The organism is Curvibacter microcysteis (genome assembly GCF_028649455.1).
GTDB lineage: Bacteria > Pseudomonadota > Gammaproteobacteria > Burkholderiales > Burkholderiaceae_C > Curvibacter > Curvibacter microcysteis.
Genome location: NZ_JAQSIO010000007.1, coordinates 168,598 through 210,694, shown reverse-complemented (window position 1 = coordinate 210,694; position 42,097 = coordinate 168,598). Strand labels below are relative to the sequence as shown.

Sequence of the window (42,097 nt, the reverse complement as noted above, 5' to 3'; positions counted from 1 at the left end):
CAGAAGCCGTCATTTGATGAGTTTCCGCTGGTGACTGCTTCAGACAATGAAGCCGTCAGTCGGCACTCGAAGACTTCATCGAGACACGCGCGCTGGGTCGGATGCCTATCTGCCTCCATTCACCAGTACCAGCAACACCCCAAACAGACATCTAAATCACTAACGCTCTGAGTTCAGCCGCAGCAGCAGGGTCGGCTGCGACAAAATTTTAGAAATTTACGCCTTATGAGATTGTGCAAGAGTGATGGCAGCCTGAATGGCTGCATAAACCTGTTGACCATTTTCCCAACGCGTTGATTCACCAATAAAGGATGCTTTTGAAAAATATCAAGAGCGCTTGCTTTGCTCAAATTTGCAAAGGACTCACACCCCATTTTTCAAGGTGATCCGCAACTGTGAGGCCAATGTCTTTGACAGCAAGGAGAACATTTCTTTCAGATAGTAAGAATGACATCGAAAAATCCAAAATATCCAAACTACCCTTCGGGATCGCGCTTTGAGCGCCCAATTTAGAGCCGCCAAAACAGCCCTTGATACGTCGCTGTTTCGCCTTGGCGTGCTTATGTACTGATTTCGGCTTCACACCTCGTCTCAACCGCAAACCTTCGGTTTTTGGGCAGTATTAGCGGATCCAAGCGCGACCACACGTCTTGAGAAGGGACGTTGCAGAAAGGCTGATTAGGACTTTTGGTTTAGATTTCAAATCAGTCCTTGAACTCATTGGGTTGCCTCGAATGATCTTGAGTAGTCATTTTATTTAAAAGACTTTTGCAATGAAAATCCAACAATATCTCATCGCCGAGTAAACATTGATGCAAAAGGCATGAAAGGAACTAGTTTTGAAATATTTCAAGCCCGCTTGCATTAGCCCACTTTTGTATATTGACGAATAACGTTGATTTTTTAAAGTATCTCAGTTCATAGGATAGCGCCAGGGCACTTTCCACCACATCCTGCCCCCTTGCCAGGTTGCTTTCACTCTTCAATCCTTTAACTAAAATCAAAGAAAGAATCTCAGAAAGGTCATGCCCGTTAACCAAATCAGAAAGTGGTATTTTTAAATCCGAGACCTCAACCAATTTACGAATTATTTCCTCACAAGAGCTAACTTGTTGGCCACGATTTTTTGAATAGTCACAAACAGCGCGAACCATTTGCTCATGACCGAGATAAATCAAATTCTTTTCACAAATAAATTTCTTAAATTTTATCTTATTACCCTCCGGGTACTCCGGCTTAAATGAAAGACCAAGTTTAAATTTTTTATTAGCATATCTCAAATAGCCCATTGGTTCCGCAAGCTTAAAAATATACGTTCGTATGTCAGAGCCAATTTTCTTTTCGAAATTTTCAATTTTTTCCTCGGAGGAAACGGCTAGCAAATATTTGCTTAGTGCGTCACTATTTAAAATCATAACTTCAGAGTCATGACCATCTGTTATAAAAATATCATCCGAATAATTGAGATCAAACTTTGCATTACCTCTGACCTTTAGAAAGTCCGAGTCACGAACACCAAGCTTAGACGCAAAATTTCTCTCTGTGAGAATTCTATAAACTTCTCGCTGTTTATATTTTCCGTATGTCTGCCTAATTCTAGTTGATTTCTCATCAAAGAACCGGCTGTAAAGCCTAACATCTTTAATGCCCTCCAATAAAATATATACTCCCCCCTCAAAATTACCCTCCTGCATGATAGCATTCGCAATTCGAGAGGCAGTGATATCTCGCTCCATTACTCAACCCCCATCAACTCAACCTTTATATCCCAATTCTCGGAAATGATATCAGGAGAGTGCGTGGCTATAACTGCAGAGAAGGAGTTAAGAAGAGCGACATCTTTAAGATCTGCGATAAATTTATTTTGCCAGGAAATATGGAGAGATAATTCTGGTTCATCAATCAGAATCAGATCGTCTTTGTTTGATTTAAATATCAACTTGTAAAATAAAACTAACTCATGCTGTTCGCCAGAAGAGAGCTTGGATGGTGAAATCTTGACAAACTCGTCTTTTTCCTTAATAACTGTTGAACGAAACACAAAACCTTCAGTCTTATTTATTTCTAATTTTTTATGTTTGAACCGCTTATTAATGATGGCTCGAAGAAGGGTTATTTTCTGCAACAAATCATCATATGGCTTTAGTTTATCATAACTATCATCAATGTATAATTTTAGCAAGGTTATTAAATTATCTCTATTTTCTTCAATTTTGGGAAGAACTGTGGCCTGAGAATCCAATACCAGTCCAGCCGAGGACAAATTTTTCCGTTTTTCATCTAGGGCTGCCAGTTCGGAATTTAACTCATCATAACTATAGCCAAGTCTTCCTTCACCAAGTTTATCCATCAATCTACTGGGATAGGTACTATCAAGCCCTGCTGAAATATCAGAAGAGTCCTTTATAGCCTTTAAAATAAACTCCTTTAGCTCGCCAGAACAGTACTTAACTGTACTTACATAAGCTTCTCCACCAATCTCTTTTGGAGAAATGATTCGTTGAGTCTCAATTAAACTAACCTTGATTTTTTTAATGCCTTCAGTAAGCCATTTTGGCGGCTTCACATTATCACGCTCATACTCATGCTCATGGAGCATACGATCCATATATTCTCGTTCGATCATATATCTACGAATATCACCAGAAGCCGTCATACCTTCCATTAGCATCTGTCTATGCAATAGATCATACCTTCTAGCGTTATCTCGAACTAAGAGGCGTGCGTCTCGACTATCTGATGCTTGACGAAAAATCTTTTCTTTTTTGGGTTTCTGAGGAGATTTGTCAGAGAATTCTCTAGCAATAAACAGCTCTTCTTGGCCACCTGATCTATTTTTCGTTAAATGCCAGCATTCATTTGTTTCAAAATAAAACGAAAATTTATTAAAAACTAATGTTGCAAAGAAATTAAAATTCCCACCAAAAAATGCATTTATCGATTCAAGTACCACCGTTTTACCAAGGCCATTCTCGCCAATGACTATTGTAATACCACCAGCAATATTTAATGGTATGTCATGATCAAAGACACCAAATAGGCCCTCAACTTTTACTCGAGTTATTTTCATGTTTTCCTGCATTAGTGTTAAATAAGTCTTGCGCACAACAGAGCAAACAATATAATGATCAGCAAGATAAAAGCTAGATCTTTGTTTTAATACTGATGGTAACAGCAATTCAGGCTTCTCCGCTGTCACTATCGCCGCAGCAGGCCAATTGCTCGCTACGGCGATTTGTTGTCCTTTTTCAATTTTGAGCCATCAACACAATCCTTGATACGTCGTTGTTTCGCCTTGTAGTACTTCTGTAATGCGTTTGGCTTTACGACTTGGCAGTACGCACACCACGCGGTGCCATACAGATGGTTGCATCCGCAACATGTATCGCGTGTCGATGTCGGTACGTCAACCGGCACGCTAGGTACCGCACTGCCGCCGTGCGATTCCCCCAACTGGTCAATAGCAGTGGGGCGATCGCAGGCCCGCTCCAACGACCTCTAACCGGCATGCAAACTTGCGCCCAAACTTCGTCCTGCTCCAGTTTAAGACTCTCGCCTGGCCCTACCGTCAAACTCCCCCCAAGACATCCACCCTTAGGATAGCCCCCTTAAACACACCTCCTTAGGTCACAGTACATGAGCCGCAAAGTTGTGGGCCCGCCATCTTCAACCCCTGGCGGGCAAGAGCGAATCAAGCTCGTCGAGCAAATACTGATCCGCAAGTTTCCCCTGATGAAGATCCACCAGGCGCTCAGCAGTGTTCTTAAGCCCCAAGCCGACACCCCTGCCACAGCACAAGAGCAGACCTGGGAAGCAGAACGCCAGAGACTTCTGACCCTGCCAGAACAAGAATGGCAAGCCGCCTGCGCCGATCACAAGAAGCAAGTCCAGCTCGCGCAGATCAGTCAAGAGCAGCAAAGAAAAGCCCAAGCCGCCGCCAAAGCGGCGAAGCAAGAGGCCAGTCGGTTTTACAACCGCCCCTCAGCCACGCCTGATTACGACTTCTGGTCGATGATGGAGTATTGGACCTTTGACGAAGCCATTGCGCTGCTGCTGAGCAAGAGCCCCAAGGTCTTAACCCCTGCTGCTGTGAAGAAGGACCGTGCGGCAGAAACAGCCCAGCTCCTACTCCCGGCCCTGCTCCCTCGCTCCGCGTTTCTGGATCGTTACGAAGAGGTCTACGAGCTGGCCCGCCGCGCCGCGGCCATGAGTCAGCCACGCCTCAGACCGATTGCGGTCATTCAATGGGCCGAAGAGTCAGGCGTCATTCAACCGCCCTCTGAATTGGAACTGCGGGTCCGGATTCGCAACCACAAAGCCCAACACGCCCCGGCATCGACACAAAGCCCATCGGCACAGGCACCCACGCCAACGATCAGCACCGGAGAGAAAACGCCCAAGGGCCAAACCAAGTTCTGGACTGCTGAAAAGCTGGCTGAGTTGGCTGCGTACCACGCCCGGCAGGGCACCAAAAAAGCAGCGGAACACTTCGGTATTTCTGACGGCCTGGTGAGAAGCAAGCTGCGCGAATTAAAGAGCAGCGCAGCGGGCACCAAGCACAAGGCCGGGCAAGCCAAAGCCCCCTCCAGCGTCTTTGACCTGGCGAAGCGATAGGCGGCACCCCTTTTCGATCACCCGAAAGGGGTTCCGCCCCTTCAAAAAAAGTCCTTTATTGACAGGGTGTTAGAAGCGGAAGGGGTTCCGCTTTTGACCGGTACCCGGGTACCGCCCTAACAGTTCGTAGCCATATTGAACACACCCCAGCGGTGACAAATGGCTAACAACACGACTCACATCACCCCACTCCAGCAAGAGACCCGCGCCCACCTGCCCACCCCAGAAGCGGCCGTCCACCTCAACCGCGCCCAGCAAACCCTGCGCATCTGGGCCATGCGCCAAAACGGCCCGCTGCTGCCCATCCGGGTCAATGGGCGACTGGCTTGGCCGGTGCGTGAGCTACGCCGCGTGCTGCAACTGGACGCGGTGGCTTGATGCTGGGGGCGTACCTCACATCATCGACTGAAGGTCTGATCCCTCAGACCCCGCCCCTCTTCGCGGCCAACCTCACGCGCTGACCATGCTCCAGCGCATGCCCTCAGATGCTGAGTGGACGCAAAGCCGGGTGAACTCGCTGCCCAAAAGCTGGGCCGATGACTTGATAGCCCGCTGGCAGTACCACCAGGCCACCGACTACCGCGCAGCCAATGTGGAGCTGCGCACCACCACAGAATCTCTGCTGCTAGTCCGCATCCCCCTGGACGCCAGCGACTCCACCCTTTGCGAAGCCGCTGCAATATTGGCAAAGCGATGCTTCTCCCGAGCCGAGCTGTATCTCAACGCTGCCGACCTGCGCGCCGCCATGGCGCGCATCTGCCTGGGGCATCACATCACACCCCCAGGGGATCACCACAAAGACGGGCCCGCCATTGCCCGCATGGGTTGTGCCCAGTGGTGGCGCCGCAAGCTGCGCAAGCAACACGCGCAAATCGTTGAGGCATCAGCCATCCGCATTGGGCGGGTCAACCGAAGTGCAGACCTCTATGTCAGTGAAGAGCGCTTCTGCGCACGACAGCAACAAAACGCCCGCAACGCCGAGACCCTGGAGAGCACCCTAGCCCGCAACGAGCTGGGACAGGAATACACCCTGGCCGAGCTGGCAGCGACCAGCACCGTCAACAAAAGCAACCGCCGCGCCGAGCTGATGACGCGCATCAGTGGCTTTGAACGCATTGCCCGACACCTTGACCATGCAGGCGAGTTCATCACCCTCACCTGCCCCAGCCGCTTTCATCGCTGGCGCACTGTGAACCATGGGCAGAAGGTCATTGAGAACCCCCTCTATGACCCACTAGAAACGCCTGCAACGGCTCAACGCCACTTGGCCCAGGTGTGGGCCTGCATTAGGGCCTCACTGAAGCGCCAAGACATAGCGGTCTATGGCTTCCGGATCGCGGAGCCACAACACGATGGCACCCCTCATTGGCATTTGCTCTTGTTCTGCGAGGCAGACCATGTACAGGCCTTGCGCGACACCATCCGCCGCCACGCGCTCAAAGACAGTCCCGATGAACGAGGTGCGGCCCAACATCGCTGCGACTTCAAGTCGATTGATTGGGCCAAGGGCTCTGCCGCTGGGTACATCGCCAAGTACGTTGCCAAGAACATCGACGGCCACCAAGTCGGCAATGACTTCAATGGCAAGCCCGCCACTGAAACCGCCCAGCGTGTCGAGGCCTGGGCCAGCACTTGGGGCATTCGGCAGTTTCAACAAATCGGCGGGGCGCCCGTGGGCGTGTGGCGCGAACTGCGCCGCATTCCCGCCCTGCCTGGGGGCGTCCCTGCACACCTGAAGCAAGCCCATGAGGCCGTCAACAAGATGGCCCAGATCGACGGTCACGAATCCGCCTGCGTGGCCTGGGACCGGTACTGCATGGCCCAGGGTGGCCCCACCTGCGGCAGAGCTGCCGCCATCACCCTCGCCATGGTGCAGCCCGAGAAGCTGGGCCGCTATGGCGATGAGGCCACGCCCCGCCCGATTGGGGTCGAAACCCACTCACTGGAAACCACCCCATTGGAAACCTATCCATGGGTAGGTGCGCAGCGCACCGTGCATTGGCTGGTCGAATCCACCCGCCACACCTGGGAGATCGTGCGGTCCCCATGGAAAGGTGCCCATGGGGACGTTTCCATTGCAGAGCAGGCAACGCCTGCGGCGCCTTGGACTTGTGTCAATAACTGTACGGGGAGCACCAAACCGAATCCCCAAATCACGGCAATCGCTTCTCTTGCTGCTCTTGCTGAGAAGCTCCATGCAAAGCAGAAAGCGATGCTAGAATTAAGGCTGGTGCCCACCATACTTGCACGCGAGTAAAAAAAGGCCTCTCGATATTGACCGTCATTTCCAGACAGACCTACTCTTCAAAGCCTTGTCTTTCGGGGTCTTAAACGCGTGCGCTTCCCCGGACTGATGAGGCATTGGGAGAAGTCCACCATGACGATCAAACAGCTCGCATTCGCCGCACGGCAAGCCCTTCAGAGCCAATCAGGCCTCGCCCTCAAACTCAGTCATGTCTACGAGTTGATGGCATCTGCGTATGAGTTCAAAACCTACGCATCCTTTTGTGCCAATCATGTGTTTGCCCGAGTTGGCCGAGACCAAACACCATCCACTGAAGCCATCGGGGCTCGTAGCCTAGATCTAGGCTACGCACCTGAAAACGCGCTTTCAATCGCCGCACTCCTCCCCCAATATCTGCGGGACCAAAACATCAGTGTGGTCAGGATCTCGGAGCTTGTTGCAGCGATCTACGAAGACTCGCCAGAAACAGACGATGACGAAGAGGAAGACACCTACTCAGCTCACTCCACTTACGACGGGCCAGAGCTCTGGCGGGAGGACGCGTTACTCATGTCAGGACTCAAAGCTGCCGCCGAAAGAGGAAGCGCGGAGGCCCATTTTGGATTGGCACTCCTATTGAACCCCGAGTCATTTGACGATGAAGAAAGCGACCAAAGCGGCTGGTATTGGGCTCAACAAGAATCGGAGGGCAGAACCCTCAGCGCAGTAGAGAAGGAGTGGGCGCAGAGCTACCGGATCACACGCGATAGGAGAACGGCCTTCGAACATCACTTGCGCTCAGCGGGCGCATTGGGACACAGCAGGGCCTTGCTTCTCATGGCCGAGCATTTTGAGGACACTACTTTTTACGAGACCTCACAAGATCTATCGCGGGTCAGCCATTCTCTCCATGCTGCCCGCGTAGCCGAGAACTTGGATCGCCATGACGATGCAAAGGCATGGTGGACCAGAGCTGCCGAGCATGGAAACACTGAAGCCATGCGACACCTGATCGAGTGCTACGACACCAGGGACCTCACACGATGCTGGACATGGCTATACCTTGCTCAACTGTTGGGCACAGATTTGACCAAGGATCATCACGAGGCCATTGATGAATCGGGCAACCCTTACGACGACGATGTGGGAGGGGCAGCCTATGTCGGTGGCTTTGAGGGTGTGCAGCTTGGAGAAATCCCAGCCGCCCAGCACACCAAAGCGCATGAGCATGCCAATGCACTTTACGCAGCCATCCAAGCCCATCGCAACGAACGATTGACGGCCAAGGACTGAGCACTTCCGATACCAGGCGGGGACTGTCCGCCTGGTACCTTGCGCCTTCAGGGTCTTGGGGTTGAGCAGCGCTTTGGCTACACCACCCCAGAACCCTAATTTTTTGGCTACACAGTGGCTACATGACCCCAAAAAACAAAAATCCTGCTACCGTTTAAATAGCAGGATTTCCTTATGCAGCTTGGTAGGGCGTGAGGGACTTGAACCCGCGACCAAAGGATTATGAGCATGGTTACGGCTATTGTTGTTTTTCGCCACTCGTCGCCCTCTGTAGACAACGGACGTTAACAACCTCAACAGCCCTGCGGGTTCAAACGGCAAGACTCGGTAAACCGTGACTGGCCTCAATGAATGCTCACGGTAGCAAACGTGCGATCTATTGCTACAAAAGGCGCGGGTTCCGTAGCCACTACGTAGCAAGATTTCCCGCATGCACAAAGACCAATCAACCCCCAGCAACCGTCTGAACTTTACCAAGCGAGCCCTCGACCGGCTGACGCTGCCGTCCGATGGCGTGGCCTACTTCTACGACACAGACACCAAAGGACTCGCGATCAGTGTCGGCAAGACCGGCCGGAAGAGTTTTCTGCTGTACCGCAAGATCCAAGGCCGACCGGAGCGCGTCAAGATCGGCCGCTACCCAGATGTGACCATCGAGCAGGCCCGCAAGACCGTCGCGGCGCTGAATGCAGACATCGCGCAGGACCTCAATCCAGCCGAGTCAATGCGAGCCCGACGCAGCGAGATAACGCTGGCCGACTTCTTCAAGGAGTACTACAAGCGCCACTCATCCGTCCGCAAGGTGTCCCACAAGGAAGACATCGAGAAGTTCGAGCGCCACATTGACACGGATAGGTACGGCGTCAACCTTGCGAGGCTGCGGCTGTCGGAGATCACGCGTGCTCAGCTGATCTCCCATCACGCAAAGATGGGCCACATCCCGACCACGGCCAACCGCGTGATCGCGCTCATCAGCTCGATGTACAGCCGCGCCATCCAGTGGGGGGACTTCGACGGTCCCCATCCCTGTCGGGGAATGGACAAGTACAGGGAGAAGTCCCGCTCAAGATTCGTACTCCCCGACGAGATGCCCCGCCTCATGCTGGCCATGGAGCACGAATCAAACGAGCTGGTGCGTGACTTCGTCAAGCTCGCCCTGTACACGGGTGCACGCCGCAGCAATGTGCTGGCGATGCAGTGGCCGGATGTGCACCTTGAACGCAAGGAATGGCAAATCGCCATGACCAAGAACGGCGAGCCTCAGACCGTGTTGCTGACCCCTGAGGCCATCGAGGTTCTGGAACGAAGAAAGAAGGCTACCCAAGGCAGCAATTCTCTTTTCGTGTTCCCTGGTTCCGGCGAGAGCGGCCATTTGGTGGAGCCACGAGGAGCTTGGGAGCGCATGCTGGCCCGCGGCACTGCGTTGGGTTTGGTGGAGGCGTTGGCGGAGAAGGCAACGGCCAAGACCTTCGATTACCAACTGGCCCTCGAAGAAGCCATCGACTTCCCAGTTCAGACCATTGAACGCTACACGCCGTTGGCGGAGAAGCACGGACTGCACTTGCAGCACTACGAGATGCGTGACCTGCACATCCATGACCTGCGCCGCACGCTGGGCTCTTGGCTGGCCAGCAGCGGCACCAGCCTGCCCATCATTGGCAGGGTTCTGAACCACAAGACCCCGGAAGCCACCAAGGTCTACGCTCGATTGATCGTCGCCCCGGTTCGCAACGCCATGGAAGAAGCCACGGCGGCCATGCGCAAGATCGGCGAGCAGTGAAACCACGGCACGAAACTGATTGAATTTCGCATCACTTGAACAAAAGTAATGCGGATATTAAACTCACCACTCATGAACCAGTCTAACCACATCCTAGAACTGGCCCGGCACCAGCGCGTGCTGCGGGCGGCGGATGTGCGCGAGCACGGCTGGTCACCGCAGCTGCTGATCCGGCTGCATCAGGCTGGCAAGCTGCAACGGTTCGCCCGTGGCCTATACGGACTACCCGATGCCGAAGTCACCGAGCATCAGACGCTGATCGAGGTCTGCCAACGTGTGCCCAAGGCCGTGCTGTGCCTTCTGAGTGCGCTGCAATTCCATGAGATCGGCACGCAGCTGCCGCACGAAGTGTGGATTGCGCTGCCTGAAGGCACCCAGACCCCGGTGCTGAGCTACCCCACGCTGCGCATCACGCGCCTGCGCGGCACCGCCTACAGCGACGGCATCGAGACCGTGACCGACCACGGCGCCCCTATCCGCGTGTACAGCGCCGCCAAGACGGTGACCGACTGCTTCAAGTTCCGCAACAAGATCGGTCTGGACGTGGCACTGGAGGCGCTGAAAGACGCTTGGCGCAGCCGCAAAGTCACCATGGCCGAGCTGAGCCACTTCGCCAAAATCAACCGGGTTGAACGTGTCATGCAGCCCTACCTAGAGGCGGTGACGCAATGACCGGCAACCTCTCCGCGTCGATCCTGGCCCGACTGCTGACCCTCGCCAAGCAACGCGGCGACGACTACAGCCTGCTGCTGAACCGCTTTGGCATGGAACGCCTGCTGGCTCGCGTCAGCATCTCACCGCATGCCGACCGCTTCTTGCTCAAGGGCGCGTTGCTCTTTGCTCTCTGGTATGACACCCCGCACCGACCGACCAGAGACGCCGACTTGCTCGGCTTCGGCCCCGACGATGAGGCAAACCTGATCGCCACCTTCCGCGACATCGCCGCCATGGAGCTGGTAGACGGCATCGTGTTCGACCCAGACTCCGTGAAGGCCGATGCCATTCGCGAGGACAACACCTACGGCGGCACCCGCATCACGCTGGTGGCACGCATCGGCTCCGCACGCTGTGCCCTGCAGATCGACGTGGGCTTCGGTGATGCCGTCACGCCGGGGCCACAAACAGTGGCTTACCCCACCTTGCTGGGCGACTTCCCAGCCCCCACGCTGCGGGTCTATCCGGTCTACACCGTGATCGCCGAGAAGTACCAGGCCATGGTGATGCTGGGACAAGCGAACAGCCGCATGAAGGACTTCTTCGACCTCGCGGTAATAGCAAGGCGCACAGAACTGGATGGTGCCACGCTGGCCGCAGCCATCGCCGCAACCTTTGCCCGGCGTCAGACCGCCCTGCCCATCGAGCGCCCCTTGGCCCTGACCAAGCAGTTCAGCGCAGACACCGCCAAGCTGAGGCAGTGGCAGGCCTTTCTGAACAAGAACCGCATTGAAGCCGCCAGCCTGGGTGACACCGTGGCGCTGCTGGACGACCTGCTGTGGCCGCCAACGGAGGTCGCCGACGCTGGCAGTCAGGCAACGGCCACTTGGCGCCCTGACGCACTGCGCTGGGTCTGACCCCGCACGCAACTACTTCGGACTGCATCAAAGCAGCGAAGGAATCTTCCGCTTCTCGACTGGCCGTATGTACCGCGCCAGCACGGCATCGCTGCGGTGCCCGGTCTGCTCGCGGATGAGCCATGTGGGCAGCGATGCCATCGCCGCCGTGGTCACGTAGCCTGCGCGAAGGCTATGGCCCGAAAACTCCTCCGGTTCACGCCCCATGGCCTTGGCAGCACGCTTCACAATCAAGGCCACTGACTGCGCCGAAAGTGGCTCCAGTGAGATCGAGCCACCCTTCGTCACTGACCGGAACAACCAACCGGTTTCGATGCGTGCCACGTCCAGCCATGCCCTCAGGCTCTGGATGGGGCATCGCTCGCCGCTCGCCTTCGGCAGGAACACCGTGCGCCCCTTGCCGAACTGATCGGTCTTGGAGAACCGAAGCAGCACCTCAGCATGCGTCTCATGGAAGGTCACGTCCTCCACGCGCAAGGCCACCAGCTCAGCGCGGCGGAACGCACCAGCAAAGCCGACCAGCAGCAAAGCCCTGTCACGGGCAGCCCTGGTGGGGTGTGACTTCTGCTGATCGAGCACGGCCAGCATCTCCAGCAACACGTCACGGGTGATCGGCTTCACCGCACGCTGGCGGGTGCCGTGCTGGCGGCGGATGCCTTTCATGGTCGCCACGACCACGTCGGCCCGCGTCGGTGACTTCAACCCTTGGTCACGGTGGGCCTGTGCGATGGACACACAGCGCCGCTCCAGCGTCGCCACTTTCATGGCTGGGGCAAACTTCGCCAAGTACTCCGCCACCATGGCCGGTGTTGCCGGTATGGCCCCGCCATGCTGGATGAAATGGCGCACATCGCTGGCATAGGCCCGCTTGGTGGCTTTCGAGCTGGCAGAGGCGACATAGCCAGCCACGGAGCCAGTCGGCGGCTTCTCTGCCGTTTTGGCTGCGGTGCTGACGGAGGATTCTTCGCTTGATACTGGCGATTTGGTGCCAGCCGATGCATGCGGCTTTTTGGTGGTCATTTTGGTAGTGATAAGTGCGTGCTATCGCTACGAACGCAGCGACAAAAAAACCGTGCGGCGCGAACGCGGCACGGCGGAATGGTTTAGCGGTAACTTTGGCGGCAAGTGGCCTACGGTGGCCTGGGGGCTGCATAAGCCAAGTGCTCACGACATGACGCCGCCAGCGCAAAGCAGCAGCCCGCCAATTCCCCCAACTCGGCCATAAGCCAGCCCAGCGATTCAATGGCATCGCCGGATATCTCCCCAGTGTCCATTTCGGGCGCGGCACGAACCAGCAGCAAGCCAATCGCAGATAGCCCTAGTTGGGCGACCTGCATGGTGTCTTGTGCATGTTCTGCCAACGCGGACAAATCGGCAGGGTTTGAGGCGCTGTAGTCCACCTCACCGGCAGACGAAATGACCAGCTTCGGCAATACCGCCAGCATGTCCCGCATGGGCCGGTGGCGCGACATCGCGGCCATGTTCAATAGCAGGACGGCAGCAACACCGTCGTGACCTCACGGCTCCACTCCGTGATGATCCAGACAACGGCCGGTGCCTCCACCGTCCCCAGGTTGAACGACGTCAACACACGCGCATCCTTGTCAAAGACCGCCCGCCAGTTGGCAGCACAGTCATCGGGGTCCATTTCGTTCCAACGTTGCCCGGTCTGGTGCCAGTTCAGCAGTTGAGTGATCGAAGCCCCATATTGGCCGATGAGGCGCAAAGCCGGCGGGGTGGCCACCACGGCGCCCAAGTCAAACAATGCTGGGGCCTCCATGGCTATGGGGTTGTTGGTGGCGCTGGTGTCCAGATCGGGTTCTACGTCGGGTAATTGCTCAGTCATGTCGGGCTCCAAAAAGTTGAGGTAATCCCAACACGCAGGCCAGAAACGACAAAAGGCCACGACGTGAGCCGTGGCCTTTTGGTATTTAGTGCGGTTTCTGACCGCGTATTGGGCGGTGCGGCTTGCTGTCACAAAGTGCGACGCGCTTGCCGTAGCCATACGGTACTCAAGGCCCTGCGCCGCTGTCCAGCGCGGTATGACTTTGCACCAGAGGCGCAATCAGATCACCACTCCTTGAGCACCTCCTCGTCAGACAAAACGGCCAAAGGTTTGGCCTCAGCTTCTCCCGCTGTCGCATAGCCAGGATGAACGTCCGTCTGCTTCACGGGCCGGATGACGATGTCACCGCTGTCCATTAGCGTGATGTAGAGGTAGTCGCCATTTCGGAGCCCCGCACGCTCCGCGACATAGCTTGGCAGGCGAACGCCGAGTGAATTACCCCATTTCGACAGCTTGCTTGGCATGGTGTTGTCCTCACTGCATTGATACACATTGACGATCACCAAATTGCCGCTTGGGGGCTTCTGTGGCCCCACATCCATTGTCGAGGACTGTCCTGTAAAGGCCGCACGCCAGATGGCAAACAACTCTCGAAAGGACTTTCCCCATGAACGCAATCCAACTGCAACGCAACCTCAAACGCGCCACGATCTTCGTAACCAAGATCCGTCGCAACCCGAACGACACAATCTTTGACCTGAACTGCGGGGCGCAGGTAACGGTCTACCACTCCACTGGGGTCGTAGTGGTTCGCGGCAAGATCAAGAGCTACTACCAGTGGGACGCCATCGCGGCGCTTGAGCAGGTGCTGCCGTACAACACCCGCTGGAATCACACTTACGAGTAACGGGATGGGGACGCAGCACATCGACTGCGTCCTTCACCCGCGCAGGTCTTCCAGAAACTCCGAAGCCGGGTCGGCGCTCGTCACCAGCAGCCGATCCCGGGCCCGAGTGCAAGCCACGTAAAGGAGGTTGCGCTCGGTGTTGTAGACCTCTTCAATGTCAGCGTCGTCCGTGACTGCCTCGACGCGTTCCTGCAACGGGATCACCTCGTCGTCGCAGGCCATCACAACCACTGCGCGGAACTCCAAACCTTTTGCCAAGTGCATGGTGCAGACACTGGCTTGCCCGTTGGTTGTTTCCACATGTTCGTCCAACACGTTGAACGGAATACCAGCAGCGGTAACAGCAGCCACCGCCCGCGGTATCTGCGCATCAGAGCGAACGAAGACACCGATCTCGTGCGGAGCCAATCCATCTTTCGCACGATCAAGAATCCAAGCGGTAACCGCCTTGCACTCCGCGACCTCGGACTTGAACGAACGAATGTCAGGGGCAGGTCCGTTAAAGACCGATACCGTGCCGCGACGGTCCTCGCTGTTGCCATCCACATCTGTGACATCTGGTCCCAGCAATTGGTCGGCTTGGGCTCGGATTTGATGCGAAGTTCGGTAGTTGATGTGCAACGTGCGTGACCGCCCACGGATATCAACACCCAGCGACTTCCATGAAAACGGCTGCTGAAAGATTCGCTGCCCCAGGTCACCGGCAAAGAACAAGCTGTTCGGACGAACTTGCCCTCGGCTAGTACTGACCGCTGCCAGAAATTTGAGCTGCGAGATGCTCACATCCTGCGCTTCATCAACCACCACGAAGTCGAAGGGCTGATGTGGCAGCGTCGCGGCTTTCTCTGCCAGGCGGCTGAACATCTCCGCATGCGTGATCAGTCCGGACTGCTTCAACGCTTCTTGCGTTCGCTCGAAAACAGCCCATAGGGCAATGCGCTGGGACTCCGAAAGCCGAGTCTTGCGCCCCAGTCGCTTCACGTCCTTGTAGGCCTCCCACGTCTTCAACTGCCAAGCATCAACAAGATCATTCCACTCACCCAGCAGAAAGCGTTGGCCGAACTTCAAGGTTGTGTCGACCTTCGCCGCGTCAAGCAAGACCCGAACAATCTGTGCATGGGAGGCAAGTTTCGGCTTGCCCCAATGCGCCGCATACAAGCGAGCGCCAATGGCCGACATGGACTGAACTTCAAGCCTCTCGGCCAACCTTGGTTGGTTGCTGATCAGGTTTTGCAGCTTGGTAGCCAAAGCACTGGCCAAAGTTTCAGAGAAAGTCGCCAACAACACCCGGCTATCTTCATTCTGGCGGGCCAAGTGAACCGCACGATGCAGTGCCACGATGGTTTTTCCAGTACCGGCCGAGCCGGAGATCCGCGCTGGTCCGGTGTAGTCGCGCTCAACCCATTGCCGCTGCGCCGGGTGAAGAAAGACGGTCCACTTCTCCCACGGGAAGTCGAGCGCCCGTTCTAGTTCTTCCACGTCTTTCATGACCCGGAATCGGCGCTGTGCATCCGGGTGGCTGAATGGATCGGCACCCGGTTGGATCGCAGCAACTGTCTTCGGGGCGCCACCCGTTGCCAGCTCCAACAAGGCCTCGGCAGCCTCGGCGGGAAGGTGGTCGGCCAGCACCAAAAGGCTGTCCTCATCCACTTTGCGAACGTCAGCCAGCCATTCGGGAGGTACACCGTAGCTCAACAGCTCGTCATCAGAGCGCCCGCCGAACAACAATGCCTTTGGACCGCCCAATGGCTTGGATGCCTTCGGTTTGTCACCTCCAGGCGCCGCTGCCTCCTCGCTGGTGGGAACAATGACTTCTTCGTAGCGTTCTCGAATTTCGACCCACTGCGCCGCCCCTGTCGTGGGATGCACTTCCAACTTTCGACGCTCGGCCCATTTGTAGGCCTTATCGTGGTGATCGACATAGCAGAGCAGGAAACTGGTGGCCGTCTTGTGCACGATCAGGCGAATGTCGCTGCTGACCCTGACTGACCAGAAATTCTTGTCTTTCGATTGCTCAATCTTGTGCAAGCTCATGCTCGGATGAGCCGGGTTCAGCTGCAAGTCGAACGCAGTTGTCTTTACTGCCTTCTGCTCATCCCTTGTGAGTTTTGCGAGACTGTCGGTGAAGGTGTCAGCGATCCGGAATTCCAAAGCATTTCCCCTTAGGTCAGACGTTTTTAGGGATGAACCCTTGGCGTCCATGAGATGCGCCCGTGAATCTGATGATGTTTGCATCTGCACCAAGGTCCGAAGGCGGGTCTTCGTTCTCGAAGATGATTACTTGGGAAGCACGGAACTCTTCAGCAATCGACCGATAGAACGCGTCTTTCACATCGTGCGAGAAGCCACCTTCGTCCGTGTCAGGTTCACGGTAAACCACAAGCGGGGAATCAATCAGTGCAAAACCCGGGTGCGGCTTTTCGGCTTTGACGCAGAAATTGAGCAATGCCAGATTGAAAGCCGCATGGGCAATGGCACGTACACCTTTGCCATGGCTGGCTCGCGTCCGACCAGAGATCACGATGTCTTGATCACTCTCGCTAAAGGTGACTCGGTCAAGGCCTGGAAAATGCCAGGCACGCAACAACGATTCGACCTCCTGGCTGAATGCCTCGGCTTCATCAGAGCGCACACGGGCCGACTCTAGTTCCGCTCCTTTCCCAGAAACAGCAAGCCCAAGCTCCCCTAGCAGCCCCTGAAGTTCATTCACACGGCCATGTAGCTCAAGCGCACGTCGATAAGTGTCGCGACGCGTCTGGCTCTCACGCAATCGCTGCAAGGCAACTTCAACGCGGGGTTTCAGCAATTCAGAGAGCTGCGTTGCCACAGTGCGAATCCGCTCCTTTGCATCCAAGGTCAGGCCTTCAAGTCTCGTAATCTCGCGGTCGTTGTCGGATCGCGTCACATGCAAATCTGAGATCAGCAATCTGATCTTGGCAGCCTCGGCAAGGCAGGACTGCGCCACGTCCTCCGGCGCTGCAGAGGCCTTCTGATGATCATGTTCTTGATGCTCCGCTGCCGCACCGCACACCGGGCACCGCTCTTCATTCATTTGGCCCAGGCGCGTGCCAGCTTCCGCAATGCTTTCAAGGCGGCGGAGATCCGATAGGTATTGCTGCTCCAGCAGAGCGAATCTGCGCTGCAACTCTCGCAACACACCCGATCGGGACTCAAGTTGGCGAAGCACACTTAACTCTGCGCGGCGCTTCCCCTCAAGTTGTGCTGCATTCTGCTGCTCAACAGCCAGTTCCTTTTGGGCTGCTTCAAACAGCGTCTCGATCTCGGCCAACTGGCCTTGCCAAGCTTGCACGTCGCCAGGCAACTGCATCTCAGCCATCCGCCCCTTAGTTTGATTCAGCAACAAGTCCAGCATCTCAACTTTCCCAGCTTGCCTGCCTTTCGCAACCTTGGGGTCTTCACTGGAGATCAATGAACTGTCATCAACGCCCGTCAGAAGTAAACGAAAAACAGCACTCTCCGCCGTGCCAGTTGTGTACTGTCCGGTGAGAATGGGGGACGTTTTACTGATAACGGTTTCTTCGTCTACGAGCACCAGCCGAGCCAAATCTCGAAAGCTGACATCACGGGTTTTGCCCTGCTTGTTCGTTCGGACCTTCTTTTCCGCCAGCCCTGCCAAACCGAGCAAGTACTGGGATACAGAATCCTTGGCGGTAGCACTGTGCTTTGCAGAAAGGTGTTGATCCGCCCTCCCCGCGCTGACCAGCTTGAAGTCGCCGCCTCGGATCGAACGCTCCAAGACAACCTCGTCATCATCGACTGACATGCTCAAGGAGAGCCGAACGGTCTCATACTGAGCTGCCTCAGGTATAGACTCCGGCACATCCTTTCCGCCCAGCATGTAGTCGATGCACTGCACGATGAACGTCTTGCCCGTATCAGATGGGCCCGATACAACGTTCAGGCCTTCTCGGAACTGCACTTCGGCGTTCGGCACGCCGCGTCCGACCAAAGTCAATTGGCGGATTTGAAATCCTGTTATTGCCATTCGGCGTCCTCCACTTTCAGCACAGATTCCATCGTGAACTCTGCACCCCACTCACCGACCTGTGAATTGGCAATCTTCAAAAGCTCTCCGTCCGTGACTTCACCGAATAACGACACCAGCCAGACAGCCCTCTCTCGAAGCTCGGCCGCATAGTCCGAGGACAACGCATCCAGGAAACTAGCGGTTCGCTCCGTCGCTGTGAACATCACGCCCGTCTCTGTGTAATGACGCTCCAACAGGCCTCGACTCTGGTAGAGCATCAACCCTTGTTCCAGTGCGGCGCGGCGCACCAATAGCTCGCCACCTCGATGTGGTGTCTTTGGATGCAGCCCCGGCGGACCGCCCGGCATGTCGTCGGAGTGCACGAGCAAGTAGTCCGAGACCACCAGCCTTTGAAGCGAATACGGAATAGGGAACGCTTCGCTCAACAGCGAGAGAGCTCGGAGACCAATCTCAATCGGTCCATTGAATGGCGGTAATACGTTCGTGTCGGGCGACTCGATCATTTGACCCACTTGACCTTTCCGTCATTGGCAAGTTGGTGACAGATGCCCCCTCGGTCATGGGTAGACAGGCGTTCCTTGAGCGCGTGGTCAGTGATGGGCAACAGCTTGGCGGTTTTGACTACCGACAGCACACGCCGATATCCGTCCGAATGCTCGCCTCGCATCTCATCCTTGATGCCGCCGTGCAACTCGCTCTGAAGTTCCTCGAAAGCGCCAGGAGGCAAGGTGTCCCGAGAAAATGCGCGTAGAGCTTCGGCGCTGTAGAACTCTAGCCTTGCGTCGTTGAAGTGTTCTCTAACATCGTCATGCGGCCCCAGGTCAGCCACCGTTGGCAGAGCGCACTTCAGATGATCGCCGTAAGCATCCAACAGGCTGCGCACATACGTGACCTCGTGCGCCGCAACGGTTGCCGGAGGCGCTACAACCTTTGGCCGGGCGGGCAGACCGCCACCAAACCTTGTCGCGTACCAGCGCGTCTTCGCGTGCTGGTCGATGATGCGCAGTGGAGGCACTGCCTCAAAGATCGAGAAATCCAGGCCATCAAGATAGGAGCGCAATGTCGCATCCAGCTCAACAACGGCCGTTGATGTGATGCCGTTCCTGCAGTGCTTGTCCCAGTTGTCGATCAGTTGTGCCTTGAGCTTGTCAGCCTTGCGCAACAGATTTGAAAGCTTGGTTCCGGCCCCTTGTGGCGCAACAAAGAAGTACCTGCGTGGGTACGTGTACTCGTTGGTGTGCGTGTAGTAAACCAGCTTCCCCAACTCCACCCATATGTCGCCTGGCGCCAGGCCTGCTTTGTAGTGCTTGCACTGGTAGTTATCCCACACCATCGGGTCGGCCTTGTCGAAGGCAATGATGTCTCGCCCCATGTCGCCAGCGCCACCGCATCGTTCGACGGTTCCGTATTGATCGCGCAGCGAATCGGCCCATTCGAGAACGAAATCCTCCCATTGGCTGTCGCTGAAGATGCGTATCCGCTCAATAGGCGGAATGGGCAAGCCTGCGGCCACCACGTCTGCTGATGCAGCAGTGCCACCCGCTGGTGTTGGCAATGGGCTGGACGAAATCATGAGACCTTGAACACCTTCATCACCTCATCTCCCAGGTGATTAATCACCTTCACGGCAATGCGGCCAGACTTCGGCTTGTCGAATGGGCGAGACGTGTCGCTGTTCAAGGTCGCCCAGGCTTCTTCATTGATCTCGGCCTTCAGCGTGGTCTTGAGCGCCTTGTAAGGGTCATTGGCACCCAGGAAGTACGCATGGCGGACGAAGAAACTTTCTTCGTTGTAGTCAGTGTCGATGAACCAGCAGGCAATACCGTCGGCACCGTCGCTGCGCACCTCGCCAGTGTTGGGGTGGAACACGTCCACGCCGTTGACTTTGACGCGAACCCGGCCCTCGGCAGCGTCAAGGATGTCAATATCGGGTTCGCCAAAGATCACGAACAAGTTGCCCTTGCCTGTGTTCTTGAGGTCTTCAGCCATGTGCAGGTCCGCGTTCATGCGTGCCTTCAGAACCGGTATACGGCCCAGCTTCTCAAACTCGGATGAGTGCGCGTCGTAGTTGAACGCGCAGGCAATCAAAACATCGAAGCCCGCGTCGCCAGCCTCACGTGCGGCAGACACCAAATCTGGGCGCGACACCGTGCCGAACTCCGGTCCGATGAAGATGGCCGCACGCTTCTCGCCCGTGCTGTCCTCGTAGACACCTTCTCCGCATACGAGGTCGCCAGGCCATGGCACCAACGAGGTGAACAATATCCGATCCTCTTTGTGTGCCTGCTGCACACCCGAAGTCTTTAGATTTTCAAGGATGATTTGAACAAAGCTTCTCGCGGCGTTGTACTCGGCCTGCTGTTCGGCTACCTTGGGGTCATTGGGATCAATTAGCTCATCGTTTTCATCGACGCTGAGCATTCGATGAGGCGAGAGGCTCTCGACCGTAAATGGTCCAGCCACACGTACCTTCTTGCGGTCTTCGTACGGGGAGTCATAAAGCGGCTCAAAGTCGGCCTTTGCAGAGATTGACGCATCAATTTCTCGCTGGCGGGCGATCCGTAGAGCCAAGAAATCTGCATGAAGTTTGACTACTGAATTGGCCCACTTTTTATCCACCACGCGTGGCACTTGCCATTCTTGCCAAGTCATCCCCACTGCTTCATTCAGAGCGTCAAGAGCAGCCTCCAGAAGCGGTTGATGCCGCTCCCATATCACGTCGATCTCAGAGTTCTTCGCAATCGAACTGAGCATGACATGTGGCACGCGCTCATAGACAAATCCGTGCCGAATGTTATTTCGCGTTGCAGCTTGGGACGGCGCCGTGTGTGAAAGCACCGCTTGCTTCGCGACGCCTTCTCGACTGTCCGCCAACAAATAGTAAGGGTATCGGGCACCCATTATCCGTGCCCGAGCCAGCGCAAGCGCGACGCGAGACGTATCTATGGTGATCCAACGGCGGCCCCACTGCTCAGCCACATATGCCGTCGACCCAGATCCGCAGGTTGGGTCTAATACCAAATCGCCAGGATCTGTTGTCATCAGCACGCAGCGTTCAATTGCTGACAATGCGGTCTGAACGACATAGGTCTTTGGACCCCCGAATTGGTTTTGACCTAATGTGTCGGTCCAGATATCGGTCAACTCATATACGGGATAGTCATCCAAAAATCGGATATAGCCCAAATTTTCGCCTGAGCTTGCCTCGACCCTGTTGGCTTTCAGCAGACGAGAGAAACCCTGCTCATTGGTCTTCCAGCGGACGCTCAGGGATGGCTTGTAGGTCTTGCCCTCGAAATTAACCCCGAACCATGACGCCGCGCCATCGCCCTTTTCTCGGCCCACGCTTTGGCTAGTTAGGTTATCCCGAAAGTAGATTCGCGCGTCTGGAGAAAGTAAATCTGGTGCTTCAATCTCGGATTTAGTGAGTGGCCTTCTCAAAAGGTCAGCAGTTTGCACGCTCTTGTAGCCTGTACCACCCTTTTGCCCTGGTGCCTTCTTTTGTAGCAGCTTTCGGTACTTCATTGAGCCTTTTCTCTTTGCATACCAAAGAAGGTAATCAAAAGTCGGGCCCAAGAAATCACCAGTAGAACTTGACGTCTTTTGAAAAACTATGCATCCAGCGCAGTTTTCGGAACCAAAGACTTCGTCGAGCACCGCTCGAACGCGATGCACGTTCTCATCGCCAATCTGAACAAAGATTGACCCGCTATCCGTCAAGAGATCACGAGCAACCGTCAGTCGATCTCGGAGATACGTCAGATACGAGTGGATGCCATCACGCCAAGTGTCTCGAAATGCCTTCACTTGTTCCGGCTCACGGGTTATATGCCCGGCTTTGCCATCAGTGACATCCCGGCTGGTCGTACTCCACTGGAAGTTACTGTTGAACTTGATCCCATATGGTGGATCGAAGTAGATGCTTTGCACCTTTCCGCGAAGCCCTTCGCGCTCGGCCAGTGACGCCATCACAGCCAGGCTGTCGCCCAAGATCATGCGATTGGCCCAATGCGCGTCATGCGCATAGAACTCGGTCTTGGCGTCTTCGTTGGGCAGGCCATTGAAATCAGCAAACATGTCTACCTGCGGTGCGTCGGCGCCTTGTGCCCGTTCGGTCTGCCGTTTCAGGTCGTCGATCAAGACCTTGGGGTGTACCTTTTCTTGGATGTACATCGGCGGCGCATGCACAACAAGGTCTGACCAATCCTGCTCGTCCTTGCCGCGCCAAACCAGTTGCGGGTCCAGATCGCGGTTACGGCCTTCGCGCTCACGCGGGTACGGCACACGCACCGGGCTCTGCTGCTCCTTCTTCATGACCGACTGGTATTCGGCCGTGGGGATGTTCTTGCGGGTGGCGTCTTCGTGCTTAAGCGTTTCAACGCTCAGCGGGGTGTTTTTCTTGGTAGCCATGGTTCAGGCCTCAGACGTAGACGAAGCGCCTACGACGGGATTAAAGAGATTGCAGCTGTAGTGCGCGACTGATCTGAGGTCGCCACTGGAATGCTTGTGGGTTGTCTTGAATGCCCACTTGGCGGGCATGGCAGCACTCTTGCCTTGCTGCGAGGAGGGCAAGGATTCGTCGAGGTCATCTCGCAGCTTTTTAGCGATTCCGGCGATGTCCTTTTTCTGAACAAATGACAACATGAGGCATTGCGCCTCTCTGCCAGTCATGTATCGCTCCATCAACTGCGCCAAGCCCTTCTTGTGAAGTTCGGGGCCGTCGTAGACCTTGGCCTCACCCAGCGAAAACAGCTGTGGGTGGCTGTGGTCAAGGGAAACCGTTAGATCAACGTGCCCGTTGGAATTGCCCTCCTGGATAACGGTCAGCCCAGGCATACGTAGGCCCATGGCCAGAGCAGCAACCAAGCCTGTTTCGCCTAGAGCAGCAAAGTTTTTGCTGTTTGTCTCAAGGCCATGGATAGCCTGAGCAAGCCAAGGAGCAAAGGCTTCATCAAATTCTGCCTCGGTCACAGCAGTCAATAGATCAATGGTCTCGGGGCAACGCTTCGCGAGAATTTCGCACAGCCGTTTCAGGGTGCTGTCGCTCATTTTTTGCCCTCTTTGAGGCCTTGGCCAAGCCAGCTCACTCGAACTTGAGAAGCCCATGCATCCCAATTGGAAGAAGTGCCATCGGCGCCGCGTTCTGCGTGCTTCCGCTTCTGCATGGCGTCACGCAAGGTGATGGGGGCCGCTAATTCGCCGTCTACCAACGTCATCTGGAAGCGGCCCTTGCCCTCGCCTCGGAGCGCCGCGAGTATTGCGACCACGTCCGCAGGATCGACGTGGTTCTGCGCAGCCACCTTTTCAATATCCCCCAATCTCAGCTCAGCACCTTCCCTCGTGGCGGCGTTGCGCCAGAGAGAATCCAAGACGGGCCGGACCCATGGAATCGCTGCGGTTTCTTCGCGCAGCGCGTCTTCGGAAGCTTCGATGTGGCTCGTGACATCTGGGGTTCGCAGCCCAGTCACCTGCTGAATCATTGCCTCGAACTCAGCTGCAACCTTCTTCTCGAAGTCATGCTGCATTTGGTACACGTCCACGAACTCGACAAAGGCCCAGCGGCCGTAAGCGCCGAGGTTGTTGACGCCGGGCACCCAGTAGGTGTCCATGGTCAGCTTCTTGTCCTTGGCGTCTTCGCCCCGGTAGCCCTTAATCTCAACGATGAGGTTTAGCAGGTCGTCAGGGCCATGGCCGTCGTCGATCTGCACGATGAAGTCCGGCCTGTACTTGCGCGTCTCCGATGCGTAGCGGTACGGCACCTCAAGGCCCAGGTTGTGGTTCTTGACGTAGGCCACCACACGCGGGTGGCGTTCGGCTACACGGCAGAACTCAGCCTCCCAATCGCTGTCAAGAATCACCCAGTTCACATGGCACTTGGGTGGCGGGCCGTTGGTTTCCCAACGTTCAGTCTTCGAGGTGTTGAAGTTGACAAAACGGGTAGTGCCGGTGGCGTTATACGGGTCAAGCACCGCTTTGATAGGGCGCTTGTTGCCTTGCTCGGCCTTGGTGATGGCGGCAGTGATGCGGTTGCACGCCTCGTCGGCCAGCTCCTGGTACATCAGCTGTGCCGGGTAGGTGTCGCCCTTGCAATCCAGGCAGGTGTCAAGCCATTCCTTGGTGATGCGCTTGAGCTGACCAAACAAGTGCAGTTTGGGTTCGTCACCCGGATCGCGCCAATGGTTGATCAGCAGCCGCTTGGTAAGGTGCATCAGCAGGGTGGAGTGCCGCATGTCAGCCAAGTGGTCAAGGCTGAGGTCAACGGTTTCGCCAATGATGCCGGCGTTCTGCGTGATGGACGGCCCCACCAAGTCAGGCGTCAGTACCAACACGGAATCAGCCGTGAACTCCGCTGTCAGTCGTTCATCGGGCAACTCGACCCGATAGCCCTGCACGCGGGGGAACTGAATCTCCAACGCGGCACGGTCTGGCTGTGCACGCACCTGCACCGTCTCACGCGGCGGCTGGGGTTTGGAGATCACCGGCTTGGCTGTGAAGTCAAACGGGATGCCCAGCACGTCGGCGTATTCAACGTTGAACAGGCCCTCCTCGTTCAGGTCGTATGACTGGCGGCGCAGGGCGCGGCCGATCACCTGCTCGCACAGCAACTGGGTGCCAAAGGCACGAACGCCCAGCACGTGGGTGACGGTGTTGGCGTCCCAGCCCTCGGTCAACATGGACACGGAGACTACGCAACGGATCGAGTCGCCCAATCGGCCAGCCTTGCCCACGGTGTTCATCACTTCGCGTAGCAGGCGTGCGTCGTCGAAGTCTTTACCTGAGCGAAGTTCGTCGGCCAAGGCGCCGCCACGCTCGAAGACTTCTTGCTTGAACTGCTCAATCTCTGGGCCGGCGGCGGCACGGAAGCTGTCGTCCAGCGCGTCGCCGGACTCCAGTTGCTCGCTGTCGATCAGCAGCGTGCGGGGGCGGCCGAAGGGGTTGCCGTACTCGTCGGTGTTGCGGAACAGTTCCAGCCGCCCAGGGACTGGGGTGGAACTGCCATCTTCATTCTCGCGGTTGAAGCCGGAGATGAAGTCGTAAACCAGCTTGGACGTGGATGTGTTGTTGCACACCACGATGAAACAAGGCGGCACCTTGATGCCAGCGGTTTGCCACAAGTCGAAGGTCTTCTTGTAATGACCATACAGGGCTTCAAGCGCCGTTTGCAGCTCAACCGGCAGGCTCAAGGGGTCAAGTGACTTCGCAGCACCCCGCCCCTTCTTTGGCATGCGGGTGCGGATGTGCTCCCACAGGTTACGGAACTTTGGCATCTCGCCGCCGGGGATGTTGTCAGCCACGGGCACACGGGGCAGCTTGACGATGCCGCACTCGATGGCGTCCATCAGCGAAAAGTCGCTCATGGTCCAAGGGAACAAGGTGCCTTCAACGTAACCTGACCCTGCGAGGAAGAACGGTGTAGCCGACAGGTCAACCACCTTGGCGACGCCCAACTTGCGGTTGACTGCCTCCAAGCCGGTGATCCACATGCGGGCGGCTTCGTTGTTCTCGTCGGCTTCTTTCTTCTCGTCACCCTTCAGCGCGTCCAGTTCTGCGTCCGGCTTTTCGCGGTAGCAGTGGTGGGCCTCGTCATTGATGACCAGCACGTTGGTCATGCCCATCAGGTCGGGCATGACGCGCTGGAGCATCTGGCCTTCGGTTTCGAGGGTGTTCAGTTCATCGCCGCCCCGGCCTTGCAGCAAGAGGCGCCCGCCTTTCGACAGCTCAATGCGCTCTCGCAGTTTGAACGCGTGGTAGTTGGTGATAACGATCTTTGCCCGGTTCAGGTCATCCAGCATGTCGCTGGGCACCAGCTCCCGGCTGGCGTAGTAGCTCTCTGGATCGTTGGGCTGCAAGACGCGAAGACGGTCCTTGATGGTCAAGCCGGGCGCAACAACGAGGAAGCCTCGCGTGAACTTCTTGCTGCCAGGTCGGCGCACAGCGTTGACGGTCTGCCACGCGATGATCATGGCCATCACCGTGGTCTTGCCCGCACCGGTCGCCAGCTTCAAGGCCAACCGCATCAGTTCCGGGTTGGCGTCATTATTGGCATTGGCCAGATGGTCAAGGAAGGCCTGGCCGATCTTGCCGACTTGAGGGGCAACTTCGGTAAGCCAGATGATTGTTTCGGCAGCCTCTACTTGGCAAAAGAACGGGCGGATGCTGTTGAACGGATGATGCCGCCAGTGTTGCAGCAGACGCGCGGTTTCGGGCGTGACGCGCCAGTCGGCTGGATTCTTGAGTGCACGCCATTTGTCCACCTCTTGCCGCACCGAGTTGATGACGGCAGTGTGGTCGTAGGCCTGCTTCTGCGTAGACAGCTCATCATCAAACAACAGGGCATCTTGCTTAGCGATGCCCTTTTGCTTCTTGGCCTTGGGGATCGGGGTGATGAACTCGGCGCGGCGGCGAGTTTCGACAATCTGCTGGGTCGGTTGCCCAGTGCCGTCAAGCTCCCAATGGCGACCGGGATACCCGTACGGCGAGTTGAGAATCGGTTTCTCAAAGAACTGGTTTGACATTCAGACCCTGCTTTTTGCTCTTGTGACACTCCCGAATCGTTGCCCCCATGACCACGATCAGCGCATTTCTTGAATTATCTTGAAACACCCATTATCAGCGGACAAAAGCAGCGTGTTGAAGGCGTCCCCGGTAAGCAAGCAGCTGCGGGGCCAGCGATTCAGTCCGAAGGAGAACATTGCTGGCCCAAGTGATGCGTCAGATCCCAAAAGACGCAGCATCCACACACAGTTTGCTTGCCGCCACCGTCATCCTCCACTTGCGACGATCAGCTTCGGCCGCCCCATCACAATGTTCCAGTCCGTGCCCTGCGCATGGAACTTGGCGTTGTCGATGTTGTAGGCAACACCCTTAATCTCGCCGGTAGTGTCGTCAGCGTAGAAACGGATCGTGCCCCGGCCAACCCCTTTGAAGTTCGGACTGGCGATGGTGCCGTTTTCCTTGCCACGAGCTTCGTTCTCATCGCGTAGCCCTGCATCGCTGACATAGCGGGTGTCGTCCCGGCTCTTGGCCTCCTGTGAGGTGTCGATAATGCGCACTTCGTACTGAGTGCTGTTCCAAGCGAAAGGCAGACGGGATTTGACTTTGACCGGCGCTTCGTCCACGAACAGGATGTGTCCGGCAGCGGTATGCCCCTTCGTATTCACGTACAGCCAGGCCACCACATCGCCCGGTTTCAAGTCCGTGACTTTGGTGATGCGCTCGAACGCTTCACCCTTCTCGATGCTGGGGTGGTAGTCATAGATGCTGTGCCTCGTGGTGAACTTCTTGGACTGCATCTGTTCCAGTACACCACTCTTGGTACGCCGGAGCATAGATTCCACAAAGCCCGTGCAGTCCGTGTGAACGATGTAGTCTGTCGCCCCTTTTTCACCGGGCATGCGCACCATCACCTGTGTATTGGAGTACTCATTGTTCTCTTGCTTGGTGTTGGCCACGAACTCACGGGCAAGCTGGAGATGCTTGGGGACTGCTGCGTCTTGGGCCAATGCGACAAGCGAAGACATGCACAAGGCGGAGGCCACCAGCGATTTAACAAAGGATTGGTACATGGGCCTTGCTCTCACTGGTTGCGCATGGCTGCGATCAATTCCGCTGCCACAGCCCGAAGGTTGTTACGCGTCACATCGGTGGACTTCCCGTCAATCTTGGCCGACACGGGAATCATCACCTTCACGCTTGGATCACCGCCGGGCATGCGTTCGGCTTGTGTGAAGACTTGCACCGTGCGCTTCGGGCTCTTAACCTCAAAGCCCTCCTTGCTGAGCAGACCTGTCGCGAGGTAGCGTATTTGCGCCCCATTGCGTTGCGCCGCTTGGACAAAGTTGCAGAACAGCTCGGGCGAGTTCAGTTCCATCACGATGTAGTTCGCCTTCCAACTGACCGGGAAGCCCGCTTTGACAGCCTGATCCCCACACGCGGCCATCTGCACTCGCTCGCGCATCTCGGTCACTGTCTTGTTGGCCGCAACGAATGCCTCATCATTGTTCGGCAACTGCAAGGCCCGTAACTGTCCAGAGAGCTTTTGCTGCTGCACTTCGAGTTCCTTGAGCTGGCCTTCGGCAGGGTTGCTGGTTGCGGCAAGCTGTTTGGCCCGGTCGGCAAATGCATCCAACGCCTTGTACAAGGTCGGCACCGCTGCTGCCTGCCGCTCCAGATTCGTGACCGTCTCCGCCGATGTCAAGCCGACCTGCTGGCACATGCGGGCGAACTGCACGGCTTGGCCGTAGCTTTCAGCGGTGGCATAGCCGATGCCACCGCTGAGCATGTCGCAGCTCTTGGTGGCACGACCGGTCGGGCCGTAGACGATGGTGATTGACTTGGGCAGGCCTTTGCCATCCAAGGTGATCACCTGCTTCAGGTCGGACTGTTGCACCGTGGCACCGATCTGGTCGCGGGTTTTCTCCTGCTGGACGCGATCAGCGTTCTCTGCAATGAACTGCTTGGCGGCGGGGTAGACACGGCTGACGCCATCCATGTGCTCTGCCTTGCGAAGGGACTCCGGGCCAGCACCGCTGCGACTGCATTCCTCGCTCTTGCGGCGGACTTGGTCCAGGTACTCGGGCGTCCAGTCACGCACTTTGACGCCCATGACCGAAGCATTGAGTTCGGCTCCGCGCAGCGCGTTCAACTGCTCCCACTGCACAGGGCAGGACAGGCGCAGTTCAGCATGGGCAGATGCTGCCGTGCACAACGCGGCCAGCACCAAAATGTTCATTGAGAGTGTCGACTTTTGGGTTGAATTCTTGCTTGGCTTCATTGGACTGATACGTATCTCGAACTAGTTAATAATGGAAATATAGACGAATCTCGTAGCAGATGAAGCGAGATACGTCCGACTTAGATGAGCAATGGGGAGCGCGACTCAGGCGTGCCAGGCTCGCGAGCGCACTTTCGCAGCGAAAGTTAGGGGTCGATATTGGGTTGGATGAATCGGCAGCCAATGCCAGGATCAACCGATATGAAACTGGTGTTCATCGGCCTGATCTGCTCACGGTGAGCCGCATCGCCGATGTGCTGGGCATACCCGTGGCGTACTTCTATGCGGACACCGATGAGCTGGCCGACCTGATCTATCGGTATGGCCGAGCTTCTGCCGCTATGCAGAAGTCCGTCAAGAAGCTGTTGGCGGATGTTCCTGGCTTACCGCCCGAGGCCCCGCTGAAGCACTCACCGGGCAAGACCAGTCAGTAAATCTCCCGAAGTTCAGCGGCAAGTTCTTCGATCAAACCGTCTGCCACGCCAGTCACCACGACGGAAATGCCCAAGGCCAGGAACCGCCTACGCAGATTGCCGTGCTGCTCAAACCGTGCCCGCAGCGCAGCTTTCATGACACGCCGGTACTCACTGCTGAGCGGTTGACTTCGCCACTCCGGCGCCAAAGGCCACGGCCAATCTCGCGGGTGCGCCGTCCGCCAGTACTGCCCCTCCAGAACAAACGGGTGCGCACTGGCCGGATGTAGCCAGCCAAACTCATCTTCCGGGGAGCGGACTGAGATGCTAGGCACTTCGGCGCGTTCATCTTGGGGCGACAGTTCGATGGCGCCGTCCAGGTCGCGGCGGTACATGACGCTGCACCAACCTCGGTCTAGCAACCGAAGCCTGAGGCAGTTCGAGGCGCCATGCTGCCCAAGGTCCGCCAACAAAAACACCGACTGCGCCTTGCCAACATGACATAGCCCTGGCCACTGGTCGGGCCTCAGTGATAGCCGAGGCTCGCAGGCACTAAAGAGCCCGCCAACATCCTCCGCAGGCACAACATCAAAGCGGTAGCCCAGCGTTTGGACAGCACCGTTCGACCGGAAGCCGATCACAGTGCCTGTCTGACAAGCAGAGAACCGCAGCGGCGACCTGAAGACCAGCGCAGAGTGCTCGAAGTGGAGCGCCATGGCGCCCGCCAGCAAGCTGTCGCCCACCACGCCGGGCCGATTGCCAGCCGCACGCCACGGCTGGATCAGCTCTATTCGGCGCAGCGGCTGGAGCAGCAACTGTTCCAGCACCATGGCATCACTCCTGTGGGGTGATGCCGGCTGCGCCTTCCGTGGCAGGGGCCTCGGCAGTCGTATCGGGCTGTGCTGACGCGGCATCTGGCTGCTGCACACCTCCGTCAGCCACCGCAGCCGGTTTGGGCGCCTTCTTCGCCGTTGTCGGCTTGGTCTTCTGCCTCGCTTCTGTCGCCGCCGTCACCTTAACGGGCTTCGCCTTCTTATCGCTGGGTGCCTTGTCGTCGTTGCTGACCGATTCGACCGGTTCGGCCGCTGCCTTTTTGGCGCTCTTTTTAGGCGTGCTGGGCTGCTCGCCAACCAGCACCGGCACGAAGGTATCGAGCTTGATGCGATTCCAGTCCCGGCGCTCTTGCTGCTTCAGCCAAAAGCCGGGGTCCAGCACCCGCTCGTCACCATCCGGCAAACGCTCGAAGACCACCAAGTGCGAATTACCCGTGCTGGGCATCTTGCGCGTCTCCATGATCGCCAGCGATGGCATGGCAGCCAGGCTCTTGAACGGCGCCTTCTTGCCATGGCCGATGCCGAAATGGGCCAGCATCTTGTACAGGTTTTCATGTGTGGTCGTGTACGGCCCATCCTTTGGATAGCCCAACTCCTTCACGGCGAACTTGCGCACGGTCTCCAGCGATTTGCCGGACACCATGGCAACACATGCCAGACCGCAGTCGGTCAGCGTCTCTTGGGTTACCAGCTTCACAGCCATTTCGTCTCTCCTTTGCTGAGTCGGTTCATCTCTCGTTCCTTTCAAGGGTTGGCACGGTCATGCAGCGGCGTGCCAGTGCTGCCAGAGGCACGGGCTGTCATGTGTGCGTTGGGGGTTTCGCGGCGGTGCCGCAGTGAGATACGAGCGCAGCGGTCAGTCTGATCGGTGGCCGTTTCGGCTCGCGCTTTACCGTTTTAGCCGCCTGCGATCAGGTCTGGCAAGCGGCGTGTGACTTCGCCAGACACATGTTCTGGAGACGTAAGACGCTCAGGTCAGCAGCTTTTACCACCAGAACTAGCTGGCTTTAAGCGTGCGATTTACCACCCCACAAAGAGCGCGTTTTGAATTACTGGAAATCTACAGTGAACCCATTGCAACAACGGAGCGAAGGATGAAACAACCTGAGACCAGTAACGCGCTATTGAGCGAGGCCGAGGCCGCAGTCATTTTGGGACTGAAGAATGCCAAGACGCTGGCGGTTTGGCGGTGTACCAAGAGGTATGAACTGCCTTACGTGAAGTACGGGCGCACGGTGCGCTATCGGCGCAAAGACCTGGAGGCCTTCATCGAGGCCAAGGTGGTTTACCAAGCCACTCCAAAAGGAGGTCGCGCATGAAGCCGTAAGACCATGTCATTTCGCACCGGGCCTCGGCACGAGTGCACCGTGTAATACATGTATATACGTACATATTGGTATGTAGATATGCCATGTATGACTAGTCTAGATATATGAGCTTATAGACCCCCTCTACCAATATGGGTCTGTGGCCAACGCAGAAGTGAGATTGAAATGTTGAATGAAAACAAGGTATTTGCGGACACCATCACCACACAGTTTGACCAATATGTTTCCGGCGGACAGGATGGTGCCGAAGAGGTCAACTCTTCGTCTATGCCACCACGCGCAAAGCGCGTGTCTGTGCCGGGTCCGTTCCATGGCAAGGAATTGAACGTGCTGCACTTGCCGTCAAAGGCCATCTTGGTCATTGAGGGCAGTGTGATTGGATACAACCAAGGGCACAACGTGTTCGGATCATGCAATGTGCCCGCACTGGTCCGTGATGCGTTCAAGGCCGCGCACCGCAAACGCCGGGTGGCCTTTTCGGCAGAAGAAAAGCGCCAAATCGAAAACGAGGAGCACTTGACACTGAAACGGCTCGATGTGGGGGTGAATCTTGAAGTGCCGGAGGGTGTCACGCCCACTCGCCTGCTGGTCGAACTGGCGCATGAGCTGATTGACAAGGGCATCGACACCTCGACCTACGGATATGGTGAAACGGTGTATCGCAATCAGCACTCGCAAGGTTCGTCGCAGAAGTTTTACGACAAGGCCAAGCAACTGATCGACACCAAGAGCCTGCCCGCCGACCTGCCGAATCGCGAGGCCATCTTGAACTTCGCCAAGACCGTCATCCGTTCTGAAGTGGTGCTGCGCTACCCTAAGCTGAAGGCCATGGACATGACGAAGCCACGGGACTGCACATTTCAGACGCTGAAGGCCGAGTTGGAAAGCGCCTTCAATCGCCTGAACCTCCGTGGTTCGGTACGCGCTGGGCTGAGCGGATTGGACCTGCGGGACGTCAAGCACATGTACCGAACGACTTACCGCTGCTGGGAAAACGGGGACGACTTGACGCTGCTGCTGGAACCCAAAGCGTACAAGCGGCAGGTGGCGTACTTCGCTGAAGAGTTGGGCTTCGACATCACGACGCCCCCACCCGAAAGCAACGGCGATTTGGTGCAGTTGGGTGACGTCTTCACCTTGACCAATGCGGTGACGCCGCCGCCCGGACTCTGGAACGGGGAGGACGACGCCGAATGCGCTCTGGCCTGACGAAGTGCTCGATCAGTCCGCCTTCAGCGTGAAAGCCAACGCGACGAGTTGCCGAAAGGCCTCGTCGCTTTTTTCTATGTACTTTTCGCTGCGCATGCCCCAATTCGGGACCATGGCGGGAGTGAGTGCGTCGCCTACAACTTGCTTCAAACCTTGCTCCCTCTTGGGACGCGTGGTTACCTCGATAGCTTCGTCGTCCGGCATATCAACCTCGGCCGAAAAGTCAGAAGACACAGAGCCCTTCGGCACGTCCGATTCGGTCGGTAGATCAGCACACACATCGTCAAACTGGTCGATGATTCCTTTGCGATCCAGACGGGGCACAGCGATACCTTGTTGCATTCTGGCCTCGGCGATTGCGTCCCACGTTCGCAACCAAAATGGGCTCAGCTCCAGCTGCTTAAGCAACACACGCCCTGCCTTGGCTCGTACACGCGGACTGTGCTGAAACGCTGCATCCTCATCGCTCAGTGCGTTCTTGCCTGCCTTGCGCCGCCCTGGTAGAGGCAGCGGGTCGAGCACACTCTGGGCACGCTCCACGGCGATCTCTTGAGCTCGCTCGACCTCCTGCCGAACCGATGCGATTTGCTGGTCAAGCGATGCATCCAACCGGAAGCGAATCAGTATTTCGTTTTGGCGCAGGTAGGTGTTCACCACCCGCGGGCGGTCTGCCGGTGCAGCATTCGATACAACGGTGACGGATGCGGCAGGGGCATTGAACAGCTCGCGTTTGGGCAATCCATCAAAAGGAGTCGTGGGGTCTGGCAAATAGTGCAGCCCCCAAAAGTCCATCACCCATTTGCGCCGATTCATCACGAACCAGGGCTGGCCTGCTGCCGTCTGTGCCTCTATGTACGTGCCGAAGGTGTCGTCTTGAAACGCCATCGGAGGCTCGCACTTGTGCCCACGCAACGGCACATTGGCCCAACCGGGAAAACCGGGCGGGTTGTCGCTGGAATAAAAAGAACTTGAACTTGGCTTGAAAAATGTCGCCGTCTTGATGCCAAGGTCTTCGAGCTTCCGGTACTGCCTGCGGTATCGCGGCATTCGTCGAAGCAGCTCCCAAGCCAAACGGAAATAGTCATCTCGCGTGAAGCTGTCTAAGGGCTTCAACTCGGGGTACTGGCGCTTCTTCCGCCAATTGGCACCCGGAACGAACAGGGCCCGCAATTCCGGCCGCCCTGCATCAAAGCGAAGGAAGTCGCTGAGACTTGAGGTGTTGGGGGCCTTGCTGGACATCGGTCTAATTGTCTTATGAATGGTAGGCCGTGTTGGACTTGAACCAACGACCAAAGGATTCAGGTTTGCATGAGTTTCCCCATTCCCTGGACTATCTCACCACCCTCGCCGCGAATTGCTCCGCGCGTTAGGGTGCCGGGCGCTCTTGGGATGCTTATCGGATTGGCTCCTCACACCCTAGTCTCTGCACCTTCTCGCCTACCGGTCCTTCGACCTGCCTTCAGCGAGCTTGGCTCAGGATTGCCGGGCCATTGACTGGCTGACGGTTTCCCTGAGTTCACCCGGTTTTTCCATTGCCGCTTTCACGGCAAGGTCACCATTTCGATGAGTCCTCTGCTCTAACCAACTGAGCTAACGGCCCATTCATAAAACAACTTCAACTCTCCGCGCTTTCAGCGACCCCAAAGGCCGCCGAAAAACGCCATTTCTCCCTCAGTAGCAAGAACGTAGCAAGCGCCCACCCGCCAACTTCCTCGGTAGCAATCCGGCGGAATCGCCAGACCGCTGTAAGTGCTTGATTTCAAAGCGTTGGAATCAAGCAACCAGTCCGAAAAAAGTGGCGGTTAATCGCTCGGGCCTCTTGATTATGAGTCCTCTGCTCTAACCAACTGAGCTAACGCCCCCCGTGTTCCACTGCGCCAACAGCCTTGTCACAACGACAACACGGCACAGCCAGCAGAACCAGCCTCGATATTGTAAGAGCCTACTTATGGTGGCTCAGCGCGTTGCTGACCAATTTCGCGGTGATGTCCACGATCTGGATCATCCGGTCATACGGCATGCGTGTAGGTCCGATCACGCCCAGGGTGCCAACGACCTGCCCGTTGACCTCATAGGGCGAGCTGACGACCGACAGCTCTTCAAACGGCACCACCTGGCTTTCGCCGCCAATGAAGATTCGCACGCCTTCGGCCTGGCTGGAGATGTCCAGCAATCGCATCAATTGGGTCTTTTGCTCAAACAGGTCAAAGGCGCGCCGCAGGTGGCTCAGATCGCCCGAAAAGTCGCTGACCGACAGCAAATTGCGCTCGCCCGAGATCACCACCTCGTCTTGCGACTGGTCGTGCGCCTCGGAGCTGACATTGACCGCAGCCTGCATCAGGGCGGCGATTTCGCCACGCAGGCTTTCAACCTCGCCTTTGAGCCGCTCGCGCACTTGCTCGATGGCCAGGCCAGCGTAGTTGGCATTGAGCTGGTTGGCCACCTCCAGCAACTGGGCCTGGGTGTAGTCAGACTCGGTGAAGATGACGCGGTTTTGCACGTCGCCGTCGGGCGACACGATGATCACCAGCAAGCGCCGGTCCGACAGGCGCAAGAACTCGATGTGGCGGAACACGGATGTGCGCCGTGGCGCCATCACCACACCCACAAACTGCGACAGGTTGGACAACAGATTGGCCGCGTTGGCGATGACTTTTTGGGGTTGCTCGGGGGCCAGTTGGGGGGTCAGCAGCTGTTCGCGCTGCACGGTCAGCATGGTGTCCACAAACAGGCGGTAGCCGCGCGCCGTGGGGATGCGGCCAGCCGAAGTGTGGGGGCTGGCGATCAGGCCCAACTCCTCCAGGTCCGACATCACGTTGCGGATGGTGGCAGCCGACAGCTCCAGCCCCGAGGCCCGCGAGAGCGTGCGCGACCCGACAGGCTGGCCGTCTGCGATATAGCGCTCCACCAGCGCTTTCAGCAACAACTTGGCACGGTCATCGAGCATGTCACGATTTTAATGATGTAATTTATTGATGAAGTCCAAATTCCAGCACGTCGCCCTGATCGGCAAATACCAGACCCAAGGGGCTGGCCCGAATGCCGTCAGCTCGCGCATGGTGTTGGACGATATCGCCCACTTCCTGGCCCGTCAGGGCTGTGAGGTGGTGCTCGAAAGTGAGACCCTGGCCAACACGGGCTTGAACCAATACCCGGGTATGAGCGTGGAGGCCATTGGCACCCATTGTGACCTGTGTCTGGTGGTGGGGGGCGATGGCACCATGTTGGGCATCGGCCGGCGCCTCGCGCCTTACGGCGTGCCCATGATCGGCATCAACCAAGGGCGGCTGGGTTTCATCACCGACATTCCGCTTGAAAACTACCAAACCACGCTGCACCCCATGCTGCGCGGCGAGTACGAAGAAGACCACCGCAGCCTGATGCATGCCCGCGTGATGCGCGACGGGCATTGCGTGTTTGATGCGCTGGCGCTCAACGACGTGGTAGTCAACCGGGGCGGCACGGCTGGCATGGTGGAGCTGCGTGTCGAGGTCAACGGCCACTTTGTGGCCAACCAACGCGCCGACGGGCTGATCATTGCCTCGCCCACGGGCTCAACCGCCTACGCGCTGTCGGCTGGCGGACCGCTGCTGCACCCCTCGATTCCAGGCTGGATCCTGGTGCCGATTGCGCCGCACACCTTGTCCAACCGACCCATCGTGCTGGCCGACGCGGCCGAGGTGGCGATCGAGATCGTCAGCGGGCGCGACGTCAGCGCCAATTTCGACATGCAGTCGCTGGCATCGCTGTTGCTGGGCGACCGCATCACCGTGCGGCGCTCCGAGCACCGGGCCCGCTTTCTGCACCCCAAAGGCTGGAGCTACTTCGACACGCTCCGCAAAAAAATGCACTGGAACGAAGGAGGCTCCTGACCGTGGCGCTCAAACGCATCACCCTGCGCGACTTTGTGATTGTGGAAGCGCTGGAGCTGGACCTGGCCCAGGGCTTCACCGTGCTGACCGGCGAGACCGGCGCCGGCAAGTCCATCCTGATCGATGCCGTGCAACTGACCCTGGGCGCCCGCGCCGAGGCCTCGGTGGTGCGTGACGGTGCCCAGCGCGCTGACCTGTGCGCCGAGTTCGACCACACGCCCAGCGTGCTGGCCTGGCTGCAAGAGGCCGGGCTGGACGGCGAAGACAGCCTGCTGCTGCGCCGCACCGTGGACACCCAGGGCAAAAGCCGCGCCTGGATCAATGGCACCCCCGCCACCGCCACCCAGCTGCGCCAGCTGGGCGACCTGCTGCTGGACATCCACGGCCAGCACGCCTGGCAAAGCCTGACCCGCCCCGAGTCGGTGCGCGGCCTGCTGGACGCCTACGCCCAACTTGACACCCGTCCGCTGGACGCTGCCTGGCAGCAATGGCGCCAGGCCCAAGGCGCACTGGAATCAGCCCGCGCGGCCCAGGCCACCTTGCTGCGCGAGCGCGAACGCCTGACCTGGCAGATCGGCGAGCTGGACAAGCTAGCCCCCGCCCCGGACGAGTGGGAAGAACTCAGCAGCCAGCACACCCGCCTGTCCCACATGCACACCTTGCTGGAGGGCGCCCAAGCGGCGCTGGACATTTTGGAGGCCGAAGAGTCTGGCGCGCTGTCCCTGCTCTCGCGCACCCAGTCCAAGCTGCAAGAACACGAGCACCTGGAGCCTGAATTCCAGGCCATTGCCGACGTGCTGGCCAGCAGCTTGGCGCAAGCCGAGGACGCAGCCCATTCGCTGCACGCTTGGCTGCGTCGCACTGACCTGGACCCCGACACCCTGGCCCAACTGGACCAACGCCTGACCCAATGGATGGGCCTGGCGCGACGTTACAAGCGCCCCCCCACGGACCTGTCACAGCTGCTGGCCGACTGGAAGACCGAGCTGCGCGCCCTGGACGCTGCCGCCAACCTGGACCAGCTGGAACGCAACGCGACCCAGGCTGAACAGCACTACCTGGCCACGGCGCGCCAGGTGTCGCGCAGCCGCGCCGTGGCGGCGCCCCAGCTGTCGCGCGCCATCACCCAGGCCATGCAGTCCCTGGGCATGAAGGGGGGCCGCTTTGAGGTGGCCCTGCCCGCGGCGGCCCAACCCACGGCCAGCGGCCTGGAGGACGTGGCCTTTTTGGTGGCCGGCCACGCGGGCACCAGCACCAAGCCCGTGGGCAAAGTGGCCTCGGGCGGTGAGCTGTCGCGCATCGCGCTGGCCATTGCCGTCACCACCAGCCAGCTGGGCCAGGCGCAGACCCTGATTTTTGATGAGGTGGATTCGGGTGTCGGTGGTGCCGTGGCCCAAACCGTGGGCCGGCTGATGCGCCAGCTGGGCCAAGACCGCCAGGTGCTGGCCGTGACCCACCTGGCCCAGGTCGCGGCCAGCGCCCACCAGCACCTGCGGGTGGCCAAGGTCACCGACCCACAAGGCCACACGCGCAGCGGGGTGGCCCCGGTCAGCGGAGAATCGCGGGTGCAAGAAATCGCCCGCATGCTGGGCGGTGAAACCCAGTCTGAGGCCTCGCTGGCCCATGCCCGTGAAATGCTGGGCGCCGAGCCCCCTGCCCCCCGCAAAAAAAGAGCCTGAACCATGGACATCATCCTCATCACCGGCATGTCGGGCTCGGGCAAGTCGGTTGCCCTGCACGCCCTGGAAGACGCCGGCTTTTACTGCGTGGACAACCTGCCGCCCGAGCTGCTGCAGCCCCTGGTCGCACTGGAACAAGAGCACCACGCCCACAAGCTGGCCATTGCCATGGACGTGCGCAGCGCCACCTCGCTGCCCCAGGTGCCAACGCATTTGGCGGCCTTGCGTGAAGCGGGCATCACGGTGCGCTCGCTGTTTTTGGACGCCACCACCGACATCCTGGTGCGCCGCTATTCCGAAACCCGGCGCCGCCACCCGCTGTCGCAAGGCGCGACCCAAGAGCGAGCCCTGGTGCAGGCCATCGAGCTGGAACGAGAACTGCTGGCCGACCTGCGCGACCAGGCGCATGTGATCGACACCAGCTTCATCCGCGCGGCCCAACTGCAACGCCACGTCAAAGACCTGGTCTCGGCCCCGGCCAGCCAGCTGACCCTGGTGTTCCAGTCTTTCGCCTTCAAGCGCGGCATCCCGGTCGACGCCGATTTTGTGTTTGATGTGCGCATGCTGCCCAACCCGCACTACGAGCCCGAGCTGCGCGCCCTGACGGGCAAGGATGCCCCGGTGGCCGACTACCTGGCCGTGCACCCGCAGGTGCAGGACATGCAGCAACAGATCGCCGACTTTGTGTCGCGCTGGCTTGAACCCATGGCGCGCGACCACCGCAGCTATGTGACGGTGGCCATTGGCTGCACCGGCGGCCAGCACCGCTCGGTTTACCTGGTGGAGCAGTTGGCACGGCAATTCGCCAGCCAGTGGGTGACGCTGTCGCGCCACCGCGAGCTGGACAGCCAGTGAGCCCAAGCCCATGAAGGCGCCAGGCGCTGTGGGCCTCTGACCACGCTCAGTCCTCCACCCAACTCAACGCAGGTCTTCGGGCCCCTCGCCTTCAGGTGGACGCGCCCGCCTGCTGCACCAGCACCTTTCGGATCGGTGTCGGTAGCCCGGCCGTGGGCCAAACATCGGCCCCCAACCAGCGCCCCGGCAGCACGTCGACCTGCGGACTGAGGCCCGCCGGAACCCGCAAGCACACCGGGTGCAGGTACAAATCCCGGTGCGTCAGCACATGCAGGAAGGGCTCTAGCACCTGCGCTGAATCGAGGGTCACGGCACACCCCAAGGCCGCTTGCAAGCCCAGCTTCAATCCAGCCTCGTCCTCAAACACGGGCAGGCTGTCCATGCCCGCCCAAATGCCTTTTTGCGGTCGCTGCTGCAACCACACTTCACCCTGCGGGCCCTGCAAGAGCAACAGCCACCAGCGTTCGGCTCGGCGCTTGAGCTTGCGGGTACGCACCGGGTAACGCTCAGGCTCACCCGCGGCCTGGGCGCGGCAAATGGGCTGCAGCGGGCACAGCAGGCAGCTGGGCTTGCGCGTGCTGCACACCGTGGCCCCCAGGTCCATCAGGCCTTGCGTATAGGCCGGCATGTCGGGCGACCGGGGCCAGGCCTGACCGGGCTCGGCTGGCGCCGCCTCTGGCAGCAAGTCGGTGGCCAGAGCCCACAGGCGGCGCTCCTCGGCGGCCACAGCCAGGTCACCGTCAAAGGCCAGCGCACGGGTCAGCACGCGCTTGACGTTGCCATCCAAAATAGCGACCTGCTCCTCAAAGCAAAACGAGGCGATGGCTGCGGCCGTGGAGCGACCAATGCCCGGCAAGGTGGCCAGGGCCTCAGCCGAGCGCGGAAACGCCCCACCGTGCTCGCTCATCACCTGGCGGGCACAGGCATGCAGGTTGCGCGCGCGGCTGTAGTAGCCCAGGCCGCTCCACAGACCCAGCACCTCGTCCTGCTCGGCTTGGGCCAAAGCAGCCACATCCGGGAAGCGGGCTAAAAAGCGGGGAAAGTAGTCCAGCACGGTTGACACCTGGGTCTGCTGCAACATGATTTCCGACAGCCAGACGCGGTAAGGGTCGCGGGTGTTTTGCCAGGGCAGGTCATGGCGCCCATGCGCGCGCTGCCAGCGGACGACCCGCTGGGCCAGGGTTTCCATCGTCATGCAGAAAAAGTCTCGGTAGGGGGACGGGCGGGGACCTGGTCCACCGCCTCGAGCAAATCATCGGTGAGGCCGCACAACTGCTTTTCCAGTTGCTGCAGCTTGGCTTCGCTGGCCTCGATCTCGGCAATGCGCTCAGCCAGGCTGGAGGCCGCCTGCTGAATGCGGTCAATCGCCTCCAGGCGGCGGATGAAGCTGCGCCGGCGCTCACGCACCTGCGAATCCATCTGCGCCACGGCGGCGTGGCTCCAGGTCTGCAGGTCGCTGGAGGCGGTCTCCAGCACCACGCGCAGCCGCGTGCCCAGGGCCCGCACCAGGCGCTCGGCAAATGCCGGCTGGGCCAACTTCAAGGCGTGGCTGAAGGTCAGGTACTGCAGGTGGCCGCTTTCGATGCGGGCCAGATCCGCTTCGTAGCGGCTCATGTCGGGCGGGTTGGGCACCTGAAGCGAGAACCCATATTCGGCATTGAACTGCTTGAATGAACTCGCCAGCATGGACTGCAGCTCGCCACTGGCCTGCACAGTGCTGGCCAGCACCCGGCGCAGCTCGGCAAAAGCGTCGCCGTAAGCGCGGCGCACCCCCAGCTTGAAGCCGGGTTGGCGCAGCGCCTGGGTGAGCTGGGTCAGCACCAATTTGAGGTTGCCGGTGGAAAGCGGGTGCAAGGCCTCGCGCTGCAGCTTCAGGTGCACGGACTTGACTGCCTGGACCCGTGCGTGGCTCTCGTCAAACTCACCTTGTTCTTGCTCGATGCGCAGCCGCATGCTGTGAATGACCGAAGCGTTCTTGCCGTGCAGGCCGTTGAGCTCCAGCATCTGCTCGGCCAAGTCGCGGCGGCGGATGTTGAACACCCGACCCAACTCCAAGCGCAGGCTGCCCACGCCTTGCGACACGGCCTGCTGCAAAATCGCCCGCCGCTGGCCCAACAGGCCCTGACCCAGGGCGTCTTCCAACGCTGGCAAGCGGCTGGCGGCCAGCAGGGCGGCGTCTTGCGACACCTTGGCCACCAGGCCTTTTTGCGCCGACACGGCCAGCACCTGCTGCTCGGGCACCCCCAGCATCTCGGCCGAATGGGCGCGTTGGCGCTGGATTTGCGACTCAATTTGCTCCGGGCTGCTGAGCGCGTCCCACAGCGTGTCGATTTTGTTGAGCACGACCAGGCGCGAGGCCGTCGTGCCCTCGGGTGGGCTCAGGTGTTCGCGCCACATGGCCAGGTCCGAGCGGGTCACGCCGGCGTCGGCAGCCAAGATGAACACCACCGCATGGGCCTGCGGAATCAGGCTCACGGTCAATTCGGGCTCGGCGCCCACCGCGTTCAGACCAGGCGTGTCCAGGATCACCAGGCCCTGCTCCAGCAGGGGGTGGGCCAGGTTGATCAGGGCGTGGCGCCAGCGCGGGATTTCGATCAGCCCTGCCGCGTCGGGCAAGGGGTTGTCTTGGGGGTCGTCGTCGTGCCAAAAACCCAGCGCGCGGGCCTCGTCCTGGCTCACGCGAATGACCTCGGACACCATCTCCAACGTGGCGGCCAGGGCTTCGGGGTCTTGCAGGTCCAGGTCCAGGTGGGTCCACTGCTCGGGCTGCTCGCGCCACTCGGCCAGGGCCAGGGGCTGCAGTCGGGTCTGCACCGGCAGCAGGCGCAGGCAAGCGGGCAGCTCGGGTTCGTAGCCCAGCTCAGTGGGGCACATGGTGGTGCGGCCCGCCGCTGCCGGCATGATGCGGCGCCCATAGCCGGCAAAGAACAAGGCGTTGATGAGCTCTGAC

The 42,097-nt window shown here is 58.3% G+C and carries 36 protein-coding genes (1 of these 36 cut by a window edge); 14 read left to right on the top strand and 22 right to left on the bottom strand.

The genetic code is table 11. The features are described 5' to 3' along the window. Positions 1-346 precede the first annotated feature (346 nt). From PSQ39_RS17475 to PSQ39_RS17465, 3 genes are all read right to left on the bottom strand, one after another. Entirely contained in the window at positions 347-583 is a 237-nt protein-coding gene (locus tag PSQ39_RS17475) for a hypothetical protein (protein WP_273928201.1), read from the bottom strand. Positions 584-833: 250 nt separating this feature from the next. Continuing rightward, positions 834-1,736 (bottom strand): DUF4435 domain-containing protein, encoded by a 903-nt coding sequence (locus PSQ39_RS17470; RefSeq protein WP_273928199.1) that lies wholly within the window; start codon positions 1,734-1,736, stop codon positions 834-836. Further along, positions 1,736-3,070, bottom strand: coding sequence for an AAA family ATPase (locus PSQ39_RS17465; protein ID WP_273928197.1), 1,335 nt, complete (start codon positions 3,068-3,070; stop codon positions 1,736-1,738). The genes PSQ39_RS17470 and PSQ39_RS17465 overlap by 1 nt, the downstream gene beginning before the upstream one ends. Positions 3,071-3,636: 566 nt before the next feature. Between PSQ39_RS17465 and PSQ39_RS17460 the strand changes: the two genes are divergently transcribed. The 7 genes from PSQ39_RS17460 (at position 3,637) to PSQ39_RS17430 (ending at position 11,482) form a co-directional block, all read left to right on the top strand. After that, entirely contained in the window at positions 3,637-4,614 is a 978-nt protein-coding gene (locus PSQ39_RS17460) for a hypothetical protein (protein ID WP_273928196.1), read from the top strand. Positions 4,615-4,773: 159 nt separating this feature from the next. Further along, positions 4,774-4,992, top strand: a complete 219-nt coding sequence (locus PSQ39_RS17455) for a DNA-binding protein (protein ID WP_273928194.1) — start codon at positions 4,774-4,776, stop codon at positions 4,990-4,992. A 130-nt stretch (positions 4,993-5,122) separates the two neighbouring features. Further along, entirely contained in the window at positions 5,123-6,871 is a 1,749-nt protein-coding gene (locus PSQ39_RS17450) for a replication endonuclease (RefSeq protein WP_273928192.1), read from the top strand. A gap of 120 nt (positions 6,872-6,991) precedes the next feature. Then, the gene (locus PSQ39_RS17445; RefSeq protein WP_273928186.1) at positions 6,992-8,131 is read left to right on the top strand and encodes a hypothetical protein; all 1,140 of its coding nucleotides are present in this window, start codon (positions 6,992-6,994) and stop codon (positions 8,129-8,131) included. Positions 8,132-8,561: 430 nt separating this feature from the next. Beyond that, positions 8,562-9,911, top strand: coding sequence for a tyrosine-type recombinase/integrase (locus PSQ39_RS17440; RefSeq protein ID WP_273928184.1), 1,350 nt, complete (start codon positions 8,562-8,564; stop codon positions 9,909-9,911). Between the two features lie 72 nt (positions 9,912-9,983). Further along, on the top strand, positions 9,984-10,583 hold the full coding sequence (locus PSQ39_RS17435; RefSeq protein ID WP_273928183.1) for a type IV toxin-antitoxin system AbiEi family antitoxin domain-containing protein: 600 nt from the start codon (positions 9,984-9,986) through the stop codon (positions 10,581-10,583). Next, positions 10,580-11,482, top strand: a complete 903-nt coding sequence (locus PSQ39_RS17430; RefSeq protein WP_273928181.1) for a nucleotidyl transferase AbiEii/AbiGii toxin family protein — start codon at positions 10,580-10,582, stop codon at positions 11,480-11,482. The genes PSQ39_RS17435 and PSQ39_RS17430 overlap by 4 nt, the downstream gene beginning before the upstream one ends. A gap of 27 nt (positions 11,483-11,509) precedes the next feature. On the opposite strand, the gene PSQ39_RS17425 is transcribed toward PSQ39_RS17430, so the two are convergent. The 4 genes from PSQ39_RS17425 to PSQ39_RS17410 form a co-directional block, all read right to left on the bottom strand. Further along, complete coding sequence (locus PSQ39_RS17425; RefSeq protein WP_273928179.1) at positions 11,510-12,502, bottom strand: site-specific integrase; 993 nt, start codon at positions 12,500-12,502, stop codon at positions 11,510-11,512. Between the two features lie 110 nt (positions 12,503-12,612). After that, positions 12,613-12,963: a hypothetical protein gene (locus tag PSQ39_RS17420; protein WP_273928178.1), complete on the bottom strand. Its 351-nt coding sequence runs from the start codon at positions 12,961-12,963 to the stop codon at positions 12,613-12,615. A gap of 2 nt (positions 12,964-12,965) precedes the next feature. Further along, positions 12,966-13,328, bottom strand: a complete 363-nt coding sequence (locus PSQ39_RS17415) for a hypothetical protein (protein WP_273928176.1) — start codon at positions 13,326-13,328, stop codon at positions 12,966-12,968. A gap of 224 nt (positions 13,329-13,552) precedes the next feature. Continuing rightward, positions 13,553-13,792 carry an AbrB/MazE/SpoVT family DNA-binding domain-containing protein gene (locus tag PSQ39_RS17410; protein ID WP_273928173.1) on the bottom strand — a complete coding sequence of 80 codons (240 nt, stop codon included), beginning with the start codon at positions 13,790-13,792 and terminating at the stop codon, positions 13,553-13,555. Between the two features lie 143 nt (positions 13,793-13,935). On the opposite strand from PSQ39_RS17410, the gene PSQ39_RS17405 reads away from it, so the two are divergent. Beyond that, a complete protein-coding gene (locus tag PSQ39_RS17405) occupies positions 13,936-14,175 on the top strand; it encodes a hypothetical protein (protein WP_273928171.1) in 240 nt (79 codons plus the stop codon). 33 nt (positions 14,176-14,208) lie between these two features. Here the strand turns inward: PSQ39_RS17405 and PSQ39_RS17400 are convergent, their stop codons facing one another. From PSQ39_RS17400 to PSQ39_RS17360, 9 genes are all read right to left on the bottom strand, one after another. Beyond that, positions 14,209-16,326, bottom strand: a complete 2,118-nt coding sequence (locus PSQ39_RS17400; protein ID WP_273928169.1) for a UvrD-helicase domain-containing protein — start codon at positions 16,324-16,326, stop codon at positions 14,209-14,211. A gap of 16 nt (positions 16,327-16,342) precedes the next feature. Further along, a complete protein-coding gene (locus tag PSQ39_RS17395; RefSeq protein WP_273928168.1) occupies positions 16,343-18,181 on the bottom strand; it encodes an AAA family ATPase in 1,839 nt (612 codons plus the stop codon). After that, a complete protein-coding gene (locus PSQ39_RS17390; RefSeq protein ID WP_273928167.1) occupies positions 18,172-18,687 on the bottom strand; it encodes an ABC-three component system middle component 2 in 516 nt (171 codons plus the stop codon). Before PSQ39_RS17390 ends, PSQ39_RS17395 begins: the two co-directional genes overlap by 10 nt. Then, entirely contained in the window at positions 18,684-19,757 is a 1,074-nt protein-coding gene (locus tag PSQ39_RS17385; protein WP_273928166.1) for an ABC-three component system protein, read from the bottom strand. The genes PSQ39_RS17390 and PSQ39_RS17385 overlap by 4 nt, the downstream gene beginning before the upstream one ends. Next, positions 19,754-22,594 (bottom strand): site-specific DNA-methyltransferase, encoded by a 2,841-nt coding sequence (locus PSQ39_RS17380; protein WP_273928165.1) that lies wholly within the window; start codon positions 22,592-22,594, stop codon positions 19,754-19,756. The genes PSQ39_RS17385 and PSQ39_RS17380 overlap by 4 nt, the downstream gene beginning before the upstream one ends. Before the next feature lie 3 nt (positions 22,595-22,597). Next, the gene (locus tag PSQ39_RS17375) at positions 22,598-23,233 is read right to left on the bottom strand and encodes a hypothetical protein (RefSeq protein WP_273928164.1); all 636 of its coding nucleotides are present in this window, start codon (positions 23,231-23,233) and stop codon (positions 22,598-22,600) included. After that, entirely contained in the window at positions 23,230-26,700 is a 3,471-nt protein-coding gene (locus PSQ39_RS17370) for a BPTD_3080 family restriction endonuclease (protein ID WP_273928163.1), read from the bottom strand. Before PSQ39_RS17370 ends, PSQ39_RS17375 begins: the two co-directional genes overlap by 4 nt. Positions 26,701-26,946: 246 nt before the next feature. Continuing rightward, on the bottom strand, positions 26,947-27,750 hold the full coding sequence (locus PSQ39_RS17365; RefSeq protein WP_273928162.1) for a hypothetical protein: 804 nt from the start codon (positions 27,748-27,750) through the stop codon (positions 26,947-26,949). Positions 27,751-27,761: 11 nt separating this feature from the next. Beyond that, positions 27,762-28,916 (bottom strand): hypothetical protein, encoded by a 1,155-nt coding sequence (locus PSQ39_RS17360; protein WP_273928161.1) that lies wholly within the window; start codon positions 28,914-28,916, stop codon positions 27,762-27,764. A 101-nt stretch (positions 28,917-29,017) separates the two neighbouring features. Between PSQ39_RS17360 and PSQ39_RS17355 the strand changes: the two genes are divergently transcribed. Then, positions 29,018-29,392 (top strand): helix-turn-helix domain-containing protein, encoded by a 375-nt coding sequence (locus PSQ39_RS17355; protein WP_273928159.1) that lies wholly within the window; start codon positions 29,018-29,020, stop codon positions 29,390-29,392. Here the strand turns inward: PSQ39_RS17355 and PSQ39_RS17350 are convergent. Further along, a complete protein-coding gene (locus PSQ39_RS17350) occupies positions 29,386-30,201 on the bottom strand; it encodes an NADAR family protein (RefSeq protein WP_273928157.1) in 816 nt (271 codons plus the stop codon). The genes PSQ39_RS17355 and PSQ39_RS17350 overlap by 7 nt on opposite strands. A 4-nt stretch (positions 30,202-30,205) precedes the next feature. Continuing rightward, the gene (locus tag PSQ39_RS17345) at positions 30,206-30,907 is read right to left on the bottom strand and encodes a hypothetical protein (protein ID WP_273928155.1); all 702 of its coding nucleotides are present in this window, start codon (positions 30,905-30,907) and stop codon (positions 30,206-30,208) included. Between the two features lie 310 nt (positions 30,908-31,217). Between PSQ39_RS17345 and PSQ39_RS17340 the strand changes: the two genes are divergently transcribed. Together PSQ39_RS17340 and PSQ39_RS17335 are read left to right on the top strand one after the other, a co-directional pair. Next, complete coding sequence (locus PSQ39_RS17340; protein ID WP_273928153.1) at positions 31,218-31,523, top strand: helix-turn-helix domain-containing protein; 306 nt, start codon at positions 31,218-31,220, stop codon at positions 31,521-31,523. A gap of 174 nt (positions 31,524-31,697) precedes the next feature. Then, positions 31,698-32,741, top strand: coding sequence for a phage/plasmid replication domain-containing protein (locus tag PSQ39_RS17335; RefSeq protein ID WP_273928151.1), 1,044 nt, complete (start codon positions 31,698-31,700; stop codon positions 32,739-32,741). Positions 32,742-32,753: 12 nt separating this feature from the next. On the opposite strand, the gene PSQ39_RS17330 is transcribed toward PSQ39_RS17335, so the two are convergent. Both PSQ39_RS17330 and hrcA read right to left on the bottom strand, forming a co-directional pair. Then, a complete protein-coding gene (locus tag PSQ39_RS17330; protein ID WP_273928149.1) occupies positions 32,754-33,980 on the bottom strand; it encodes a hypothetical protein in 1,227 nt (408 codons plus the stop codon). A 703-nt stretch (positions 33,981-34,683) separates the two neighbouring features. Then, on the bottom strand, positions 34,684-35,688 hold the full coding sequence (gene hrcA, locus PSQ39_RS17325; protein ID WP_273928147.1) for a heat-inducible transcriptional repressor HrcA: 1,005 nt from the start codon (positions 35,686-35,688) through the stop codon (positions 34,684-34,686). A gap of 28 nt (positions 35,689-35,716) precedes the next feature. Here hrcA and PSQ39_RS17320 point away from each other — a divergent pair, with 28 nt between their 5' ends. The 3 genes from PSQ39_RS17320 to rapZ are packed head-to-tail and all read left to right on the top strand — an operon-like array spanning position 35,717 to position 39,147. Further along, positions 35,717-36,613, top strand: a complete 897-nt coding sequence (locus tag PSQ39_RS17320; protein ID WP_273928145.1) for an NAD kinase — start codon at positions 35,717-35,719, stop codon at positions 36,611-36,613. Between the two features lie 2 nt (positions 36,614-36,615). Further along, on the top strand, positions 36,616-38,292 hold the full coding sequence (gene recN, locus PSQ39_RS17315; RefSeq protein ID WP_273928142.1) for a DNA repair protein RecN: 1,677 nt from the start codon (positions 36,616-36,618) through the stop codon (positions 38,290-38,292). Positions 38,293-38,295: 3 nt separating this feature from the next. Beyond that, positions 38,296-39,147: an RNase adapter RapZ gene (gene rapZ / locus PSQ39_RS17310; RefSeq protein ID WP_273928140.1), complete on the top strand. Its 852-nt coding sequence runs from the start codon at positions 38,296-38,298 to the stop codon at positions 39,145-39,147. A 91-nt stretch (positions 39,148-39,238) separates the two neighbouring features. Here rapZ and mutY read toward each other — a convergent pair whose 3' ends face one another. Next, positions 39,239-40,342, bottom strand: a complete 1,104-nt coding sequence (gene mutY, locus PSQ39_RS17305; protein ID WP_273928137.1) for an A/G-specific adenine glycosylase — start codon at positions 40,340-40,342, stop codon at positions 39,239-39,241. Next, positions 40,339-42,097, bottom strand: partial view of a dynamin family protein gene (locus tag PSQ39_RS17300; RefSeq protein ID WP_273928135.1) — the 3' portion only. It continues 203 nt past the right edge of the window; the window shows 1,759 of its 1,962 coding nt (coding positions 204-1,962); the start codon falls outside the window, past its right edge — the gene reads right to left on this strand; the stop codon is at positions 40,339-40,341. The genes mutY and PSQ39_RS17300 overlap by 4 nt, the downstream gene beginning before the upstream one ends.

What these genes read in the sequence shown, in the direction of transcription:
- PSQ39_RS17405 (WP_273928171.1), top strand. Translation starts at nt 13,936, where the DNA reads ATGAACGCAATCCAACTGCAACGCAACCTCAAACGCGCCACGATCTTC.
- mutY (WP_273928137.1), bottom strand. Translation starts at nt 40,342, where the DNA reads ATGACGATGGAAACCCTGGCCCAGCGGGTCGTCCGCTGGCAGCGCGCG.
- PSQ39_RS17385 (WP_273928166.1), bottom strand. Translation starts at nt 19,757, where the DNA reads ATGATTTCGTCCAGCCCATTGCCAACACCAGCGGGTGGCACTGCTGCA.
- PSQ39_RS17360 (WP_273928161.1), bottom strand. Translation starts at nt 28,916, where the DNA reads ATGAACATTTTGGTGCTGGCCGCGTTGTGCACGGCAGCATCTGCCCAT.
- PSQ39_RS17395 (WP_273928168.1), bottom strand. Translation starts at nt 18,181, where the DNA reads ATGGCAATAACAGGATTTCAAATCCGCCAATTGACTTTGGTCGGACGC.
- PSQ39_RS17355 (WP_273928159.1), top strand. Translation starts at nt 29,018, where the DNA reads ATGAAGCGAGATACGTCCGACTTAGATGAGCAATGGGGAGCGCGACTC.
- PSQ39_RS17445 (WP_273928186.1), top strand. Translation starts at nt 6,992, where the DNA reads ATGACGATCAAACAGCTCGCATTCGCCGCACGGCAAGCCCTTCAGAGC.
- PSQ39_RS17465 (WP_273928197.1), bottom strand. Translation starts at nt 3,070, where the DNA reads ATGAAAATAACTCGAGTAAAAGTTGAGGGCCTATTTGGTGTCTTTGAT.
- PSQ39_RS17460 (WP_273928196.1), top strand. Translation starts at nt 3,637, where the DNA reads ATGAGCCGCAAAGTTGTGGGCCCGCCATCTTCAACCCCTGGCGGGCAA.
- PSQ39_RS17330 (WP_273928149.1), bottom strand. Translation starts at nt 33,980, where the DNA reads ATGTCCAGCAAGGCCCCCAACACCTCAAGTCTCAGCGACTTCCTTCGC.
- PSQ39_RS17425 (WP_273928179.1), bottom strand. Translation starts at nt 12,502, where the DNA reads ATGACCACCAAAAAGCCGCATGCATCGGCTGGCACCAAATCGCCAGTA.
- PSQ39_RS17370 (WP_273928163.1), bottom strand. Translation starts at nt 26,700, where the DNA reads ATGTCAAACCAGTTCTTTGAGAAACCGATTCTCAACTCGCCGTACGGG.
- PSQ39_RS17335 (WP_273928151.1), top strand. Translation starts at nt 31,698, where the DNA reads ATGTTGAATGAAAACAAGGTATTTGCGGACACCATCACCACACAGTTT.
- PSQ39_RS17345 (WP_273928155.1), bottom strand. Translation starts at nt 30,907, where the DNA reads ATGGCTGTGAAGCTGGTAACCCAAGAGACGCTGACCGACTGCGGTCTG.
- PSQ39_RS17410 (WP_273928173.1), bottom strand. Translation starts at nt 13,792, where the DNA reads ATGCCAAGCAAGCTGTCGAAATGGGGTAATTCACTCGGCGTTCGCCTG.
- hrcA (WP_273928147.1), bottom strand. Translation starts at nt 35,688, where the DNA reads ATGCTCGATGACCGTGCCAAGTTGTTGCTGAAAGCGCTGGTGGAGCGC.
- PSQ39_RS17375 (WP_273928164.1), bottom strand. Translation starts at nt 23,233, where the DNA reads ATGAGCGACAGCACCCTGAAACGGCTGTGCGAAATTCTCGCGAAGCGT.
- PSQ39_RS17455 (WP_273928194.1), top strand. Translation starts at nt 4,774, where the DNA reads ATGGCTAACAACACGACTCACATCACCCCACTCCAGCAAGAGACCCGC.
- PSQ39_RS17320 (WP_273928145.1), top strand. Translation starts at nt 35,717, where the DNA reads ATGAAGTCCAAATTCCAGCACGTCGCCCTGATCGGCAAATACCAGACC.
- PSQ39_RS17430 (WP_273928181.1), top strand. Translation starts at nt 10,580, where the DNA reads ATGACCGGCAACCTCTCCGCGTCGATCCTGGCCCGACTGCTGACCCTC.
- PSQ39_RS17390 (WP_273928167.1), bottom strand. Translation starts at nt 18,687, where the DNA reads ATGATCGAGTCGCCCGACACGAACGTATTACCGCCATTCAATGGACCG.
- PSQ39_RS17365 (WP_273928162.1), bottom strand. Translation starts at nt 27,750, where the DNA reads ATGTACCAATCCTTTGTTAAATCGCTGGTGGCCTCCGCCTTGTGCATG.
- PSQ39_RS17420 (WP_273928178.1), bottom strand. Translation starts at nt 12,963, where the DNA reads ATGGCCGCGATGTCGCGCCACCGGCCCATGCGGGACATGCTGGCGGTA.
- PSQ39_RS17350 (WP_273928157.1), bottom strand. Translation starts at nt 30,201, where the DNA reads ATGGTGCTGGAACAGTTGCTGCTCCAGCCGCTGCGCCGAATAGAGCTG.
- rapZ (WP_273928140.1), top strand. Translation starts at nt 38,296, where the DNA reads ATGGACATCATCCTCATCACCGGCATGTCGGGCTCGGGCAAGTCGGTT.
- PSQ39_RS17435 (WP_273928183.1), top strand. Translation starts at nt 9,984, where the DNA reads ATGAACCAGTCTAACCACATCCTAGAACTGGCCCGGCACCAGCGCGTG.
- PSQ39_RS17440 (WP_273928184.1), top strand. Translation starts at nt 8,562, where the DNA reads ATGCACAAAGACCAATCAACCCCCAGCAACCGTCTGAACTTTACCAAG.
- PSQ39_RS17470 (WP_273928199.1), bottom strand. Translation starts at nt 1,736, where the DNA reads ATGGAGCGAGATATCACTGCCTCTCGAATTGCGAATGCTATCATGCAG.
- PSQ39_RS17415 (WP_273928176.1), bottom strand. Translation starts at nt 13,328, where the DNA reads ATGACTGAGCAATTACCCGACGTAGAACCCGATCTGGACACCAGCGCC.
- PSQ39_RS17380 (WP_273928165.1), bottom strand. Translation starts at nt 22,594, where the DNA reads ATGGCTACCAAGAAAAACACCCCGCTGAGCGTTGAAACGCTTAAGCAC.